This is a genomic window from Arthrobacter sp. TJ-178 (assembly GCF_058269275.1).
On sequence record NZ_JBZCNK010000001.1, the window covers coordinates 567583 to 622038 of the forward strand.

General features: G+C 66.3%; 55 protein-coding genes (2 of these 55 cut by a window edge). 17 read left to right on the forward strand and 38 right to left on the reverse strand.

Going from position 1 to position 54456, the window contains the following annotated elements; genetic code table 11:
- The 4 genes from AC4D2Q_RS02660 to hisC form a co-directional block, all read right to left on the reverse strand.
- Positions 1-413 carry the beginning of a thiamine pyrophosphate-dependent enzyme gene (locus tag AC4D2Q_RS02660; RefSeq protein WP_490945695.1) on the reverse strand. 1240 nt of this gene lie to the left of the window's left edge, so the window shows 413 of its 1653 coding nt (coding positions 1-413); it begins with the start codon at positions 411-413; its stop codon lies beyond the left edge, outside the window.
- Between the two features lie 322 nt (positions 414-735).
- Positions 736-2565, reverse strand: coding sequence for a BCCT family transporter (locus tag AC4D2Q_RS02665; RefSeq protein ID WP_490944715.1), 1830 nt, complete (start codon positions 2563-2565; stop codon positions 736-738).
- Between the two features lie 218 nt (positions 2566-2783).
- Complete coding sequence (locus AC4D2Q_RS02670; RefSeq protein ID WP_490944717.1) at positions 2784-4427, reverse strand: thiamine pyrophosphate-binding protein; 1644 nt, start codon at positions 4425-4427, stop codon at positions 2784-2786.
- Between the two features lie 17 nt (positions 4428-4444).
- On the reverse strand, positions 4445-5530 hold the full coding sequence (gene hisC / locus AC4D2Q_RS02675) for a histidinol-phosphate transaminase (RefSeq protein WP_490944719.1): 1086 nt from the start codon (positions 5528-5530) through the stop codon (positions 4445-4447).
- 315 nt (positions 5531-5845) lie between these two features.
- On the opposite strand from hisC, the gene AC4D2Q_RS02680 reads away from it, so the two are divergent.
- From AC4D2Q_RS02680 to fmdA, 3 genes are all read left to right on the forward strand, one after another.
- Positions 5846-7252, forward strand: a complete 1407-nt coding sequence (locus AC4D2Q_RS02680) for an amino acid permease (RefSeq protein WP_490944720.1) — start codon at positions 5846-5848, stop codon at positions 7250-7252.
- A gap of 158 nt (positions 7253-7410) precedes the next feature.
- Entirely contained in the window at positions 7411-7698 is a 288-nt protein-coding gene (locus AC4D2Q_RS02685; protein WP_490944722.1) for an FmdB family zinc ribbon protein, read from the forward strand.
- Positions 7699-7733: 35 nt separating this feature from the next.
- Complete coding sequence (gene fmdA, locus AC4D2Q_RS02690; protein WP_490944724.1) at positions 7734-8990, forward strand: formamidase; 1257 nt, start codon at positions 7734-7736, stop codon at positions 8988-8990.
- Here fmdA and AC4D2Q_RS02695 read toward each other — a convergent pair.
- The 3 genes from AC4D2Q_RS02695 to AC4D2Q_RS02705 are packed head-to-tail and all read right to left on the reverse strand — an operon-like array spanning position 8928 to position 11520.
- Positions 8928-10118: an alpha/beta hydrolase family protein gene (locus AC4D2Q_RS02695; protein WP_490944727.1), complete on the reverse strand. Its 1191-nt coding sequence runs from the start codon at positions 10116-10118 to the stop codon at positions 8928-8930. The genes fmdA and AC4D2Q_RS02695 overlap by 63 nt on opposite strands.
- Positions 10118-11122, reverse strand: a complete 1005-nt coding sequence (locus AC4D2Q_RS02700; protein ID WP_490944730.1) for a hypothetical protein — start codon at positions 11120-11122, stop codon at positions 10118-10120. The genes AC4D2Q_RS02695 and AC4D2Q_RS02700 overlap by 1 nt, the downstream gene beginning before the upstream one ends.
- Positions 11119-11520, reverse strand: coding sequence for a hypothetical protein (locus AC4D2Q_RS02705; protein ID WP_490944732.1), 402 nt, complete (start codon positions 11518-11520; stop codon positions 11119-11121). Before AC4D2Q_RS02705 ends, AC4D2Q_RS02700 begins: the two co-directional genes overlap by 4 nt.
- A 149-nt stretch (positions 11521-11669) precedes the next feature.
- Here AC4D2Q_RS02705 and AC4D2Q_RS02710 point away from each other — a divergent pair, with 149 nt between their 5' ends.
- Positions 11670-12389 carry a VIT1/CCC1 transporter family protein gene (locus tag AC4D2Q_RS02710; protein ID WP_490944734.1) on the forward strand — a complete coding sequence of 240 codons (720 nt, stop codon included), beginning with the start codon at positions 11670-11672 and terminating at the stop codon, positions 12387-12389.
- A 52-nt stretch (positions 12390-12441) separates the two neighbouring features.
- On the opposite strand, the gene AC4D2Q_RS02715 is transcribed toward AC4D2Q_RS02710, so the two are convergent.
- The gene (locus tag AC4D2Q_RS02715; RefSeq protein ID WP_490944736.1) at positions 12442-13035 is read right to left on the reverse strand and encodes a TetR/AcrR family transcriptional regulator; all 594 of its coding nucleotides are present in this window, start codon (positions 13033-13035) and stop codon (positions 12442-12444) included.
- Positions 13036-13103: 68 nt separating this feature from the next.
- Here AC4D2Q_RS02715 and AC4D2Q_RS02720 point away from each other — a divergent pair, with 68 nt between their 5' ends.
- Positions 13104-14246, forward strand: coding sequence for an MFS transporter (locus tag AC4D2Q_RS02720; RefSeq protein WP_490944737.1), 1143 nt, complete (start codon positions 13104-13106; stop codon positions 14244-14246).
- A 77-nt stretch (positions 14247-14323) separates the two neighbouring features.
- Here AC4D2Q_RS02720 and AC4D2Q_RS02725 read toward each other — a convergent pair whose 3' ends face one another.
- The 3 genes from AC4D2Q_RS02725 to AC4D2Q_RS02735 form a co-directional block, all read right to left on the reverse strand.
- On the reverse strand, positions 14324-15706 hold the full coding sequence (locus AC4D2Q_RS02725; protein WP_490944739.1) for an MBL fold metallo-hydrolase: 1383 nt from the start codon (positions 15704-15706) through the stop codon (positions 14324-14326).
- A 63-nt stretch (positions 15707-15769) separates the two neighbouring features.
- The gene (locus tag AC4D2Q_RS02730; RefSeq protein WP_490944740.1) at positions 15770-16528 is read right to left on the reverse strand and encodes a sulfite exporter TauE/SafE family protein; all 759 of its coding nucleotides are present in this window, start codon (positions 16526-16528) and stop codon (positions 15770-15772) included.
- On the reverse strand, positions 16525-17172 hold the full coding sequence (locus AC4D2Q_RS02735; RefSeq protein ID WP_490944741.1) for a rhodanese-like domain-containing protein: 648 nt from the start codon (positions 17170-17172) through the stop codon (positions 16525-16527). The genes AC4D2Q_RS02730 and AC4D2Q_RS02735 overlap by 4 nt, the downstream gene beginning before the upstream one ends.
- Before the next feature lie 119 nt (positions 17173-17291).
- On the opposite strand from AC4D2Q_RS02735, the gene AC4D2Q_RS02740 reads away from it, so the two are divergent.
- Together AC4D2Q_RS02740 and AC4D2Q_RS02745 are read left to right on the forward strand one after the other, a co-directional pair.
- Positions 17292-17549, forward strand: a complete 258-nt coding sequence (locus AC4D2Q_RS02740) for a metal-sensitive transcriptional regulator (protein WP_490944743.1) — start codon at positions 17292-17294, stop codon at positions 17547-17549.
- A gap of 146 nt (positions 17550-17695) precedes the next feature.
- A complete protein-coding gene (locus tag AC4D2Q_RS02745; protein WP_490944745.1) occupies positions 17696-18013 on the forward strand; it encodes a hypothetical protein in 318 nt (105 codons plus the stop codon).
- A 30-nt stretch (positions 18014-18043) separates the two neighbouring features.
- Here AC4D2Q_RS02745 and AC4D2Q_RS02750 read toward each other — a convergent pair whose 3' ends face one another.
- The 5 genes from AC4D2Q_RS02750 to AC4D2Q_RS02770 all read right to left on the reverse strand — a co-directional run bounded on the left by AC4D2Q_RS02750 (position 18044) and on the right by AC4D2Q_RS02770 (position 22755).
- Positions 18044-20191, reverse strand: a complete 2148-nt coding sequence (locus tag AC4D2Q_RS02750; protein WP_490944747.1) for a PhoX family protein — start codon at positions 20189-20191, stop codon at positions 18044-18046.
- A gap of 172 nt (positions 20192-20363) precedes the next feature.
- Entirely contained in the window at positions 20364-20852 is a 489-nt protein-coding gene (locus AC4D2Q_RS02755; RefSeq protein ID WP_490944749.1) for a GNAT family N-acetyltransferase, read from the reverse strand.
- Positions 20853-20917: 65 nt separating this feature from the next.
- Positions 20918-21370 (reverse strand): ester cyclase, encoded by a 453-nt coding sequence (locus tag AC4D2Q_RS02760; RefSeq protein WP_490944751.1) that lies wholly within the window; start codon positions 21368-21370, stop codon positions 20918-20920.
- A gap of 186 nt (positions 21371-21556) precedes the next feature.
- Positions 21557-21814 (reverse strand): hypothetical protein, encoded by a 258-nt coding sequence (locus AC4D2Q_RS02765; protein ID WP_490944755.1) that lies wholly within the window; start codon positions 21812-21814, stop codon positions 21557-21559.
- Positions 21811-22755, reverse strand: coding sequence for an o-succinylbenzoate synthase (locus tag AC4D2Q_RS02770; RefSeq protein WP_490945696.1), 945 nt, complete (start codon positions 22753-22755; stop codon positions 21811-21813). The genes AC4D2Q_RS02765 and AC4D2Q_RS02770 overlap by 4 nt, the downstream gene beginning before the upstream one ends.
- A gap of 185 nt (positions 22756-22940) precedes the next feature.
- Here AC4D2Q_RS02770 and AC4D2Q_RS02775 point away from each other — a divergent pair, with 185 nt between their 5' ends.
- Positions 22941-23852, forward strand: a complete 912-nt coding sequence (locus AC4D2Q_RS02775; RefSeq protein WP_490944757.1) for a phosphatase PAP2 family protein — start codon at positions 22941-22943, stop codon at positions 23850-23852.
- On the opposite strand, the gene AC4D2Q_RS02780 is transcribed toward AC4D2Q_RS02775, so the two are convergent.
- The 5 genes from AC4D2Q_RS02780 to pdhA all read right to left on the reverse strand — a co-directional run bounded on the left by AC4D2Q_RS02780 (position 23824) and on the right by pdhA (position 29906).
- Entirely contained in the window at positions 23824-25134 is a 1311-nt protein-coding gene (locus AC4D2Q_RS02780) for an MFS transporter (RefSeq protein ID WP_490944759.1), read from the reverse strand. The genes AC4D2Q_RS02775 and AC4D2Q_RS02780 overlap by 29 nt on opposite strands.
- A 17-nt stretch (positions 25135-25151) precedes the next feature.
- Positions 25152-26003, reverse strand: a complete 852-nt coding sequence (locus AC4D2Q_RS02785) for an MBL fold metallo-hydrolase (protein WP_490926331.1) — start codon at positions 26001-26003, stop codon at positions 25152-25154.
- A 164-nt stretch (positions 26004-26167) separates the two neighbouring features.
- The gene (locus AC4D2Q_RS02790; protein WP_490944761.1) at positions 26168-27625 is read right to left on the reverse strand and encodes a dihydrolipoamide acetyltransferase family protein; all 1458 of its coding nucleotides are present in this window, start codon (positions 27623-27625) and stop codon (positions 26168-26170) included.
- A complete protein-coding gene (locus AC4D2Q_RS02795; RefSeq protein ID WP_490926329.1) occupies positions 27622-28731 on the reverse strand; it encodes an alpha-ketoacid dehydrogenase subunit beta in 1110 nt (369 codons plus the stop codon). Before AC4D2Q_RS02795 ends, AC4D2Q_RS02790 begins: the two co-directional genes overlap by 4 nt.
- A gap of 11 nt (positions 28732-28742) precedes the next feature.
- The gene (pdhA, locus tag AC4D2Q_RS02800; RefSeq protein ID WP_490944764.1) at positions 28743-29906 is read right to left on the reverse strand and encodes a pyruvate dehydrogenase (acetyl-transferring) E1 component subunit alpha; all 1164 of its coding nucleotides are present in this window, start codon (positions 29904-29906) and stop codon (positions 28743-28745) included.
- A 182-nt stretch (positions 29907-30088) separates the two neighbouring features.
- On the opposite strand from pdhA, the gene AC4D2Q_RS02805 reads away from it, so the two are divergent.
- Positions 30089-30553, forward strand: coding sequence for an Lrp/AsnC family transcriptional regulator (locus AC4D2Q_RS02805; protein WP_490944766.1), 465 nt, complete (start codon positions 30089-30091; stop codon positions 30551-30553).
- A gap of 99 nt (positions 30554-30652) precedes the next feature.
- On the opposite strand, the gene AC4D2Q_RS02810 is transcribed toward AC4D2Q_RS02805, so the two are convergent.
- The 11 genes from AC4D2Q_RS02810 to paaA all read right to left on the reverse strand — a co-directional run bounded on the left by AC4D2Q_RS02810 (position 30653) and on the right by paaA (position 39630).
- Positions 30653-30904 carry a DUF6480 family protein gene (locus tag AC4D2Q_RS02810; RefSeq protein ID WP_490945697.1) on the reverse strand — a complete coding sequence of 84 codons (252 nt, stop codon included), beginning with the start codon at positions 30902-30904 and terminating at the stop codon, positions 30653-30655.
- Positions 30905-31034: 130 nt separating this feature from the next.
- Positions 31035-32342, reverse strand: a complete 1308-nt coding sequence (locus AC4D2Q_RS02815; protein WP_490944768.1) for a Dyp-type peroxidase — start codon at positions 32340-32342, stop codon at positions 31035-31037.
- Positions 32339-32938, reverse strand: a complete 600-nt coding sequence (locus AC4D2Q_RS02820; RefSeq protein ID WP_490944771.1) for a copper chaperone PCu(A)C — start codon at positions 32936-32938, stop codon at positions 32339-32341. Before AC4D2Q_RS02820 ends, AC4D2Q_RS02815 begins: the two co-directional genes overlap by 4 nt.
- 136 nt (positions 32939-33074) lie before the next feature.
- Positions 33075-33749 carry a copper resistance CopC family protein gene (locus AC4D2Q_RS02825; protein ID WP_490944775.1) on the reverse strand — a complete coding sequence of 225 codons (675 nt, stop codon included), beginning with the start codon at positions 33747-33749 and terminating at the stop codon, positions 33075-33077.
- Positions 33750-33818: 69 nt separating this feature from the next.
- Entirely contained in the window at positions 33819-34487 is a 669-nt protein-coding gene (locus AC4D2Q_RS02830; protein ID WP_490944777.1) for a hypothetical protein, read from the reverse strand.
- A 403-nt stretch (positions 34488-34890) separates the two neighbouring features.
- Positions 34891-35658, reverse strand: a complete 768-nt coding sequence (locus tag AC4D2Q_RS02835; RefSeq protein WP_490944779.1) for an enoyl-CoA hydratase/isomerase family protein — start codon at positions 35656-35658, stop codon at positions 34891-34893.
- A gap of 22 nt (positions 35659-35680) precedes the next feature.
- Positions 35681-36892: a 1,2-phenylacetyl-CoA epoxidase subunit PaaE gene (paaE, locus tag AC4D2Q_RS02840; RefSeq protein ID WP_490944781.1), complete on the reverse strand. Its 1212-nt coding sequence runs from the start codon at positions 36890-36892 to the stop codon at positions 35681-35683.
- A 3-nt stretch (positions 36893-36895) separates the two neighbouring features.
- On the reverse strand, positions 36896-37432 hold the full coding sequence (gene paaD, locus AC4D2Q_RS02845; protein WP_490944783.1) for a 1,2-phenylacetyl-CoA epoxidase subunit PaaD: 537 nt from the start codon (positions 37430-37432) through the stop codon (positions 36896-36898).
- 6 nt (positions 37433-37438) lie between these two features.
- Entirely contained in the window at positions 37439-38263 is an 825-nt protein-coding gene (paaC, locus tag AC4D2Q_RS02850; RefSeq protein ID WP_490944785.1) for a 1,2-phenylacetyl-CoA epoxidase subunit PaaC, read from the reverse strand.
- The gene (paaB, locus tag AC4D2Q_RS02855; RefSeq protein WP_490944787.1) at positions 38260-38637 is read right to left on the reverse strand and encodes a 1,2-phenylacetyl-CoA epoxidase subunit PaaB; all 378 of its coding nucleotides are present in this window, start codon (positions 38635-38637) and stop codon (positions 38260-38262) included. Before paaB ends, paaC begins: the two co-directional genes overlap by 4 nt.
- A gap of 3 nt (positions 38638-38640) precedes the next feature.
- Positions 38641-39630 carry a 1,2-phenylacetyl-CoA epoxidase subunit PaaA gene (paaA, locus tag AC4D2Q_RS02860; RefSeq protein ID WP_490944789.1) on the reverse strand — a complete coding sequence of 330 codons (990 nt, stop codon included), beginning with the start codon at positions 39628-39630 and terminating at the stop codon, positions 38641-38643.
- A gap of 154 nt (positions 39631-39784) precedes the next feature.
- Here paaA and AC4D2Q_RS02865 point away from each other — a divergent pair, with 154 nt between their 5' ends.
- The 3 genes from AC4D2Q_RS02865 to AC4D2Q_RS02875 all read left to right on the forward strand — a co-directional run bounded on the left by AC4D2Q_RS02865 (position 39785) and on the right by AC4D2Q_RS02875 (position 43052).
- Entirely contained in the window at positions 39785-40162 is a 378-nt protein-coding gene (locus tag AC4D2Q_RS02865) for a PadR family transcriptional regulator (RefSeq protein WP_490944791.1), read from the forward strand.
- Entirely contained in the window at positions 40149-40739 is a 591-nt protein-coding gene (locus tag AC4D2Q_RS02870; RefSeq protein ID WP_490944793.1) for a hypothetical protein, read from the forward strand. The genes AC4D2Q_RS02865 and AC4D2Q_RS02870 overlap by 14 nt, the downstream gene beginning before the upstream one ends.
- 138 nt (positions 40740-40877) lie before the next feature.
- Positions 40878-43052 carry a S9 family peptidase gene (locus tag AC4D2Q_RS02875; protein ID WP_490944795.1) on the forward strand — a complete coding sequence of 725 codons (2175 nt, stop codon included), beginning with the start codon at positions 40878-40880 and terminating at the stop codon, positions 43050-43052.
- Here the strand turns inward: AC4D2Q_RS02875 and AC4D2Q_RS02880 are convergent.
- On the reverse strand, positions 43049-43978 hold the full coding sequence (locus AC4D2Q_RS02880) for a DedA family protein (RefSeq protein WP_490944798.1): 930 nt from the start codon (positions 43976-43978) through the stop codon (positions 43049-43051). The two genes, AC4D2Q_RS02875 and AC4D2Q_RS02880, sit on opposite strands and share 4 nt — an antisense overlap.
- Positions 43979-44189: 211 nt before the next feature.
- Between AC4D2Q_RS02880 and AC4D2Q_RS02885 the strand changes: the two genes are divergently transcribed.
- Genes AC4D2Q_RS02885 through AC4D2Q_RS02895 form a run of 3 tightly spaced genes read left to right on the forward strand, consistent with a single transcriptional unit; the run spans position 44190 to position 46752 of the window.
- Complete coding sequence (locus AC4D2Q_RS02885) at positions 44190-44669, forward strand: hotdog fold thioesterase (protein ID WP_490944800.1); 480 nt, start codon at positions 44190-44192, stop codon at positions 44667-44669.
- A 41-nt stretch (positions 44670-44710) separates the two neighbouring features.
- Positions 44711-46063, forward strand: a complete 1353-nt coding sequence (paaK, locus tag AC4D2Q_RS02890) for a phenylacetate--CoA ligase PaaK (protein WP_490944803.1) — start codon at positions 44711-44713, stop codon at positions 46061-46063.
- Positions 46064-46122: 59 nt separating this feature from the next.
- Positions 46123-46752, forward strand: coding sequence for a TetR/AcrR family transcriptional regulator (locus AC4D2Q_RS02895; RefSeq protein ID WP_490926308.1), 630 nt, complete (start codon positions 46123-46125; stop codon positions 46750-46752).
- Positions 46753-46790: 38 nt separating this feature from the next.
- On the opposite strand, the gene AC4D2Q_RS02900 is transcribed toward AC4D2Q_RS02895, so the two are convergent.
- The 3 genes from AC4D2Q_RS02900 to paaZ form a co-directional block, all read right to left on the reverse strand.
- Positions 46791-47360 carry a TetR/AcrR family transcriptional regulator gene (locus tag AC4D2Q_RS02900; RefSeq protein ID WP_490944805.1) on the reverse strand — a complete coding sequence of 190 codons (570 nt, stop codon included), beginning with the start codon at positions 47358-47360 and terminating at the stop codon, positions 46791-46793.
- On the reverse strand, positions 47347-48873 hold the full coding sequence (locus tag AC4D2Q_RS02905) for an MFS transporter (protein ID WP_490944807.1): 1527 nt from the start codon (positions 48871-48873) through the stop codon (positions 47347-47349). Before AC4D2Q_RS02905 ends, AC4D2Q_RS02900 begins: the two co-directional genes overlap by 14 nt.
- A gap of 115 nt (positions 48874-48988) precedes the next feature.
- Positions 48989-51073, reverse strand: a complete 2085-nt coding sequence (gene paaZ / locus AC4D2Q_RS02910; protein ID WP_490944809.1) for a phenylacetic acid degradation bifunctional protein PaaZ — start codon at positions 51071-51073, stop codon at positions 48989-48991.
- 300 nt (positions 51074-51373) lie between these two features.
- On the opposite strand from paaZ, the gene AC4D2Q_RS02915 reads away from it, so the two are divergent.
- Positions 51374-52465, forward strand: coding sequence for an SGNH/GDSL hydrolase family protein (locus tag AC4D2Q_RS02915; RefSeq protein ID WP_490944811.1), 1092 nt, complete (start codon positions 51374-51376; stop codon positions 52463-52465).
- Between the two features lie 68 nt (positions 52466-52533).
- Here AC4D2Q_RS02915 and AC4D2Q_RS02920 read toward each other — a convergent pair whose 3' ends face one another.
- Both AC4D2Q_RS02920 and AC4D2Q_RS02925 read right to left on the reverse strand, forming a co-directional pair.
- Positions 52534-53613, reverse strand: coding sequence for an ATP-dependent DNA ligase (locus AC4D2Q_RS02920; RefSeq protein WP_490944814.1), 1080 nt, complete (start codon positions 53611-53613; stop codon positions 52534-52536).
- 18 nt (positions 53614-53631) lie between these two features.
- Entirely contained in the window at positions 53632-54267 is a 636-nt protein-coding gene (locus AC4D2Q_RS02925; RefSeq protein WP_490944816.1) for an RBBP9/YdeN family alpha/beta hydrolase, read from the reverse strand.
- On the opposite strand from AC4D2Q_RS02925, the gene AC4D2Q_RS02930 reads away from it, so the two are divergent.
- On the forward strand, positions 54266-54456 hold the 5' end (the start) of the coding sequence (locus tag AC4D2Q_RS02930; protein ID WP_490944817.1) for an LLM class flavin-dependent oxidoreductase. The gene runs 829 nt beyond the window's last position; only the first 191 of its 1020 coding nucleotides appear in the window; it begins with the start codon at positions 54266-54268; the stop codon falls past the right edge of the window. The two genes, AC4D2Q_RS02925 and AC4D2Q_RS02930, sit on opposite strands and share 2 nt — an antisense overlap.

Consider the following 54456-nt stretch of genomic DNA (forward strand, 5'->3'; position numbering starts at 1 on the left):
TCCAGCACCATCACGCGCTTGGCTCCGGTGCCGAACCAGGCCTTGATGTCGAATTCCTGAAATGCTTCGCGGTCCCGGTGCTCAAACGGGATCAGGCCCACAAAGAGCACCATGGGAGTGGAATCCTGCCAGGCGGTGTGCAGGCCAACGTGCGCGTTGGCAGCGCCCGGCCCGCGGGTGACCATGGCGATGCCCGGCAGCTGCTGCATCTTGCCCGCGGCCTCGGCCATGTAGGCTGCCCCGCCCTCGTGCCGGCACACGACGGTTTCAATCGACGAATGATGCAGCCCGTCCAGCACATCGAGGAAACTCTCGCCGGGCACCACGTAGGCTCGCTCCACTCCGTGGGCCGCCAGCGAATCAACAATTACATGGCCTGCCGACTTGGTGGTCCGGGAGGCGGTTGCAGCCATCGAGGGATCAGGCACGCGGGAAAGGGAGGATGCCTGAGGCAGCACTGACGTCATTGTCATCTAGTCGCTTTCGTTGCTCGGATACATCGGTTTATGCCGCCATGTTGTCGACGGCTGGTGTTGTCCCTTGTCGCAGCACATATGGCGGGGGCCAGGGTGGGATCATCGTAACTGCCGCGCCGGCAGCGCGGGGAAGTGTGCCGATGGCCGGGATCACAGGCTGTGCGTCAGGGCGCCCGAACGATCCGGCGCCGCACGGCTGCTTAACGAGCAGAAGCGGGAACTCTGCGGTTCCCGCTTCTGCTTCCCGCCGACTCTGCCGCTAGTCGGTGACGCCGGCCTTCGCCTTATCCGGCTGTTCCTGCTCCGGATCATGCACGGCGTCCGGATGCTGCATGCCGTCCGTGTACCACTCGGTCAGCGCCGGGTCGTCGCTCTCAAAACCGGCACCGGCACCCTCTTCCTCCGGCACGTGGGCGGCGCCGAACACAAAGTCGTCGCCGTGTTCGTCAATGCCGCGGCGCACGCCGCCCTTGATGGCCTCCAGGGCGTAACGGCGGCGGATCATGAGCGGATCATTCCGAAGGTCCTTGCCCCAGGAGATCATGACGCCAATCAGGATGACCACAAACGGCAGAGCGAACGTGACCATGATGGATTGAAGCCCGGACAGGGCATTGCGTCCGCCGGCCAGCAGCAGGAACATGGCGATCAGTCCCAGGGCTGCACACCAGACAATGGTGACCGGCTTTGACGGCACGGCCCGGCCGGACTGGGACATTGACCCCATGACGTTGCCGGCGGAATCGGCCGCGGTGACGAAGAAAACGAGGATGGCCAGCAGGCCGATGACGCTGGTCACCGAGCTGAAGGGGAGGTTGCCCAGCAGGTCGAACATGACGTTCTCCCCTGATCCTTCAACTTCCATGTCCTCGCCGTTCATGTTCATCCAGATGGCGGTGCCGCCGAAGACCGTGAACCAGACAACAGAGATGGCCGAGGGGACAAAGATCACCACGGTGACGAACTGCCGCAGGGTACGGCCCTTGGAAATCTTGGCAATGAACATGCCCACGAACGGCGACCAGGAAATCCACCAGGCCCAGTACAGGGTGGTCCAGGCCGTCAGGTATTCCTCTTCCACTTCACCCTGGCTTGCGGAGACCGACAGCATGTCCGTCATGTTTCCGGCAAACGAGATGAGCGAGGACGGCAGCAGGTCCAGCAGGAAGAACGTTGGTCCGGCCACGAGGACAAAAACAGCAAGCAAAATCACCAGCGCCATGTTGGTGTTGGACATCAGCCGGATGCCCTTTTTGATGCCGGCCACGGCGGAGATGGTGAAAACAACAGTGAGGAGGCAGATGGCTACGACGACGAAGCCGTTGCCCAGTTCCTGGCCCGTGATGATCGAGGTTCCGGTCCGGATCTGGAGCGCGCCGATGCCCAGCGAGGTTGCCGTGCCGAAGAGGGTGACCAGAACGGCCATGATGTCGATGGCCTTGCCCAGGACGCGGTTGTTGCCGTTCGGGAAGACGGGTTCAAAGAGCGAAGAGATCAGCGGCAGCCGCCCGCGGCGGAACGCGGCGTAGGCCAGCGCGCCGCCCACCAGGGCGTAAATGCACCAGGCAAGGGTGGCCTGGTGCAGGAAGGAATCCGTCATGGCCGGAAGGACGGCGTCGGAGCTGCCCGCCTCGGCGTCGGTGGACGGCGGCGGGGACAGGAAGTGGCTCAGCGGTTCCATCGGCCCGTAGAAGATGAGTCCGATGCCCAGGCCGGCGGCGAACAGCATGGAGATCCACGAAGTTGTGGAGTACTCCGGGGTGCTGTCGTCCGCGCCGAGGCGAATGTTGCCGGTGGGGCTGTAGCCGACCACCAGCATGAACAGCACGATCGCAACCACTGTGGCGTTGAACAGCCAGCCGAAGTGGGTTACCACCCAGCCCTGCATTGAGGTGCCCACCAGGTTGAGGTTGTCCGGGGCCAGGATCGCCCAGGCAAGGACCGCCGCCGTTACGGCCAGCGCGATGACGAACACGCTGCGCCGGGTCGGAAAGCTGGCCCCGGTGTCCTCGACACTGATGCCGGGGACCAACCCGGGGTGAATGCCGAAGGAGGGTTCAGAGGCGGCGTGGCGCAGCGCTTTTTTCATTCGGTCAACGGGCCGTCCGGCGGGCCTGCGTTCCGCAGCACCGGAACCGGATGACCTGTCAGTGCCGCCGGACAACTGGCTTGGCCGTGTTGGGTCAGAATTCATAACGTACGACAATAGCGCATGCATTGCAATTCATAACAATTCCGGTGAATTCCATGGCGTCATTTAGTAATAGAACAATCCCCGCCATAGCAGTCAATTCGCGGTAATACTAATTACTTTCCTGCAAGGATGGGTGCCATACTTTCACGCATATAATCCGCGATCTCGCTTTGGGTGACGGCAACATCAAGCACGAAGAGCCCCTCGGCCCCGGCAGCGAGCCATTCCTTGAGCACCTGAAGGTCCGCAAGGGAATGCATTTTCACACCCTGGGCACCCAGGGACCGGCCCAGGGCGCTAAAGTCCACCTCCGGAATTTGCATTGCCGTATCGTCGAGGCCCCGTGCCGCGTACTGGTGGATTTCCGCACCGTACGCCGCATCATTGAAGATCACCATCACTCCGCTCGGAATGGCCCGGACGGCTGACTCAAGGTCCGCCAGCGCCATCAGGGCGCCGCCGTCGCCGGCGATCAGCACCGTGGTGCGGTCCGGGCGGGCCGCTGCCGCCCCTACGGCAGCGGGGATTCCCAAACCTATGGACTGGAAAGCCGTGCCCACCATCATGAGGCCCTGCGGGTCGGGCGCCTGGCAATACATGGGAATCCAGCCGCAGAAATGCCCGCCGTCCTGAACGATGGTGCGCTCGGCGGGCAGCAGGGCATCAAGCTGCTGCGCCACGGCACGGGGGTTCAGCCGCCCGTCTGCTGCAAATTCATCCGCCGGCTGGTCGTGTGCAAAGGACTCGGTGCATACCTCCGGGTGCTGGCTCCGCCAGCCTCCGTCCACCGCGGAGACCGCAGCTGTGAGGGCCGAAGCCAGTTCCCGGGTGTCCGCCTGCACAAAGCGGGTGACCCGTTCGTGGGTGGCCTCATTGAGTTCATCAACCTGGATAATCTCGGCATCGTCCGCAAAGAGGGACCCGTATCGCGTCTGGAAGGCGTTGAGGCTGGCCCCCAGAACAAGAATGAGGTCGGCCGACCGCATGAGGTGCAGCGGTCCGCTCCGCGCAAACCCTCCGGCGATGCCCAGGTCCCAGGGCGTGTCCAGGCTGTTGCGGGCCATGACGGAGGTGGCAAAGAGCGCACCGATTTTATCGCCCAGTTCTACGATCGCCGCCCCTGCCCCGGAGATTACGGAGCCGTTGCCGGCCAGGATCATCGGCCGGCGGGACCGGTTCAGCAGCGAGGCAAGCTGTTCGACGACGGCGGCGTCCGGCACCGCACGCTCACCCGGTTCCTGCGGTGCAGCCGGCTCCTGGGTTTCCGCAACCGCATTGGAGAGATCGTAGGGAATGGACAGGATGACCGGACGCCGTTCAGTGCGTGCCGTCGTGAAGGCCTCCTCGGTCAGGCGCGCGGCATTGCGTGCGGTGACGGTGAGGGTCTGGACGCCCAGCCCGCGGGCGACCATCAGCTGGTCAATGTCCCATGGCCGGGGGCCGGAGGTCGGGGCCTCGCCGATCACCAGGACCAGGGGGGTGCGGGCCTTGGCCGCCTCGGTGAGTGCGGTCAGGGAGTTGGTGAAGCCGGCGCCGTAGGTCACGGTGGCCGCTGCAATTTTGCCCGACGCCCGGTAATAGGCGTCAGCCATGGCCACGGTTCCGGCTTCATGCCGGGCGCTGATGTACGGCAGGCCCCGGGCCGTGAGGTTGGCCGTGAAAAACGCGTTGCCGTTGCCCATCAGGCCAAAAAGCACCTCGGTGTGCCGCATGCACACTTCAGCGACGACGTCGGATACGTTCAGATGTTCTGTCATGTCAGGTCCTTGGCGGGTTAGGGCAGGGGCGCCAGCAGCGCGGTTGCCTGCCGGGCCACCGCCAGGATCCTGTTGTTGGCTTCCGTATCACCAATGGTGATGCGGATGCCTTCGCCGGGAAACGCGCGGATGGAAAGGGCATTGTGCTCAAAGAGTTCGGCCAGCGTGCCGGTGCGGTCCCCGCTCTGGAGCCAGAGGAAATTCGCTTCCGAAGGCAGGACAGGCAGTCCGGCTTCCAACAGGGCGGCGTACACCCGCCCGCGTTCCGAAACAAGCGTGTCAATCCGCTCTTGGAGCTCATCTTCGGCCCGCAGCGATGCCAGCCCGGCTTCCTGGGCCAGCGCCGTGACACCAAACGGCACGGCAACCTTGCGCAGTGCAGTGACCAGGCCCGGTGCGGCGACGGCATACCCCAGGCGCAGCCCGGCCAGCCCGTAGGCCTTGGAAAAAGTGTGGAGCACGGCAACATTGGAATACTTGCGGAACATATCGATTCCAACGGCGGTGTCCTCCGCACGGTTGAAGTGGAGATAGGCCTCATCCAGCACCACAAGAGTGCTGGAGGGAACAGCCTGGAGGAAGGATTCCACGGCGTCGGCGCTGAGCACGTTGCCCGTGGGGTTGTTCGGATTGCAGACAAAGATCACCCTGGTTTTCGGAGTGACCGCGGCAGCCATGGCTGCCAGGTCATGGCTGCCGTCCGGAGCCAGCGGTATGGGCTGCGGGGTGGCTCCGGCTGCCGTCACCAAAAGCGGATAGGCCTCAAAGGACCGCCAGGCGAACATCACCTGGTCGCCCGGATTGGTTGCCGCGTGGATGATCTGGCTGGCGACTTCAACGGATCCGGTGCCAAGGGCTATGTTCTCCGGCTCCACCGCCCACCGAGCCGCAAGGGCGCCGGTGAGTTCTTCCGCGGCGATCTCCGGGTAGAGGTTGATGCCGGATACGGCCCGGGTCACGGCCTGCACAACGGAGGGAAGCGGCGGATAGGGATTTTCATTTGAGGAGAGCTTGAAAGCCTTCAAACCGCCGACATCCGCGGGGGTCTTTCCCTGACGGTAGGACGGGAAGTTCTCGAGCCCGGCACGGTGCGGGATGTTCATGGTTCTCCTCATGGGCCGGAGCTGAAGGGTAGACGCAGCGCCAGCGCGCTCCCCGATGAGGGTAGAGAAGGGCTGTTCCATAAACAAGCTGCCTAGGTAGCACCGAACAATCTGCCAGTCGCGGGAACCCTTTACCTCTGCTTTTATGTACAAATTGTCTAGCTTGTCCCGGCAAAGTTGCTCATGGCCCCATTAGTGATTAGCGTCACCCCGGGACTGCCAGCGTTGTACATTCCCCGGCAAAGGGCGTGTGGCTGTCATTTCCATCATTCGAAGCGGAGCTTCTTCGCTTCCTGACGCTTGTGAGGCATCTGCATGACCACCGCTGATACGAAACCCGGCACCGCACTCCGCGAGCCGCGGTCCGGACTGGGACGATCCATGAGTTCCCGCCAGCTGACCATGATGGGTCTTGGCAGCGCCATTGGTGCCGGACTGTTCCTGGGATCCGGGGTGGGCGTCCAGGCAGCCGGGCCCGCCGTGCTGATTTCCTATCTCGTGGCCGGGGCACTCGTCATTATTGTGATGCAGGCCCTGGGCGAGCTGGCAGCAGCGAACCCCAGCTCGGGTGCATTCTCCGTCTATACGGAAAAGGCCTTTGGAAAGACGGCAGGTTCGGCCGTTGGCTGGCTGTGGTGGTTCCAGCTTGTTGTAGTGATTGCAGCTGAAGCAATCGGCGCTGCCGGCCTGCTCGCCTCGGTCTTCCCCAGCCTGCCGGTCTGGCTGATGGCACTGGCTTTCATCGCCGTCTTCTCCCTCATCAATGTGGCGGGAGTGAAGAACTACGGTGAATTCGAGTTCTGGTTTGCGATCCTCAAGGTCGCTGCCATTATTGCGTTCCTGCTGATTGGAGCCGCCCTGATCTTCGGCTGGCTGCCCAACTCCTCTTCCCCCGGGCTCGGCAATCTTGTGGGGAACGGCGGATTTGCGCCGGCCGGGCTGCCGGGGATCGCGTCGGCCCTCCTTGTGGTGGTCTTTGCCTTCGGCGGCACGGAGATCGTAAGCGTTGCCGCAGCCGAAACCGCTGACCCCGTCCGCAGCGTGGGCAAAGCCATCAAGACCGTTGTGTGGCGGATCCTGGTGTTCTACATCGGCTCGCTTGCTGTCATCGTCACCGTGGTCCCCTGGGATTCCGAAGCGCTCGACTCTCCCTTCGCCGCCGTCCTGGCCATCGCCCGGATCCCGGGAGCGGAGACCGCAATCGTCCTGGTCGCCGCCGTCGCCCTGCTGTCCGCGCTGAACGCCAATCTCTACGGGGCGTCCCGGATGAGTTACTCGCTGGCCGAGCGCGGCGACGCACCCAAGGCGCTGCTGCGGCTCAATAAGGCAAAGGCTCCCGTCCTGGCCGTCCTCGCGTCGGTGGCGGTTGGCGTGGTGTCCACGGTGCTGGAACTCTTCTTCCCGGACCGGGTCCTTCCCACCCTGCTGAACCTGGTCGGATCCACGATCCTTTTGGTGTGGGCTTCGGTTCTTCTGTCCCAGTTTGTGCTCCGCCGCCGGGCCGACCGTTCCGGCCAGGAGCTCAAGCTGAGGATGAGTGCTTTCCCCTATCTGACCGTCGCCGGAATCGTGCTTTTGGCAGCCATTCTGGTGCTGGCCTGCTTCGACTCAGCGGCCAGGACGCAGCTGCTGTCCACCGTAGCCCTCACCGGGTGCATCGCCGTCGTCTGCAAACTGGCGCACACGTCCCGTGCCCGGAAGATGCAAACCCTCAGGAACTAGGCACCGGCTTGCCGGGCCCGCCCTCCCTGCGCGGGCCCGGCAGCCGCCGGCCCAAGCGTTGACTCACAGCCGTGTCCTCCCTAGGCTTGCGGCCAAGCCGGAGCGGCACCCCAGTCCGTCCGCATCCGGCCCTTCCTACGGCTGTCAGAGAGGAACCCATGCCGCTCTACTCCTACCGCTGCCCAAACTGCGTCGATTTTGACGTCCTGTTGGCGATGGGCGACGCCGCCGGTTCCGTTTCCTGCCCTGCCTGCGGAGCGCCTTCCCGCCGGCGGTACACCGCCGCGCATCTTTCCAGCAGTTCCTCCGGTGCCTACCGGCTCATCGAGGCCACGGAACGCTCCGCGGCCGAACCCGCCGTCGTCCGCTCACCAGCAGGCAGCGCCGGCAAAGCCCGCGGCATCACCACCAATCCGCTCCATCGAAAGCTGCCCCGTCCCGACTGATCCGCGCCGCCCTTCCACCCGTATGAGGAGTAGCCATGCCCAAGACCGTCTTTCCCCTTGATTCGTCGAAGAAGTTCGAGGACCAGGAAAAGTTGGGACATAACCGGTGGCACCCCGAGATTCCGCCGGTGGCCGTGCTGAAACCCGGGGAATCCTTCCGCGTGGACTGCCGCGAGTGGTTCGACGGGGCCATCGTCAACGACGATTCAGCCGAGGACATCCTCAACGCGCCCCTGCTCACGGTCCACAAGCTCAGCGGCCCGTTTGCCGTGGAGGGCGCCAAGCCCGGCGACCTGCTGGTGGTGGACATCCTCGATGTTGGACCCATTCCGCAGGAAGACAGCGGCCCGCTGGCCGGCCAGGGCTGGGGCTACACCGGGATCTTCGCGCGTGAAAACGGCGGCGGTTTCCTGACCGAGCAGTTCCCCGACGCTTACAAAGCCATCTGGGATTTCAACGGCCAGACGGCGACGTCCCGCCATGTACCCGCTGTCTCCTTCACCGGCCTGATCCATCCCGGGCTGATGGGGACCGCGCCGTCGGCCGCTCTGCTGGCAAAGTGGAACAAGCGCGAAGGGGACCTGATCGCCACGGACCCGCACCGGGTGCCGCCGCTTGCCCTGCCGCCGGAGGCCGAGCACGCGGTGCTTGGCGCCCTGCCGCGCGACCAGTGGGGCCGCGTCGGAGCCGAGGCCGCGCGCACCGCTCCGCCGAGGGAAAACGGCGGCAACCAGGACATCAAGAACCTCTCCAAGGGCAGCAGGATCTTCTATCCGGTGTTTGTGGACGGAGCCAACCTCTCCGTCGGTGACCTCCACTTTTCCCAGGGCGACGGCGAGATCACCTTCTGCGGCGCCATTGAGATGGGCGGCTTCATCGATCTGCGCGTGGACATCATTAAAGACGGGATGGACACCTATGGAGTGCAGGAGAACGCGATCTTCATGCCGGGAAACGTGGAGCCCCAGTTCAGCGAATGGATTGCGTTCTCCGGCACCTCGGTGACGCTCGACGGCGAGCAGCGCTACCTCGACTCGCACCTGTCCTACCAGCGGGCGTGCCTGCACGCTATCGATTACCTGACCAAGTTCGGCTACAGCCCGGAGCAGGCCTATCTGCTGCTCGGCGCCGCACCGATCGAGGGGCGGCTTTCAGGTGTCGTGGACATTCCGAACTCATGCTCCACCGTCTACATCCCGACGTCGATCTTTGATTTCGATGTGCGGCCCTCAGCCTCCGGTCCGTTCCAGATCGATCCCGGCATCGGCGCGCCGCGGGCCAGCAGCCGGTAAGGAACCTCCCAGTCCGAGGTTCCGGCACCAGGACTGCACGGCCGCGTTCCACATCTCGGGAGCGGCGTTCCACTCCAGTGTGTGATGGGCGCCTTCAAATTCCACGAGTTCCGCACTCCGGCTTTGCCGGGACGCGAATGCCCGGGAGAGCTCCACAGGTACGGAGCGGTCCTGAGTGCCATGGAAGATTAGTGTCGGAATATTCGAGGGCTTATCCAGACGAGTTCCGGGCATGTCCTGCCACCGGAGCACCGGCTCCCCCGGCGGACGAACCAGGTTGACGGTGTGCGGCAGCCAGCGTGCCAGGAATCCGGGGCAGCCTGCACGCCGCAGCTGCGCTGCAATGATCCCGGGCCAGTCCAGCGCCGGTGATATCAGGAGGACACCCGACGTGCTTTCCGCCGGGTGCTGCTCAACTGTGCGCAGCACGATGGACGCGCCCAGGGACCAGCCCGCAAACAGGATCCTGCGGGCACCGTGGTCCAGTGCGTAGCGTCGCGCGGCTTCAATGTCCTTCCATTCGCTGGCGCCCAGATGGCTGCGGCCCGGCGCCGGCGACAGGTCCAGCGACGTGCGGTACGCAGGCAGCAGCGAGGTGTAGCCCAGGGCGGCGAAGGCCGCCACGCCGCGCAGACACTGGCTGCGGGAACTGCCCAGCCCATGGACATGAATGACCCACACATCTGTGCTTCCCGACGACGACGGCGGCGGCGGAATAACCCAGGCCGGAAGCCCCTGAATCAACGTGTCCTCAGCGGCAATTCCGAAATCGGCCGGGGTTTCACCCAGATGGCCGCTGAGCCGGCCCGATCCGTCCCGAACAATTCGTGCGGCGTTCCCCCTCTCGACCATCCGCCGCGCCACTCGGCCGACAGCGGGCGGGCCGAGTACAACCAACTCACCGCCGGAGGCGGCACGCATGCTCAACCGCCCGGGATGTGCACCGAATCCACTGGGATCAAAGTCCAGATACTCCTGCTCACCGCTCGTCCCATGTCCGCGGATCGCCACCAGCTTCCGGCCGGGACCTGCATCAGTGGCTTTGGCCCGGATTATCGAACCTGCCGCTGCGGGAAGGCAAACGGCACCAAGGACGACGGCCAGAACGGCCAGAGGCGGCCGCGTCATCAGACGGACCGCCCCTGTTTCAGGCACAGCGCCTCGGCCTCATCCACAACGCTCCGATGCGCGGCCGACAGCTGCCTGCCGCGGTTCTCGGCGAGGTCCATCCAGTCATGGATTTCGATCACCAGGCGGTGAATCGTATCAGCGGTACCCCGCGTGCTTTTGCGGCTCCGGGCAGTGACGGTCCGGGCGGTGGTTCCCACCAGGCTGACGGCGGGCGTCTGAGCCACGGTGCCAAGCCAGATTTGCGTCAGCTGCGGCTCAAGCTCCCTGATCCTGCGCCGGACGCTGAGATCACTGAAGATCCGGCATATCGGGGCGACCGCCAGGCCCGCGCAGAGCAGCACCACGGTCGCCGGGTTGGACACGTCATACACGGATCCGACAGCCTGCCTGAGCTCCTCGTTGCCGCTCACCTTTGCCCCGTCCATAATCAGCACCGAAATGGACAAGACGATTCCGGCGACACAACCAAGGGCAATAATTCGAAATCCTACCCGGAAGCGTTTGCGCCTCATTTTCGGCACATTCCGCCAACAGGTGATGAGCGTTCCAACCATCGCCGCCAGGATATAAAGGTACTGAATTCCGGAGTAGACGGCGGCTGCCGGCTGGTGACCGTAGTCCAGCATGAAAGAGGCCGACGGATAGGGATCATCAATGAAATAGAAGCTCACTCCCATAATGACAACTGCGGCCACAGCAGTACGCCGTATCCGCATCTCATCCCTGCTGCTAAACGCGTCACCGGGCCTTGCCCCGCGGGCAATCGCCCGGGACAGGTAATAGACGCCGAAGACCAGCAGGACGTTGGCCGCCAGGTCCAGCCCGTTGGGCCAGGGCAATTCATGTGCTGCCCCGAGGTATATCCCGTCAATGTCGGTGGTCAGTGACGCGGCGATGATTATGGCTGCCTTCAGCATGGTGTTGTCCGGCCGGGATCCGGCCCGAAGGGCCAGCGTCAGCACAAGCAGCCACATGCACAGGGCGGCTATGAGGGCATTCACTCGAAGTACATCTCATAGCGGCAGATTTCACGGCTGGATTCGCGGATTGCTGCAGCCAACAGGTCGGCAAGATGTTCTGCCGCAGCTTCCAGGTCGGAGCGGAAGTCACCGCGTGCCAGGGCTTTGGCCACCATCTCACCGGAGAGTTCCCGGAAAACACTGACTCCCTGCCAGGTTGCCTCCTGGTATTCGTCATGCCGGAGAATCATGTGCGAGAGTTCGTGCAGAATCATCTGCTGGCGGTGCAGCTTTCCCCGGGCCGCAGAGTGGTAGACAACGTCCGTATGTTCACGCGGAATCCAGAGACCGCAAATAGTCTTTCCGGAGAGGTTTTCACTCTGAACAATCTTGATGGGGCGTCCGCGAAGTTCTTCGATGTGACCGATGAGGGATTCCAAAGTTACATGAGCGGGCAATTGAAGGCCGCTAAACGCAGCTCCGGCCGTTTCTCGCACATCTTTCTCCATGGGTTCCTCAGTAATCCGAATATTCAAGGTCTACGGTAAAAGTGTAGTTCCGCACTTGTTCCAATGCTTTACTTTCACATATGGAAGAAACACCGGGACAGCGCAGCGAACCGCATGAAGGCGGTGTGGCGGAACGTTTGAACTGGCTTCGTGCCGCCGTCCTTGGTGCGAATGACGGAATTGTGTCGACGGCGGCAACCGTGGTGGGCGTCGCCGGTGTTACGAACACCCTCGCTCCCATCCTGGTGGCAGGGACAGCCGCGGTTGTTGGCGGTTCGGTGTCGATGGCGCTCGGGGAATACGTCTCGGTCAGCAGCCAGCGCGACAGCCAAGAGGCATTGATTGAAAAGGAACGCCAGGAGCTGCGGGAAGACCCCGAGGGGGAACTGCTTGAGCTGGCCGGCCTCTATGAGCAGAAGGGGCTCTCTCCGGCGACTGCCCGCCTGGTTGCGGACGAATTGACCGACCATGACGCCCTCGCAGCGCACCTCGCCGTGGAGCTGAACATCGATGAACTCGAAGTGGTCAACCCGTGGCATGCAGCGTTCGCGTCAGCCGGTGCGTTTGCGGCCGGGGCCGTTCTGCCGCTGCTGGCCATCCTCCTCATGCCGGCGGGAATCCGTATTCCCGTGACGTTCATCGCGGTCCTTGCGGCCCTTGCCATCACAGGTGCCGTCAGTGCGCGGGTGGGTGGCAGCTCCCGTCGCCGGGCCGTGGCCCGCCTCGTCATCGGGGGCGCGCTGGCGATGGCTTTCACCTATCTGGTGGGAACGCTGCTGGGAACCACCGGCATCGCCTAGCCGAGAGAATGAACAAGCAACTCTGGGTGAGGCCAGGCACGGGAGATGGATCTCACGGCGCCCCGTCCCCTGAAGTCAACGCAGCACTTACCACGGCATCCGCGGCTTGCAGTCCCACGTCGGCTGCCGTCTCCGTGTCCGCCCCGCGGAGGAGCATTCCCAGCACTCCGGTGTAAACCAGCACCAGCTGCCCTGCCAAAGCATCCGCATTGTCGGCACCGGCCACCGGGACTGCCAGTTCCCTCAGCCGCGCCTCCAGCAGGTCCGTGTCACTGGACAAGGCGTCGTCCAGGGCCTGCCCGGGACGCGGCGACTCGGCCGCCACCCCGAGAAAGGCGCACCACCGGGCAGCCGTCACGCGGGCCCGATAGTGCTTCAGGGCTGGAAAGACGGCCAGCAGCCGCTCCCTGGGCGTGGATGCGGCGGCTATCTCCTGCTGCCATGCCTCATCCCAGCGCTCCAAACGCCGCTGCAGGGCCTGAACAATAAGCCCTTCCTTGTTGCCAAAGTGTGCATAAAGGGTGGCCGGTGCAACATTGGCACGTCTAAGAATCTCATCCACCGGCGTAGCGGCGACTCCCTGTGTGAAGGCGAGCTCTTCCGCTGCATCAAGCAGACGCTGGCGGGGGCCGGGTTGTGCAGTCATCTTCCAATGCTATAACGTTCGTTTCAATGAAACGATCGTTACAGCCTCTCCAACAGCAGGCAGGTCCGATGTTCACGGTCGGCGCCGCAGCCCTGATCGCGGCCACGTACGGTCTGGCCCGCCTCGGGTACGGGCTCTTCCTTCCTGTCTTTTCGACGGCATTCACCCTGACGCCCCTGGCGGGAGGATTGCTCGCCTCCGGGACCTCTGTGCTGTACTGCGCATCTGCCGCCCTCGGCTTCCGCTACGCACCGGCAAGACCCCGGCCCGTGGTCCTTCTGGCCGGAATGACGGCCACGCTGGGCAGCGCGGGAATCGCCGTCGCGCCGGACGCCGGCCTGTTTGTTGGAGCAGTTCTGCTGGCAGGCATGGGCGCAGGTTTCGCCTCGCCCGGGCTGGTGGAACTGGTGCAGCGCAACATCAGGAGTGCCGAGCAGGATCGGGTCCAATCTGTGGTGAACTCCGGCACCGGGTTTGGAGTCATTGCCGCCGGCATCCTCGCCCTGGCAGTGGGTCAGATGTCCTGGCGTCTGGCCTGGTGGTTCATTGCGCTGCTCGCACTGACGTCAATGGTCACGGTGCTTCGTGCAGACACCTCCCGGGACCGGTCCGGCCCGGCTGCTGAGCCCGCCCCGGACCGGGCGGTGCGGCTCGGGGGCAGCATAGGCGGCCTGCGCCATCCAGCAGCGGCTGCCTTTGTCTTCGGGATCGGCTGCGCCGCCGTGTGGGTGCACGGCCGCGCCCTCCTTGAAGAACGCGGCGGCCTGGCCACCGGTGAGTCCGCGGCTGTCTGGATTGCCCTGGGATTCGGTGGAGCCGCCGCCGTCTTCACCGCCCCGTGGCTGGCGAGGCACCCCCTCCGGGTTACCTGGCCGGCAACCGTTATTGCGGCGGCTTTCGCAACCGCCCTGTTTGCCCTGGCTCCGCAGAACCTCGTTGCCGGCTTTGCTGCAGCCGCCCTGTTTGGGCTTTCCTATACGGCGGCAACATCCGTCCTCATTATCTGGGCCGCACAGGTATCGCCGAGCAGCGCTGCAGGGACGTCCGTCCTGTTCACGAGTCTCGTTTTGGGGCAGTCCGCCGGATCAGCGGTGACCGGTGCGCTGATCCAACCGGCGGGTTACGGCACAGCATTTCTTCTTGCCGCCGGCGTGTGCGCCGCGAGCGTTCTGGGGCGCAGGCCGCAGGAGCCGCAGGCCCGAGCACGCTAAGGGGCAAGAGGATTCCCGCCCCTTAGCGTGCGCTCCGAATCACCGTTCGGCGCGCGTCCGCGCCGGGTCTCCGGAGGTTACTTCTGTGCCGCCCAGGCGGCGTAGCTGCCGTCCAGTTCGACGACGTCGTACCCGGCGCGGCGCAGGCCGCTGGCCGCCACGGAATTCCGTACGCCGCTCTGGCAGTAGGTCACGATGGTCCCGCTCTCCGGAAGTTCGTCCAGGTGCCACAGCACGCGGCCGCCGCTGAGCTGGTGCGAGCCCGGAATGTGTCCGGCCGCGTGCTCGGTGCGGTTCCGGACATCCAGCACCATCGCGGCGTCAAAGTCCGGAAGGTCGGACGGCTGGACCAGCGGCGGGGTGAAGGCCGGCAGCCCGTCGAGGCTGGTGACGTATCCGGCCACGTTGTCGATACCCACGCGGACCAGATGGTCCCACAGTTCCTGCGCCTGATCCTGGCTCCCGGCCAGCAGCACCAGCGGGGACTGGTCCTTCTCGGGATCCACCACCCAGGCGCCGAAACTGGCGACAGACTTTCCGGCGGGGATGTTCAGCGCCCCGGCGACGGTGCCCTCGTGGACACGGGTGTTGGGGCGGGTGTCCACGAAGATGGCGCGGTCAGCGGCGAGATCACGGACGACGTCGTCCGTGGCCAGTTCCTGCAGCGGTGCCCGCTCGCCCATGACGGCCGGGCCCTGCCGGTTTTCGCGCTTCATGCGGCCAAAGTAGGCGTGCGCGTCGGGCTGACCGTCCAGCAGTTCGTCAATGAAGCCCTGCTCGTCGTTGGCCTCAAGGTACGGGCCCCACCAGGCGAAGCGGCGTTCGTAGCCGACGGTGGAGGACGGGATGGCACCCAGCGCCTTGCCGCAGGCACTGCCGGCGCCGTGGCCGGGGTGAACCTGGACATAGTCGGGCAGGGTCAGGAACTTGTCCCGCAGGCTGGCGAACAGCTGCTGGGCACCAACGAAACGGGTGTCGACGCCGCCGGCTGCTTCGTCCAGCAGGTCCGGGCGGCCGAGGTCGCCGGAGAAGATGAAGTCGCCGGAGAGCAGGTAGCCCGGGGAGTCACTGAAGGCACCGTCGGTGATCAGGAAGGACAGGTGCTCCGGGGTGTGGCCGGGGGTGTGCAGCGCCTGGACCGTAATGTTGCCGAGCTTGACGGTATCCAGGTCATGCAGGCGTTTGCCGTCGAAATCGTACTGCCAGTCGGGTCCGCCTTCACCGGACACGTAGATGGCGGCACCGGTGGCCGCGGCCAGTTCCCGGGTTCCGGAGAGGAAGTCGGCGTGGATGTGGGTTTCGGTGACGGCCACGATCTTCATGCCGTTGGCGGCGGCGAGATCCAGGTAGCCGGCAATGTCGCGGCGGGCGTCGACGACGATCGCCTCGCCCTTGGCCTGGCAGCCGATCAGGTAGCTGGCCTGGGACAGGTCTTCGTCATAGATGCGTTCGATAAGCATGGGTTTCTCCTTCTGTGGGAATGGGAGGTTGGAACTGGTGCCCGGAGGGGCGGGAGTGGTGGGTCAGCCCGTGACGGTGCTGACAATGACCCAGGCCGCGACCAGGAAGATGAGGATCGCGAAGGCCAGGCGGACCTGCTTGTCCCTGAGCCTGCGGGCCAGCCGGGCTGCAGTGAGGGATCCGGCGACGGCGGGAACCGCGAATGCCAGGGTGGTGGACCAGTCAATGCTGAATCCGGAGGCGTGAGCGCTGAATCCGGCGGCGGAGTTGATGACGATGATGGCCAGCGAAGAACCAACTGCCTGCTTCATGCGCAGCCCGAGGAAAAGCGTCAGTGCCGGAGTAATCAGGAAGCCGCCGCCTACCCCCAGCAGCCCGGTGAGGAATCCAACGAGCAGACCGACGGCGATTGCCTTGGGCGCGCAGGTCCGGAAGGACCTCGAGGGCCCGGTACTGCAGGACCCGTCGCTCTCCCTGGCGCCGGAGAGCATCCGGATTCCGGCGATGACCATGATCGCTGCAAAGGCCAGCATCAGCAGGTCCGGGTCCAGGCGGCTGCCCACTGCGGCGCCGCCCCAGGATGACGGAATGCCTGCTGCACCCACGAGGGCGACCACCGGCCAGTTCACCGAGCCGCGGATCCGCGGGATCAGTGCAGCCAGCGAGGATACCCCCACCACCAGCAGAGAGGTGGGGATCGCCTCCGCAGGGCTGAGGCCCACGCCGTAGACCAGCGCCGGAACAGCGATGATGGAGCCGCCGCCGCCGACCACGCCGAGGACAATCCCGACGACCAGGCCCAGCAGAAGGGCAACAATCACGACGCCGCTGCCTCCGGGGATTTGGCGGCTGCGGACGGCAGGCTGGCGAGGACATCGTCACGGGTGGGCTCAACGGCGGCCTTGTTCCACGGCATGACCGAAAGTGCCTTGCCCATGGCGCAGGTGTTGGTTGCCGCAGAGAAGGTCAGCCCGGCGCCAATGATGCCGGCCAAGGTCCGGACCTTCGGCGAGACGAAGCGGCCGCCGGTCAGGCCGGTCAGCACCAGGGATCCGGCGACCATGCGTACTTGGCGTTCCAGGTCCCAGCGCTCCTTGCCGCGGACAACTTTGCCGCCGGCTGCCGCGTAACCCGGCACTCCCCCGGTGAGGACGGTGGCGGTGTCGAGGCCCGCTGCGCCGAGACGCTGGCGGGCCTGCTCGGCGCGGACACCCGACTGGCAAACCAGCACAGTGCGGCCGCCGAGGCGCGTGGCCACGGAATCGGCGTTGTCCTTCAGCAGCGGAAGCGGAATGTTGACCGAGCCGGCAATGTGCAGGGATTCGAACTCTGCTGCGGAGCGGACGTCCAGCACTATCAGGTCCGGATCTTCTCGCTGCCAGGCCTGCAGGGTCTCCGCATCAAGGGCGGTGACGGCGGATGCGGGGGTTGCGGAGCCGGTAGATGAAGGTGTTGCGGAAGCCATGGGGTCCTCTCGGGACGGGGAAGGTGAATACCCCACCCAGTATTGCCGATACCCCCGGGGGTAGTCAAAACACCCATGGGGGTATAAACTGGGGGCTCGCCTAACTTCGGAGAAATTCCATGGAACTTGATGCAACTGAGCTCACCCCGGTCATCAACCGGCTCAAGCGGGCACAGGGCCAGCTGAGTGCTGTCACCCGCATGCTGGAGGAAGGCCGCGACTGCAAGGACGTTGTCACGCAGCTGGCCGCCGTTTCCAAGGCGCTGGACCGGGCAGGCTTCCTCATCATTGCCACCGGCCTTCAGCAGTGCCTGACCCAGGAGGACAACACCATGGACAAGAAGGAGCTGGAGCAGCTTTTCCTGTCCCTGGCGTAGTTCCGGCAGGGGAGCAGCCGTCCACTGTTACGGGCAGTCCGCCAAGCACCGGACCGGGCCAGGCACCGACGGTCCCACCGGCCCAGCCCCCGCAACGTCCCAAATCAGCGCTGGAGACGACGCCGCGAGAGGCTATGGATGCGGTGATGAACGGGGACATCACCAGGGCAGAATACTGCGCCCGGGACACCTTCCTTACGTCCGGCGACACCCAAATGTGTTATTTCTACAACAACCCGGAACAGCAATGGCCGGCGGATTATGAGGAGCTTTCCTGGCAGGACAGCCCCACCCGGTTTACCTTTACGTATGACCAGGCCTACGCGGCCTGGCAGCAGGGCACGCCGTATTACATTGCGTTCTGCCTCAACTACGAGCCGGTTACGCCGGGCGGGGTGTCCCAGTGCGAAGGCATCCAAGCGGGAACCGTGGACGGATACACGGGCGAATACATCGGCCCCTAGGAGGAGAGCGCCTGCTGCCGGCGGGCGACTCTATCCCTTCCCGCGTCGGCCTTTGTGTCCCGGGCGGCCCGGGTTGGCGTCCTTGCGGAACACCTGCACCACAGCCGGCCGGGGAACCCTAGCTTCACCGAATGCCGGCGCACCGCCGTCGGCCACATAGTCCGGGAAATAGGAGTTGTGGGCCCCGTAGGTTCCGTCCTCTCCCGGGTGCTGCACCGCCACGAACACCATGGATTCTTCATCGTGGATTACCGGGCCGCAGGTTTCGGCGTCCCGCGGCACTGACAGGAACTGCTCCACTTTGCCCCGCTCGCGCCCGGTCAGGCCCACCTTGAACAGTCCGTCGTTGAAGCCGATGCCCGAAGGTGCGCCGTCCGTGGAAATCCACAGGTTTCCGGCGGAGTCAAAGGCCACATTGTCCGGGCAGGACAGAGGACTGACCTTGTCCTGCGGATAACCGCCGAAGTAGGTTGCATCGCCCTGGGCCGGGTCTCCGCACACCAGCAGAAGGTTCCAGCTGAAGCTGGTTCCGGCGGCGTCGGAACGGTTCTCGGTGATTTCCACGATGTGCCCGTCCCGGTTTTCCCGCCGCGGGTTTGCCTCGTCTGCCGGAGCGTTGGCACCGACGCCGCGGTTGGAGTTGTTGGTGCAGGCAACGTAGACCCGCCCCGTGGCGGGATTCGGCTGCACGTCCTCGCACCGGTCCATCTTGGTGGCACCGGCCTTGTCCGCTGCAAGCCGCGTATAAACGAGCACCTGCTGCACAGTCATCCCGGCAACAGCGGATTTGCCGCCCACCACCAGCGGCAGCCACTTTCCGCCGCCGTCGAATGCTCCGTCCGACGGGACCTTTCCGGAACCGTCGATCTCGGTGACCGGAGAATTCCCGGAGAACTGCGCCACATACAGGTCTCCCTCTGTCAGCAGAGTCATGTTGTGGCGCCGGTCGTTCTTCCGGTACTTGTTCTTGGAGACGAACTTGTAGAGGTAGTCGAAGCGCTCGTCATCACCCATGTAGGCCACGGCCTTGCCGTTATTGGCGATGATGACGTTGGCTCCCTCATGCTTGAGCCGTCCCATGCTGGTGTGCTTGCGGGGCGTGGACTTCGGATCCTCCGGATCCACCTCCACAATGTAGCCGAACCGGTTGGGCTCGTTGCGGGTGCCGGAGGTGCGGGCATCAAACCGCGGATCCTCTTTTTCCCAGCCCATGGCGGTGGCTGCATTCCCAAGTCCGTAGCGGCGTTCCTCGGTGCTGGTGCCCTCGGTACGGAAAAAACCGTTGAAGTTCTCTTCACCCGAAAGCACAGTGCCCCAGGGAGTGCTGCCCCCTGAACAATTGCCCAGGGTCCCGGCAACATACCGGCCGCGCGGATCTGCTGCTGTCTTCAAAAGCTCGGATCCGGCAGCGGGGCCGGTGAGTTCAAATACGGTGTCCAGGGTGATGCGCCGGTTCAGCCTGCCGCCGCGGATGTAGGACCAGGGGGTGCCGGCGCATTTGCGTTCCAGCTCCACCACCGACATTCCAACGGCATTGCGGAAGATGTTGCGCCGTTCCGCTTCCTCGGCCGCGGAGGCCGGTGCGGCCGGGAACATGAGCTCGGGGTTCACGTACTCGTGGTTGCAGACGAGGAGTCCCTTTTTGCCGTTGGGCTGGCGCAGTATCTCAAGATAGTCGTTGTTGTAGCCGAACTGGCGGGCCTGCGCGGAAGCGCTCTGGCCGGCGAAATTGAACTCCGGGGAATCGGCGAACAGCGGGTCCCCCCACCGCAGCAGCGGCTCCCAGCCGTAACCTTCGGGCACGTCAAAGCTGTCCACCGCCGCATCCACCGGGGCAATGGGAGCAAAGGCCAGACGTTTCTTGGCGGCATTGCCGCCGCCCTGCCCGGAGGGTCCGGCTATGGCAGGCGATGCACCGCCCATGGCCACCACCGCGGCGCTCAGGACTCCGGCGGCACCCAGGCCCAGCGCGGCGCGGCGGGAGAATTCCGTTGAAACGATATCCCGAAAATAACTGTTGGATGAGGTGTTGCAGACCGCTTTGCTGCAGGCGTTGTCACACTTCAGCGCACAGGTAACAGCGCTGCGCTTGCCGCGGGTATGGCCGAGCATGGGGAGCAGCCGTCTCTTAGCCGCGGTGCCCGCCGGCTGCGGGTTATCGCTCGCCGCGGGTTCCATAGCGGACGGCTGTGTATTGAGCAGGTCGGTCAAGGGTCGGGCCTTTCCTCCGGCGGATGTGTCGCTGCCCACCGTGGCAGTGCAAGACAACGCACAGGGAACTCCGGGTTGAACGACGAGTGAACAAACCGGCCTGCGCGGGCAACGGAGCAGCTTCCGTGGAAATACCCGCCTAGAGGAAGAGTTTGAACCCCACATGGGACGGCGTGAAGCCCAGCCGTTCATAGAACCGGTGCGCGGCGCCGCGGGACTTGTCACTTGTCAGCTGGACCATCGAAGTTCCGCGCCGTCGGCCCTCTTCTGCCGCCCATGTCATCATGGCCGAGCCCAACCCGTTTCCGCGCAGCCGCGCGTCAACACGGACGGCCTCCACGTGCAGCCGGGTTGCCCCGGCACGAGCCAGTCCGGGGATGACGGTCAGCTGCATCGTGGCAACCACCTTGTCCTGCTCGTCGACTCCAACCACCAGCAGCTGTGCGGGGTCGGCGTCGATCCGCCGGAAGGCCTCCATATATGCACCGCGCCGGTCGGGATCCGCGGAGTCGATCTCCCGCCGAAGCTCGTCCGCAGCCAGCAGTTCAACTATCGGCCCGACGTCGGCGGCAGTTGCCCGCCGCAGGCGAAAGATCTGTCCGGTCAGGGTGAAGGTAGCCAGGGTCATGGGTCGATCCTTGCACGCGTGCGGTGCCGCCGCGGGTGCTGCTTCGACCGGCAGCGCCGCGGGACTCAGCCGGGAGACTCCGCCGGCCGCAGCCGGCGCAGCACGCCCGTCTGCTGCAGCAGGGAAAACCGGTCCGGCACACCCCAGTGTTCAATAATGCGCCCGCCTTCCACGGCGGCAATGTCGATGACAGTCAGCTCGACCGCCCTGCCGCTCGGCGGCCCAAAGAAGGGCCCGGTGTTGGTGCCGCGCCCGTAAAACCGCACCCACGCGGTGTGGTCCCGGGTGGCCCAGTCCTGCAGTTCATAGGTCAGGTCCGGCATGGCCTCGTGAACCTGGCGGATGGCCTCCTTGACGCCTGCGAGCGCCTCGGCACCGCGCCCCTCCAGGCCAAACTGGTGCTCTATCAGGTCCGGAGCGCACAGCTCGTCCACGATCCCGGTGTCACCGGTGGCAAATCCCTCAAAGAGAATCCGCCGCAGGCCGCCCACGCTCTCCGGCAGGGTGGTGTCTTCCATATCTGCATCCTCATCACTCAGGGTGCAGCCGCTGGGACGCACCGCGAAAGTGTCTCAGCCATTGCGGATCGGCCCCACCAGGGATCTGCGGGTTGAGGCAGTGAACACCTTGACCATAAGTCCGGCGGCCGGCGCTGGGAAGAGCCGCGGGATTAGCCGTCGGCAGGACTCCGTGCCGGCCGGGGGTTACTTGCGCGCAGCGCGGATCCCGTCCGCGATGGTCGTTCCCGGGTGCTGAGCCCGGTACTCCTTCACCCGTGCCGGATCCACGTCGGAGGTGCTGTTGTCCGTTCCCAACCGTCCAAGGATGCTCGGGGCAAAAGCACCCAGCACCAGGCCCAGGGCCGTCAGGCCGAGCCCGAGGAACAGCCTGTCCGCAAAGATCCACACGGCCAGCCCGGCAGCTGCCAGCACGCACGTTGATGCGGGACGTACGTACTTCATGCTGTCCCGTCCCCACTCATCAGCCGCCCGTACACGCGTTCCAGGCGGTCCAGCCACCACTGCCGGCGTTCGGGAGCCGCAGCGTGGCGCTCGAGCATGTCCTCGTCGACCAGCACGTCACGAACCGCCAGGGCACCGCCGTCGGGCACCATGGGTTCTTCGGCGACATCCCCCGCCATCAGCGAAAGCGTGCCCAGCCCGCACGCATACGGCAGCTTAGGCAGGGAGGCGGCCAGCGCCACACCCGCCCGAATTCCCACAGAGGTGTCCAGGGCAGAACTGACGACGGCGGGCAGCCCGGCCGCGGCAACGATCTTCAGCGCCCGGCGCACCCCGCCCAGCGGAGCCACCTTGACCACAATCAGGTCCGCCGCATCCTCGCGGGCCACGCGCAGCGGATCGGTTTCCTTGCGCACGCTCTCGTCGGCAGCAATCAGCACCGGGATTCCGCGGCGCTGCAGTTCCAGCCGCACCTCCCGGAGCCCGGAAATCTCCGGGACCGGCTGCTCCGCGTATTCCAGGCCGGCTTCGGCCAGGGATTCCAGGGCGGCGACGGCGGTGGGCACGTCCCAGCCGCCGTTGGCGTCCACCCGGATGCCGGCATCGGGCAGCAGCCGGCGGACCTCGGCCACCCGGGCCAGGTCCTCGGCCACGGACTGGCCGCGCTCGGCCACCTTCACTTTCACAGCGCTCACCGCGCCGAACCGGGCGAGGACGCTTTCCACCTGCTCCACGCCCACCGCCGGAACGGTGCCGTTGACCGGAACGGAGGTGCGGACCGGATCCGGATACCCCTCACCCGCAGCCTCCAGGGCTGCCGCGAGCCACGGCGCGGCTTCGGCGTCGTCGTATTCGGGGAACGGCGAGAACTCGCCCCAGCCGGCCGGGCCGGGAACCAGCAGGGCCTCGCGGTGCAGGATCCCGCGGAACTTCACGCGCATGGGCACCGAAACCACGCGGGCGTCTGCAAGCAGGGCGGACAGGTCCGGACGGTATCCGGAGACGGGGGTCAAATCTGGGATAGCCACCCCGCCAGCCTAGCCCCGGCGCGCATCCCGTGCCTCCCGGCACCGGTTGCGGCCGGCATTCAGACAAGTGCCAAGATGCAGTGGCAGACTAGTAGGCAATGAATACCCGTGATCTTCTGAACAAACGCGCTCCGGTCCGGCGCGCACCCGCCTCCAACCCCGCCGTGTTCCTGTTCGGGGCTCTGCTGTGCGCTGCTGCGGTGGCGGTGACCTACTGGGCGTTTGTCCGCACCACCACCGGCCAGCTGGCCGATGAATCGGCCTGGCGCGAAGCCGAAGGAGCAATGCCCGGAACAAAGCTTCCGGTGCTGCAGTTTTTGGACAACCTGCCGCTGCTGTCCCTCTTCATCGCCGGAGCGGTGGTGCTGGCCGTCACCATAAAACGACGCCGGCTGGCACCGGCAGTGATCGCGCTGGGCACGTTTACAGCGGCCAACGTCAGCAGCCAGCTGCTCAAACGGTTCTTCTTTGACCGCCCGGACCGCGGTGTGGTCACTCTGGATTTCAATTCGCTGCCCTCGGGCCACACCACGCTGGCAGCCTCCGCGGCAGCCGTGGTCTTCCTGCTCGCCTCGCCCCGCTGGCGGCCTGCCGTTGCGGCCGCCGGCGGCAGCTACGCCGTACTGGCCGGAGCGGCCACCTTCATCAACCTCTGGCACCGTCCCGCCGACGTCGTGGCCTCCTTCCTGGTGGTGGGCACCTGGACACTCATCGGCGGTTTGGTCATGCTGCGGGTCACGCCCGACTGGAACTACTGGCCGCCCGGCGGCCGGGGCCGGGGCACGGCTCCGGTATTCGCGGCCGTGTGCTGGATTCCCGGACTGCTGGCCCTTGTGATCAGTGTGGGCTGTTACCTCTACGCCACAGAGAGCATGACGATGCTGGGCAGCAGCGAGGCGATGCTGCTGTACTTCTGGTCCGGACTGGGCCTGATCATCGGAGTGGGATACGTGCTCAGCGCGCTGGCCTGCTGGCTGTTCTCTATGCAGGCGGGAGATCAGAACCGCTGACCGGCTGCGCCCCGGACCCGCCCGTGCGCCCATACCCCGGCCTGCCCTTCGGAACCCATTTCCACAGCGCTGCAGCTCCCAGCAGTCCAAGGACGGCAGTGGCTCCGATACCCGCCGAGAGACTCACCAGGGCGGTGACGGCGGAGAGCAGTGCCGGGCCGGCCATGGTGCCGCTGTCCGCCAGCAGGCGCCAGATGCCCAGGAACTGCGGGCGGCCCGGTGAGGGCGAGAAGTCCGCGCCCAGCGTCATGACGATTCCGGATCCGATCCCGTTGCCGAAACCCAGGATCAGGGACACCAGCAGCAACCCGGTGGAATTGGTGGCCAGCGGCATCAAGCCCAGGCCCGCGGCCATGGTCAGCATGCAGGGTACGGCCACCCAGCGCCGGCCCCACAGATCCATGACCTTGCCGGCGGGATAAAAGATCAGCATGTCGATTGCCCCGGAGACCCCGTAGATCAGGGCGGTCTGGGTGGGGTCCAGGCCGATGTGCTGGGCCCAGAGCGGAATCACGGCCTGCCGGGAGGCCCGGACGGCGGCGATCAGCAGGATGCCCAGGCCCAGGGTCCGGAACACGGTGCCGTGGCTGCGCAGCACGGAACGCACGGTGGGTGCGGGAAACGCAGGATCGCCGGCACCGCGGCGGCTCTTCCCGGCACGTCCAGGGTCCGCGCCGCCGGGACGGCCCGGAGATCCGGGACCGGCCGCCACAGGTACGCGCAGCTCCGGCACCTGCAGGCTGATGATTCCGGCCAGCAGGGCCGCCGCGGTGCCTACCCAGTACGCGCCGGAAGTGCCGGAAAAATGGATGACGGCGGCGGCGGCGAACGGTCCGGCGAAAACGCCGATGCGGTTGACTCCGCCCAGGGTGGACAGCGCCCGGGCCCGGTAGTCCAGCGGAACGGCCTCGGTCAGGTAGCTCTGCCGGGCCAGTCCGAACACTGAGCCGGCCATGCCCACCATGAAGACGGCCAGCGCAAAGATCCACAGCACCGGCGCCAGCGCAGCAGTGGCCATGGCCGCCGCGCACCAGACCGAGGCAATCACCAGCGCCCATTTCTCCCCGAACCGGGTGGTGAGCACGGTGGCGGGCACATTGGTGAGCAGGGAACCGATTCCGGTCAGCGTGATGACCAGCGCGGCCAGCGCCACGGAGGCGCCGAGATCCCGGGCGGTCAGGGCAATCACCGGCAGGATGGCGCCGGTGGCCAGGCCGTACAGGAGGGTGGGCCCGAATGCCGGCAGTGCTATGGATTTGAGGCTGAAGGAATCGGCAGGCACCGGTTCAGGCTACCGCTTTACTGCTTCAGCCATTTCCAGCGGGCGAGCGTCCGCAGCCGCATCAGCAGGGAGCGGGACTGCTCCGGGCCGTACGGCAGGATGGGAATGGCCTTGGTCATGTCCACGGAGGCCTGGTCCATGGCGCTGCGGGTGACGGCGACGGCGGTGCGCATCTTGTTCATCTGCGTGGTCACGAAATCAACGGTCACGGGTTCACCGTGCCCGGGCACGAACAGTGTGTAAAGGTCCTCCAAGGCCGTCATTTTCCCCAGCGTGCGGATCCAGTCCTTGGGGAAGGAATCCTCAAAGGACGGATCGGCTCCCTGTTCCACGAGGTCTCCGGTGAACAGCACGTCCCCGGCACCAACGAGCAGGTCATGGTCGGTGTGCCCGCGGCCCAGGTGGAAAAGCGTCACGGAGATGCCGCCGAGGTCCAGGTCCACCGGAGCCCCGTCCACCAGGCGGTTGGGGGCCAGAATTTCCGTGTACGTGCCCTCACCGGCAGCCATCTCCGCTTCAACGTCGGCGACGGCGGGGCGCTGGGATTCGCCGTGTTCCCGGATCGCCTCGGCGCAGCGGCTCGTGGCCCAGATGTCCTGCACACCGTTGGCCGCCAGCACGGCGTTGCCGAAGAAATGGTCAAAGTGCGCATGGGTGTTCACAGCGATCAGCGGCAGGTCCGTGCGTTCCCGCACCGCGGTGAGGATGGCGCAGCCCTGCCGGGGACCGGCACCGGTGTCAATGATCAGCGCCTGCTCGTCGCCGATGACGAGGCCGGTGTTCATGCCGAAGCCGGGATTGGAAAGCACCAGCACCCGCGGAGCCACCTCCTGCCACTGCGCGGTTGCCTGCCGGGATGCGTCCGTCATGGGTCCGTCCTTTGTGGGTCCGTGAACTGCCCGGGGCGTTGGGCGCACCGGCGGAAGTCTCTAGTTCCAACTGCTGGTTCCAAGGTATCGCGGCCGCGGCGGCCGGACCACGAAGGCCTGCAAATGTTGCGGGACGTCGTGGTCCGGCCCGAGGCGCTGCGCCGTCAGAGGTCCGCGAGGACGCTGCCCGGGTTCTCGATGGCATCGGCCACGTAGCGCAGGAACCCGCCGGCTGTCCCGCCGTCGCAGATCCGGTGGTCGAAGACCAGGGTCAGTTCGGTCATTTTCCGCACCATGAGCGCTCCGTCCACGACCCAGGGCTTGTCGATGATCCGGCCGATCCCGAGGATGGCGGATTCCGGATAGTTGATGATGGCGGCGCTGCCGTCCACGCCGAACACCCCGTAGTTGTTCAGGGTGAAGGTGCCCGAGGTCAGCTCCGCCGGGGTGGCTTTGCCGTCCCGGGCGGAGGCGGTGAGGCGCCGGATCTCCGCGTCCAGCTGGCGCGCGTTCATGGTGTCCGCCCTGCGGATGGAGGGAACCACCAGCCCGCGGTCGGTCTGTGCCGCAAAGCCCAGGTTGACGCCCTCATAGGCGGTGATGCTTGCACCGCCGTCGCCGGTGTTTTCGGAAGCGGGATCGAAGCGGGCATTGAGCTCGGGGAACTTCGCCAGCCCGGCCAGCACAAAGCGGGCCAGGAAGGCCATCAGCCCGGGAGTGCTGTCCGGATGCCGGCGCTTGAGATCAGCGCGCAGTTCCAGCAGGGCGGTGGCATCGACATCCACCCACACGGTGGCCTCGGGGATATTGGCACGGCTGGCGGTGAGGTTGGCGGCGACCGTTTTGCGCAGTCCCTTGACCGGCGTCCGTGATGCCACGGCCAGGCCGGTGCGCGGATCCTCACCGGCAGCGCTGACGGCCGTGACTGCTGTATCGCCGGGACCGTTACCGGTCAGGGCGGCTTCCACGTCACTGCGCAGGATCAGGCCGTTGGCGCCGGAGCCGTGCAGGTCGGCCAGCCGGATCCCGCTCTCGCGGGCGAGTTTCCGCACCAAAGGAGAGATGCAGCGGGGAGCTTCGACCGGACGGGCCGATGCCAAGACCGGTGCCAAAACGGGGGCCGCTACCGGTACCAATACGGGAGCCGGGGCAGGAGCCGGTACGGGAAGTGTTCCCGTCCTTTCATTGCGCGGGCGGCGGGTCCGGCGGGCCACAGCATGACCGCCGGGTGTGCCGTAACCGATCAGCACGTTGCCGGATCCGGCTTTCTCTTCCTGCCGGTACGCTTCCCCGTCGGGGTCGCTGGCACCGGGTGGAGCAGGTGCAGATGGCGCGGCCGGAACTTCGGGAGCAACGGGCGGCGGCGCCTGGTCGGCGGCACCGGAGGGTGAGACGCTGATCAGGGGACGGCCGACGTCGAGCGTCTGTCCCGCTTCTCCGTGCAGCTGCGCCACGGTGCCGGCAAAAGGTGAGGGAACCTCCACCAGGGACTTGGCAGTTTCCACCTCGGCCACCGGCTGGTCCACGCGGATCTCATCGCCCACGGCCACCAGCCACGTGACCAGCTCGGCTTCGGTCAGGCCCTCGCCGAGATCCGGCAGCAGGAAGGTGCGCGTGCTCATCGGTCCTCCCACTGCAGTTCGTCAACGGTGTCCAGGATCCGGTCCACGCTGGGCAGGAACCAGTGCTCCAGCTTGGGGGCCGGATACGGAATATCAAACCCGGTGACGCGCAGTACCGGCGCGGCCAGGGAGTGGAAACAGCGTTCCTGCACACGGGCCACGATTTCCGAGGCCACGGAAGCGAATCCGGGGGCTTCGGAGATGACCACGGCGCGCCCGGTGCGGCGGACCGAGGCAGTGACGGTTTCATCGTCGAACGGCACGATGGAGCGCAGGTCAATCACTTCCAGCGACCGGCCCTCCGCCGCGGCGGCTTCGGCGGCTGCCAGGGCGGTGGACACCGAGGGTCCGTAGGCAATCAGTGTGGCGTCGGTGCCGGAGCGGGCTACAGCGGCGGTGCCGATGCCGCCGGGAAGCCGGCCGCCGTCGTCGTGCGCCGCAATGTCCCCCGTGCCGTCCGCTGAGACATCCCCCGCGTCGAACCGGCTGCGCAGCGCGGCCAGGTCCACGTCCTCCTTGGTCCAGTACAGCTTTTTGGGTTCCAGGAACACCACCGGGTCATTGAGCCGGATGGCTTCGCGCAGCAGCGTGTAGGCATCGGAGACGGTGGCCGGAGCCACCACGGTCAGGCCCGGGGTGTGGGCGTAGTAGGACTCGGAGGAGTCGCAGTGGTGCTCCACTCCCCCGATGCCGCCGGCGTACGGAATGCGGATCACCATCGGCAGGCGGACCCGGCCGCGGGTGCGGTTGGCCGTTTTCGCCACATGGCTGACCACCTGCTCAAAAGCCGGAAAGGCGAAGGCATCGAACTGCATTTCGACCACGGGCCGCAGCCCGTTCATGGCCATGCCCACAGCCATGCCCATGATGCCGGATTCGGCCAGCGGGGTGTCGAAGCAGCGGTCCGCACCGAAGCGGGCGGTCAGCCCGTCCGTGATGCGGAAGACGCCGCCGAGCGGACCCACGTCCTCGCCGAACATGACGACGGCGGGGTTGGCGGCCATTTCATCGGCCAGTGCGGTGTTCAGGGCCTTGGCGAACGTGAGCGATTCCGGCGCGGCCGGATGCGGCGCGGCCGGTGCTTCAAGGGTGTCAGTGACGGTCATGGGGCTGCCTTTCAGGCCTGGCGCGAGAGTTCGTCGCGCAGCAGGTTTGCCTGCTCCGTGAGCTGCGGGGTGCGGCGGGTGTAGACGTGGGCAAAAAGTTCCTGCGGGTCCGGTTCCACCTCGGCGTTCAGTCCGTCGCGGATGGCGGAGGCAACGGCCTCGGCGTCGGCTGCGAAGCCGGCTTCGGCGTCGTCGTCCAGCAGATTCAGACCGCGCAGGTAGGTGCTCAGGCGGGTGATCGGATCCCGCGGCACCCACGCCTGGACGGCTTCCTGCGTGCGGTAGCGCGTGGCGTCGTCGGCATTGGTATGCGCCTGCATGCGGTACGTGTGCGCCTCGACCAGCGACGGTCCGGACCCTTCGCGCGCCCGGTCCACGGCCGCACCGAGGACGGAGAGCAGGGCGGCCAGATCATTGCCGTCCACCCGCTCGCCCGGCATGCCGTAACCGATGGCCTTATGCGCGAGCGACGGCGCCACGGACTGGTTCTTCAGCGGCACGGAGATGGCGTACTCGTTGTTCTGCACAAAGAAGACCACCGGAACGTGGAACACGGCGGCGAAGTTCAGCGCCTCGTGGAAGTCCCCTTCGCTGGTGGCTCCGTCCCCGCACATGGCCAGGACCACGGTGTCCTCGCCCTTGAGCTTGGCGGCGTGGGCCACCCCCACGGCGTGCAGCAGCTGCGTTGCCAGGGGTGTGGCCTGCGGCGCGGTGTGGTGCTCATAGGGGTCGTAGCCGGAGTGCCAGTCACCGCGCAGCAGCGTCAGGACCTGCAGCGGCTCCACGCCGCGGGCAATCACGGACACGGTGTCCCGGTAGGTGGGGAAGAGCCAGTCCTGTGTCCCGAGGACGACGGCGGCTGCCACCTGGCAGGCTTCCTGTCCGTGAGAGGACGGGTAGACGGCCAGCCGGCCCTGCCGGACGAGGGCATTGGCCTGGTCATTGATGCGGCGGCCGAGCACCAGCCGGGCGTAGGCACTGAGCAGGGAGTCGCCGTCGGGCAGCGGATAGCGGTCATCGTGGCGGTGGACCCCGTCCGGGTCCACCAGCTGCACGGGAGAATCCGAGGGCAGCAGGTCCGAATAGGGGCCGGTGCCGGCGGCGCCGGTGCGCGGTGCGTTCCGGCGGCGGTCTTCAATGGCGCCGGGGGGCGGATTGCCCGTGGAAATAGTCATTGTGCCTCCGTCAGCCGCACTTCCACTGCGTCTTCGCCGTGGATGTTCTGTTATCCCAGTATGCTGACGGCCCGTATTCGTATCCACATGAGACTAAAAACGTGGATGATTGCCGCCGTAAGGGCTAAGCTTATGGACGAAATGTAACGTGTGAGCTGGATTACCCGAAGGACGTAGACACTATGGCACGGGACACAACGGATCAGGCTGCTCCGCCGCTGGATGACATTGACCGCGCCATCCTGGCCGAGCTCACCGGAAACGGCAGGGCCTCGGTGACCGCCGTGGCGGAGGCCGTCCACATCTCCCGCGCCCACGCCTACTCCCGCATCGCGAAGCTAACTGAAACCGGCGTGCTGAGCCGGTTCACCGCCGTCGTCGATCCGGTGAAGGCGGGCCTGCGCTCCTCCGCCTACGTGACGCTGAAGGTGCGCCAGCATTCCTGGCGGGAGCTGCGCGAACAGCTTCGGGCCATACCCGAAATCCATCACATTGCGCTGGTGGGAGGCTCCTTCGACGTCATTCTTTTGGTGCGGGCCGAGGACAACGTCCATCTGCGCCAGGTCATCTTCGACCAGCTGCAGTCCATGCCCGGCGTCCTGGACACGCAGACGTTCCTGGTGTTCGAGGATTTGGACGCGAGGTAGCCCCACCATCTGATTCCCTGCGGATTCAACCCGCCCGAGACACAGCAGCGGCCCGCCGCCGGGAATTCCGGTGACGGGCCGCAACTGTGTGCAGGGGCTTTATTCGTCGTGCCCCTGGTCCATGCTCATCTGGTCCTCGGCGGGAGGGGTCTCTCCCGGGGGAACTCCCCCGCCGGGCTCCAGCCCGGTGATGTTTCCCGCCTCGGGATCGGGATTGGCGTGTTCGCCCTTCACCGTGCTGGAAACATTGTTGCCGCCGCCCTCATGGTTGGCGTCACTCAGCTTCTTGCCGGCATCCTTGGGCTTGTCGGGATTGGCCGGGTCATTGTTCGGATCGTAGCTGTCCGTCATCTGTGCCTCCATCTCTCCGTCACTGCCTATGCCTCCGAAGCGTTCCGGAAAAACATCAGCATGCTGATCATTAACTTCCAACCTAGTCTCCTCCGGGTCCCGGGGACAACCCGGCCGGACCGATGGATTCTCAGCTGAAGAGCGCCTCCCCCACAAACCCGCCGTCCGCAGCGCCCGGCGGCACGGCAAACACCGCAGAGCCCACCGGCGTGGTCCACTCGTTCAGGATGTCCATCTGGTCCAGCCGCTGCTGGATCGGCACAAACTGCCGGTCGACGTCGGCCTGGTAGGACACGAAGATCTGTCCGGAGTTGGACACCCCGCCGGACGCGCTTCCGGCGGCGGGCGGATCGTCGTAGTTGTACGGGCGGCGGAAAATCCGCTGCCGCTCGTCATCGGGCCGGGCACGGCGCAGGTGGGAGGACTGCGCAATAACCGGGAATCCGAGGCTGGTGCGGGCCGCAAAGTCCGGTTCATCGTGCTCCGCGGTGCCGGTCAGCGGAGCTCCGGTGGCCAGCGTGCGCCCCACGGATTCCTCACGGCCCCGGCGGTCCAGCTCATCCCAGGCGTCAAGGTTCATGGCGATGCGCCGAACGACCATCGATGTCCCGTTCTCCAGCCACGGCGCAATTTCCGGGCTGCCCCAGACCACCCGTTCACGCTCCGCGGTTTTCCGGGGGTTGCCGGTGCCGTCCAGCTGCCCGAACAGGTTGCGCGGCGTGGCGTCAGCTTCCTTTGTTCCGGAGGCGTGCAGGAAGCCGGACTGGACCCAGCGCACCGCGGCGAAGGCACGGGCATCCTTGAGCAGCATCCGCCGCGCGTGCGCCAGGGTCAGCGGGTCATCCGCGCACAGCTGCAGCAACAAATCTCCGCCGGAAAAGGCCGGCTGCAGGCGGTCGATCCCGAAGGCGGGCAGCGGGCGCAGCCATGCCGGCGCCGCATCAGGGGCGGCCAGCGCCACCAGTGCCGGGCCGAAACCGAACGTCACGGTCAGCCGGGCAGGGTTCAGCGCCAACTCAGGCTCGGTGTCCGCGAGTGCCGCACGCCCCGAGGTGAGGGCTGCGGCGTCGTCGGACAGCAGGCGCAGCAGCGCCGCCAGACGTTGCCGGGTCAGGTTCGGCATCAGGTCCAGTGCCAGGAAAACTGCGTGGGCCTGTGCCGGAGTCTCGATGCCCGCCTGCCGCGGCCCGTAAAAGGGCACAACGGCGCTTCCAACTCCGACCGCCGCAGCTGCTGTCTGATCCCCCGATGCCTCCGTTCCGGAACCGGAACCACCGCCAAAGCCGGCACCGGCCAGCGCGCCGAGTCCCGCTGCGGCGCCGCCAAACAACAGGTGCCGGCGGTTTACGCCGCGGCGGGCAGCGGCGGTGCCGGAACCGCTGTGCGGGCTCATGTCCCGGTTACGGTCCCCGGCGTCCGGGGCCCGGTCCCCGCTCATTTGCCGTGGTAGCTCTCGTTGGCCCCGGAGAAGTCTTTGGCGGTGGCGGTGAAGTCAACGGTGGTTCCGTCGGCAAGTTCCAGGGTGAAGGAAACCTCGTCACCGGGCAGGACCGGGCCGGTGAGCCCCATCAGCATCAGGTGGTTTGCGCCCGGTTCCAGCACGAATTCACCGCCGGCCGGCACAGTGAATCCGTCCGCGGTTTCGGCCATGGCAAATTGTCCGTCCGCGCCCGCTGCTGTTTCGTGCAGTTCAACGGACGCTGCTGCCGGCGAAGAAGCTCCGATGACCTGGATGTCCTCCGCGCCGTTGTTGGCCAGGACGCCAAAGGCGCCGGTCATTCCGGTCTCGGCGGCTTTGATCCAAGGCTCACTGATGCTCAGCGGGGATTCGGTTGCCGGAGCGCTTTCGGCGGTGGTTCCGGCGGCTGAGGCCGCCGGGGGCTGCGTGGACTCTGCAGATGACTCGCCGGAGCAGCCGCCCAGCAGCAGCGCCCCGAGGGCGGCAGCGGAGAGGATGCCCAGGGCTTTGCGGCCCTTGGAAGCGGTGGTGGATTCTGTGGCTGCGGGAGAGGCAGAGGAGTTGAAAAAGGGCATGGTGAAGCTCCTGAAGGGCATGGGCGCGGGCCGGCTCGCTCCGGAGCCGGGCAAGGTGGTGCGCCGTGAGATGTGGGGGTGGAGGAAGCCGGGCGATTGGCCCGGTCCGGTGCGTCCGGCTATCCGGTGCGTCGGGTTATTCGGTGCGGCTGCGCTTGCGGCGCGAGAGAACCGCGTACACCGCATAGACGGCCAGGCCTGCCGCACCGGCGATGACGATGGTAAGCCACGGAGTGTTCCCGCCGTCGTCGGACGTCTCGCTGCTCTTCGGGTTCTCTGCGCCGTCCGTGCTTTCTACGGGTGAGTCCTCGGCGCCGTTCTCGGCCGGAGCGGCGGTGGCAGCCGAGCCGGCTACGGCGTTGGCACCCACCAGGTATTCGAACTGGCCCGTGATCGGGTGTCCGTCGGAGGAGACGGCACGCCAGCGGACGGAGTACTCACCCTCCGGCATGTCGGCGGGCAGCGGCTGCACCAGGTTTGTCCGGGTCAGCACCGGGGCGGCTTCCGCCCAGTTCCGGCCGTCGGCGTCGAGCACAATGATCTGGTTGCCCAGGTCCATCAGGGCGCTGCTGAAGACCAGCTCCAGCTCGGAAGGCGAGGTTTCAAAGCGTTCACCGGCTGCCGGGGTGCTGCTCACCAGTTCGTCGTGGGCCAGTGCTGCCGGGGCGGTGGAAAGTGCTGCCGCGAGCCCGGCAAGCATCAAGGCGCCGAGCAGAAGGATCCGGACTGCCAGCGGCTGTCGTGCAGGTGTGCGGGAGTGGTAGCCGAAGGGAATCCGGCCGGAAATGATGGAAGAGGAGAGCTGAGGCATGGCTGCTTTCTGCGCCGGCTCATGACCGGCGGCTGCTGGAAGAAAGGCTCAGCACCGGAGGGTGCGGGCCTAGAAGGACACAGCAGCGGCCGGCGGGCCCCGGTGCCTCATTACCAGCAGCGGAACACCGAGGTTCGGCAGCGGATCAGCAGGAATCAGAGTGGAAAGCTTGGGGATCCGCGGGCCCAGCGGCAGCGGAAGGATCAGCGGGAGGATGGCGGTGATGGTCAGCCGCATGGCAGCCAGGATCCGCAGCAGGGCGGCCTCGCCGTTGCGCAGAAGCATCACGGTTGCCGCGGCAGCCAGAAGGTGTCCGAGCCACATCGCCGCTGAGGCATGCCCGGCGGCCCCCATGGTGATGGCCGTACCGGCGCCGGTGTCAGCGAACTGCGCGGCCAGCGCGGCCGGATCCGCATGGGCTGCATGGCCTGCGTGGCCCGCACTGGCCAGGCCGGCGGCGGAAGTTCCGGCAGTTCCGGAGACCGTTCCCGCCCCGCCGACGGTAAAGAGCAGGTGGAAAATTCCCTGGCTGGCCAGCACTGCTCCGGCAATCCTTGGCACCGACAGGGATTTGCCGGCCAGGGCACAGGAGACCATGGCGGACAGCGCAAGGCAGAACAGCACGATGGACGGATGGGGAATGACGCCGCCGGCAAGAACGTGGGAGGCTGCGGCAACGGCCGTGGCCGACAACGCTGCGGCCCAGCCGCGCACCAGGCGTGCGGTGCGCGTGCTCATGTTCCCTCCCGGAGACGGTTCGAACCGGGTGGGCGGGTGCTCCGTCCGGCTGCTGATATTGTCCCCGGATTTCTACAGGTTGTCGAATACGCTGCGGTGCGTTCGGGCGGATCCTTCGTGCACATGACGGGCCCAAAACCCGCCGCCCAAAATCCTTCGTGCACCTCACGGGCCCATAATCCGCGTTTAAGCCCTTTTAGGCCCGTCTTCTGCACGAGAGATTTTCCGTAGTCCCGTTATCTGCACGAAGGATGGACGCGGCGCCACTGAGGGTGCAGCTGTGCCGGGTCCGGCAACCCACCGAGCTGCAGCCGCTGCCGGGTGATGACGTTGGTCGCGGCAGCGGGGTGAAGAAGCCTGCGGCCCGGGGAGACCACGCGACCACGCGACCACGCGACAGCCGCTACCCCTGAAAGACGGGCTTGCGCTTATCAATGAACGCCGAAAATCCTTCGGCATAGTCCTTGGTACGGCAGAGGTCGCCCTGAGCGGTGTTCTCAGCCTCCATCGCGGTCCACAGCCCCACCCGGGAATCCCGGATCTGCGCCACCAGTGACTTTGACGCCCGGAACGCTCCGGTTGCGCCGCTGGCCACCCGTTCCACAATCCCGCGGGTGCGCTCCTGCAGTTCGTCGGCCGGGAACGAACGGCTGAACAAGCCGGCCGCTACGGCTTCGGTGCCGCTCATCAGATCCGCCGTATAGATAAGGTCCAGCGTCCGGTGGGCGCCGAGGCGTTCGGTGAACAGCCAGTGTCCGCCGGAATCCAGGGTTGCACCCAGGTTCGCGAACGGTGACCCGATTTTGGCATCGTCTGCCACGTACACGACGTCGGTCGCCACCAGCAGTCCGAGTCCGACGCCGAGGCAGGCACCCTGGGCGGCGGCGAAGGTGGGCGCCGGGAAGGCTGCCATTTTCTTCAGCAGCGGCGTCACGAGGCCGCCCAGATAGGCGTAGGCGTCGTCGTTGGCGGGGTCGACGGCGGAAATGTCCCGCCCGGCGCAGAACGCCCGGCCTTCACCCCGCAGCAGGAGGGCACGCACCCCGGCGGCTTCGGCGTCGTCGTACGCCTGTGAAAGCTCCGCCAGCGCCTCCTCGTCCAGGGCATTGAGCTTCTTCGGCGCGTTCAGGACAATTTCGGCGATGCCGCCGTTGATGCTCAGGTCAATCACGGGTGCTCCGTTCCTTCGAAAACTAGGCGTCGTAGTCGACGGTGACGTCGGGGCTGGTGGGACGGCTCTGGCAGGTCAGAACGTAGCCCTTTTCCAGTTCGTCCGGTTCCAGCGCGTAGTTCTCCTCCATCTCCACGGTGCCGGCGACCAGCTTGGCCCGGCAGGTGCCGCAGACGCCGCCGGCGCAGGCAAACGGGACATCGGGGCGCACGCGCAGGGCGGCATTGAGGATGGATTCGCGGGCGTGCGTGGGGCTGGCCACTTTGCCCTGCAGCCCGTCCAAGCGGAAGGTGATGGAGTAGTTGTCGCCGCCGGGTTCGACGGCGACGGGACGTCCCGCCGCTCCCTCCGGCTTGCCGGGCTGGCCGGTGGTGAACAATTCGAAACGGATCTTCTCCGCGTCCACGCCGCGTTCGGCCAGGGTGTCGCGGCACATCTGCACCAGTTCAAAGGGGCCGCAGAGGAACCACTCGTCCACCTGCTGCGTCGGCAGCACCGAGTCGATCAGCGCGGAAAGCTTCTCGGCGTCGATCCGTCCGGAGAGCAGGGGCGAGATCCGCTGCTCGCGGGAGAGCACATGATGCAGGGCAAACCGGGCCGGATACCGGTCCTTCAGGTCCGCCAGCTCCTCCAGGAACATGACGTCCATAGCCGCCTTGTTCGCGTAGACCAGGTCAAAGCGAGTGGTCTCCGACGCAGCCAGAATCGTGCGGGCAATGGCGATGACCGGGGTGATCCCGGAACCTGCCGCCACCGCTGCGAAGACGTTCTCGCCGGTGACGTCCAGGTCCTGCGGGTGGTTCAGCCCGTTCAGCGGATGCTTGGAAATGAAGCCGCCGGCCGGGCTCATCACATCCAGCACGTCGCCGGCTTTGAGGGATTCGTTGGCCCAGGTGGAGAACCTGCCGCCCAGGTCCCGTTTGATGGCCACCCGGATCTCCCCGGGCTGCGGCTCTGCACAGATGGAGTAGCTGCGGCGGACCTCGGAGCCGTCCAGGGTGGTGCGCAGCGCAACATACTGTCCGGGCAGGTAGTCGAAAGACCCGGCCAGGGCCTCGGGCACCGCGAAGGTCACCTCAATGGCGTCCTCGGTCAGCCGCCGCACTGCGGCCACGGTGAGGGGGTGGAAGGAGGTTCGGCGGGACGGCACGGAGCCCGGCGACGGCGGGGCGGCTTCCGCTGCGGAGGGCGCGGACACTGCGGACGGCGCCGGTGCAGGAACGGAGGTTGTCATGGGTTAGAGCACCTTGAAGTAGTCGAAGGGTTCGCTGCAGTCCTGGCAGACGTAGAGCGCCTTGCAGGAGGTGGAGCCGAAACGGGTCAGTTCGCGGGTGTTGAGGGAGGAACACTGCGGGCATTTGACGCTCAGGCCCAGCCGAACCGGTCCCGCGGCGGCCCTGCCGGTGGGCGGGGCGATGCCGTAGCTGTTGAGTTTGGCTTTGCCGTCCTCGCTCATCCAGTCCGTGGTCCAAGCCGGGGCGAGGACCAGGTTCACGCGCACCTGTTCATAGCCGGCGGCGTTGAGGGCAGCGGTGACGTCCTGGCGGATGGCGTCCATGGCCGGGCAGCCGGAGTAGGTGGGCGTAATGGTGACGGTGACGGCGCCGGGTCCGGTCGGTTCAACCGCACGGAGCACACCCAGGTCCTCGATCGTCAGCACCGGAATCTCGGGGTCGCAGACCGTGGCGGCAATGTCCCAGGCTCGGGCAGCCGCGGGATCGGCCGGCCGGAGCGTTTCGGTGCCGGCTGTTACGGCGTCCTCAACATCAGTCATGGCTGCCTACCAGCTGGCGCCGGGATGCTCCCGGGCCAGGACCTGCATCTCGGCCAGCAGATACCCCAGATGTTCGCTGTGCTTTCCGCGGCGTCCGCCGCCGGGAGCCGCCGGAACCGAGGGAACCTCAAGCTCGGCTTCGGTGCAAACTGCCCCCACACCGGCGTCGAACCCGGCGCGGAGCGAAGACGGCAGCACTGCCGCTCCGGTTCCGGCCAGGGACACAACCAGATCGTCGTCCTCGAACAGTTCGCCGACGTACGGCCACGTCAGTTCCAGCGCACGCGTGATGCGGCGCCGGGATTCCTCAGTGCCGCCGGCCAGGCGCAGGATCCACTGGGCGCTGTGGTCGCGGTGGTAGTCGACCTCCTTGACGGCCTTGGCGGCAATCGCGGCCAGGGTCGGATCGGTGGAGGACATCAGCGCGGTGTAGAGCTCGTAGAGGTAGAAGGACGCCGCCAGCTGGCGCGCGATGGTCCGGCCGAAGTCGCCGTTGGGCTGTTCAAACAGGTGTGCGGAGCGGAATTCACCCTCGCGGCGCCAGTAGGCCAGGTCATCTTCGGTTCTATCGGAAGCCGACCCCGCGTAGGTCAGGAAGGACCGGGCGTGTCCGAGCAGGTCCAGCCCGATGTTGCCCAGTGCCACGTCCTCTTCCAGTTCGGGGGCGCGGGAAATCCACCAGCCCAGCCGCTGGGCCAGGATCAGGGAATCATCGCCAAGGCGCAGGGCGTATTCAGCGACGTCGGCGGGAGCCTTGATGCCCGCCGCGGAGATATCCTCCGGCCGCAGGGCGTTGCCTGGGGTGATGCGCGTGGCGCTGTCCGAGCTCACAGGTGCTTCACTCCTTCGGACTTGGTGTAGTACGTGGCGTGCCGGTAGTCCTTGCCCTGCGGGGACTCAAAGAACTGCCCCTTGGAATCGGGGTCGGAGGCGATAATGGCCGACGCCGGCACCACCCAGAGCGAGACGCCCTCGTTGCGCCGGGTGTAGAGATCGCGGGCGTTGCGGACGGCCATGTCCGCGTCCGGAGCGTGCAGCGAACCGGCATGGACGTGGGACAGTCCGCGCGAGGAGCGGACAAACACCTCCCACAGCGGCCAGGCCGCGCTCAGCGCAGCAGCCTCGGCAGCCGTCCCCGGCTCAGCGGAAGTCTGCGTACCCACCGGCTTGGCGCCGTCGTCGCCCGTTGTGGAACCGGAAACCATAACTCAAGCCACCTTCGTCTTTTGTGCCTGTTTCGCCGCATATGCGGCTGCTGCTTCGCGCACCCAGGCGCCGTCTTCGTGTGCCTCGCGGCGGCGGGCCAGGCGCTGCGCGTTGCAGGGCCCGCGTCCGGCGAGGACTTCCTTGAACTCGTTCCAGTCCAGCGGCGCGTGCTCCCACTGGTTGGTGTCCTCGTTGTAGCGGATGGAGTCATCCGGCAGGGTCAGGCCCAGGACCTTGACCTGCTCCACGATCATGCCCACAAAGCGGGAGCGCAGTTCATCGTTGGAGAAGCGCTTGATGTTCCAGGCCATGGACTGCTTGGAGTTGGGCGAATCATCATCCGGCGGGCCGAACATCATCAGCGACGGGGCGTACCAGCGGTTGATGGCGTCCTGCGCCATGTCCCGCTGCGCCTGGGTGCCGTTCGCCAGTTCCAGGAGGATCTCGAATCCCTGCCGCTGATGGAAGGACTCTTCCTTGCACACGCGCACCATGGCCCGGCCATAGGGGCCGTAGGAGGCACGGCAGAGCGGAACCTGGTTGCAGATGGCGGCGCCGTCCACCAGCCAGCCGATCGCTCCCATGTCCGCCCAGCTGAGGGTGGGGTAGTTGAAAATGCTCGAGTACCGGGCCTTGCCGGCAATCAGGTCTTCCGTCATCTTTTCGCGCGGGGTTCCCAGTGTTTCCGCTGCGGAGTACAGATAGAGGCCGTGTCCCGCCTCGTCCTGCACCTTGGCCATGAGGATGGCCTTGCGCTTGAGGGAGGGCGCGCGGGTAATCCAGTTGGCTTCGGGCTGCATGCCGATGATTTCGGAATGCGCGTGCTGGGAGATCTGCCGGACCAGGGTCTTGCGGTAGGCCTCGGGCATCCAGTCCCTCGGTTCAATCCGCGAGTCTTCGGCCAGCAGCTGCTCAAAGTATGCCTCTGGCCCGGGGTCCGGGACGGTGTCCTCGGCCTGTGTGCCGGGGAAAGCGTCGGTATGCAACGACATTTTTGCCACCTCACTGTGCGGAAGGAGTCGGATGCCTGGGGCGCAGGAATAATTACCGACCGTTCGGTCAGAATATAGGTGTGACAGAGGGCACGTCAAGGCGGCGGGCGGTCGCTACATAGACAGGCTTACTAGTTCGTGAAAATATCTCAGCGTGCAGAATTTCTCCTGGCCCAGCGACTGGATGCGGGCGGCGCTCAGCCTGTGTGTGCTGAAGGCGCTCGACGGCGGTGCCGCCTATGGTTACGCGATCGCCTCCCGGCTCGAACGGCAGGGCTTTGGTGCGGTTCGGGGCGGAACCCTGTATCCGCTGCTGACCCGCCTCGAGTCCGCCGGCTGGGTCACCGTCTCCTGGCAGCCCGGTGACGGCGGTCCCGGGCGGAAGTACTTCTCCCTCACCACGGCAGGGCGGCAGGAACTGGCCGGACAGAGCGAACTGTGGACACGGTTCGCCGGTACGGTTGGGACCTTCCTGGACAATGAAGGACACAATGAACACATCTCCGGGGGAAGCCTCCATGACAGCCCATGATGGCCCAAATACTGCTGTAGAGGTTCCCGGCGGTCCGCCCGGCTCCGCTCCGAAGCCCGATCCGTCCCGCCGCAGGGTATCCAGGACGGCGCTGGCCGCACTGCTGGTACCCACCTGTCTGGGCCTGCTCGGTTTCTTCGCGGTGGCCGCGGCCGTCAGCTCCACGGACTCCCGCGTTCAGGTGACCCTGCCGGGCTTCCTGCTGGTTGCCGCCGGACTTGCCCTGGCTGCCTGTGCTCCGCTGCTGCGGCGCCTGGCGGCCCGGACCTCGCTCCGGCAGCGCATCCTCGGAGCCGGGGCGGTGCTCGTGGTGCTCGCGGGGACAGCGGTATTGGCCGCAGACCTGGTGCTTTTCAGCCTCCCGGCAGTGCCAACCGCCCTCATCGGCGGGCTGCTCCTGATGTCCACCTCGCTCTGGGGGCAGTTCCGCAAGGGCGCTGCCGCAGATCCCATCCTGGATCCGCCCGCCTGGCAGGCGGAGCAGCCTTTCGGTACCACCCTGCTCACGGTGCTCGGCAACTGGTTGCTGTTTTTGGCCGCCGCCGCGCTGACAGCCGGGCTGCTGCTGCAGGTCTGATTCCCGCCACCCGGCCCCACCACAGCGCCGGGCGCAACCGCAACACAACACCACACACAGTGCCGGCCCCCGGTAAGCCCCGAGCATAAACAGTGCGGGGTTCTTCGCCCGCCCGGACGGTGTCGATATATTCGGGACATGACTACTTCTGCCACACCTCCCGTTGCTCAAAAGGTTCCCACCGAACGCGTCCACCACGGAGATACCTTCGTTGACGACTATGAGTGGCTGCGGGAGAAGGAAAACCCCGACGTCGTGGCCCACCTCAAGGCGGAAAACGCCTACATGGAAGAGGTCACGGCCCACCAGGAAAAGCTGCGGCAGGAAATCTTCGACGAGATCAAGAACCGCACCGAGGAAACCGATCTGTCGGTGCCCGCCCGCAAGAAGGGCTGGTGGTACTACTCCCGCACCGAAGAGGGCCAGCAGTATGCCATTCACTGCCGCACCGCCGCCCAGGACACCGGGGACCTGGACGCGGACTGGACTCCGCCCGTCGTGACACCCGGCGTTCCGGTTCCGGGCGAGCAGATCCTGATTGACGGCAACGCCGAAGCCGAAGGCAAGCCGTTCTTCTCCCTGGGCGGTCTGGCAGTGACCGAGGACGGCAACCTGCTGGCCTACTCCGAGGACAATGCGGGTGACGAGCGCTTCACGCTGCGGATCAAGGACCTGCGCACCGGCGAGCTGCTCCCGGACACCGTGACCAACGTGTTCTACTCCCTGGCCTTCTCCCCCGACGGCACCCGGGTCTTCTACACCGTTGTGGACGACTCCTGGCGCCCGTACCAGATCAAGGCGCACACCCTCGGGACGCCGGTGGAGGACGACGTCGTCATTTACCAGGAGGACGACGTCGCCATGTGGACCGGCTTTGACCTCTCCGCGGACCGCAGGCAGCTGCTGATCGGCATCAGCAACTCCGAATACTCCGAGTACCGGGTCCTGGACTTCGAGGATCCCGCCGGCGAGGTCCGCACCCTGATTCCGCGCAGCGAACGCATTCTCTACGAAGCCGAGCCCGTCACCATCGCCGGAGAGCGCCATTACCTGATCACGCACAACAAGGACGCCCTGAACTCCATGCTCTCCCTCGTGGCGGAGACCGAGTTTGCGCATCCGGTGGCCGAGCAGCACTGGAACACCGTGGTGGCGCACGACGACGCCGTCCGCGTCAACGGTGCGGCTGTCACCAAAACGCACGTCATCGTGTCGGTCCGCAAGGACACCACCGAGCGCGTGCAGGTCCTGCCCCTGGAGGGCCTGGGCACGGAAGTGCAGGGAGACCCCGTGGAGCCGGCCTTCGACGAGGAGCTGTACACGGCCAACCTGGCCAACGCCGAATACGATTCCCCGATCATCCGGCTCAGCTACACCTCCTACCTGACCCCGCCGCGCGTCTATGACTACGTGCTGGCCACCGGTGAACTGGAGCTGCGCAAGGAGACCCCGGTCAAGGGCGGTTACAACCCGGCCGAGTACGTGGCGGAGCGGGCGTGGGCTACGGCGGCCGACGGCGCGCGGATTCCGCTGTCCGTGCTGCGCCGGGCGGAGGTCAAGCAGGACGGCACCAATCCGGCCCTGGTCTACGCGTACGGCAGCTACGAAATCAGCATGGACCCGGCCTTCAGCGTGGCCCGGCTGTCCCTGCTGGACCGCGGAGTCATCTTCGTCGTGGCGCACATCCGCGGCGGCGGCGAAATGGGACGCACCTGGTATGACCAGGGAAAGAAACTGAACAAGAAGAACACCTTCACCGACTTCGTGGCTGCCACGGACTACATGGCGTCCTCCGGCTGGGTGGATCCGTCCCGGATTGCGGCCATGGGCGGCTCGGCCGGCGGACTGCTGATGGGCGCCGTGGCGAACCTGGCCCCGGAGAAGTACAAGGCGATCGTGGCGCAGGTTCCCTTTGTGGACGCCCTGACCAGCATCCTGGATCCGGAGCTGCCGCTTTCGGCACTGGAGTGGGAGGAATGGGGCAACCCGATCACCGATCCGGAGGTCTACCGGTACATGAAGGAATACTCCCCGTACGAGAACATCCGGGCCGTGGATTACCCGCGCATTGCCGCCGTGACGTCCTTCAATGACACCCGGGTGCTGTACGTGGAGCCGGCCAAATGGGTGGCCAAGCTGCGCGAAGTGACCACCGGATCCGAGCCGATCGTGATGAAGATCGAGATGGACGGCGGCCACGGCGGCGCCTCCGGCCGGTACGAGGCGTGGAAGGACCGCGCCTGGGACTACGCGTTTGTGCTGGACGCCCTCGGCGCGGTGGAGCCGATCGCCCCGGAAACCGGAAGCAACTAGCGGCCGGCCTGCTCGGCGGCCGTACGGCCGCTTCCCCGCTTCGGGGAAGCGGCCCGGCGGGCAAAGGCACGCCGGGCCGCGGGAGGATCGGTCTCTTCCGCTGCGGCGGCCGGCGGCGGCTTCTCGGCTGAAGTTTCCGCAGCACTGGTTTCGTCCGCCGGGTTCGGATCCACTGGACCGGCCTCCGCAGCCTGCCCCGCAGTCCCGGAGCTCCCCGGGTTCCCGGCTCCGCCGTCGCTGTTGTCCCCGGCGTTGCCGGCTGTCGCGCTGCCGCCGGCCCGCGTTCCGCCCTTGGCCGCCGCGCTCGCCCTGCGCCGCTGGCGCAGCAGACCCAGCCCAACCGGCACCACGGTCAGCAGGACCACCGCCAGGACCAGCAGATCCAGATGGTCGCGGATGAACGGGAAGCGGTTGCCCAGCACGTAGCCGAGCACTGTGACCCCCACGCCCCAAAGCAAAGCGCCGAAGGCATCGAACGCCATGTAGACGCGGTAGGGCATCCGCCCGATGCCGGCCACCACCGGAGTGAAGGTGCGCACCACCCCCACAAACCGGGCCAGCGTAACCGCTTTGCCGCCGTGCCGGGCAAAGAACTGCTCGGCACGGGCCACATTCTCCTGCCGGAACACCCTTGAATCGGGGCGGGAGAAAACTGCCGGACCGGCTTTGCGCCCAATCCAGTAACCCAACTGGTCGCCCATAAAGGCAGCAAGGGAAATCAAAAGCCCGAGCACCCAGATATTTATATGCACGGTGCCGGTAGCCACCAGCAGTCCGGCGGTGAACAGCAAAGAATCACCGGGCAGGAAGAACCCCACCAGCAGGCCGGTCTCGGCAAAGACAATGGCGCACACCACCAGCACCACCCAGGGTCCCAATGCCGGATCCGCCAGGAAAACCTGCGGATCCAGCCAGTCAGGAAGCACTGGGATCCCGGAGCATCAGAGCCGTTGTCCAGAAATCGGCCGCAGCCTCACACGCATCCACCTCCTCAAAGTACGCCACTGCGGGGGGCCGTGTCCTCCCGCCGCATAAACCGGTCCGGGCGGATGTGACACACAACTCCTCCGTGCTTGACAGCGCCGCCCCTCGCAGGATTACCTAATGAACATTCGGTAACTAAAACGAGAGGGCCCCATGGCTGACACCGGTGTCACCGCCCCAACGCAGGAAAACGGCGTGATCCATCCGATTCTGAAACATGATTCCGTTGCCCGCTGGCTCGGAATCACGGTGGAGCATCTCGCTCCCGGGGAGGCCAGCTGCCGCATGGTGCTGCGCCCCGAGATGCTCAACGGCTTCAGCATGGCCCAGGGCGGCATGGTCTTCGCGTTTGCGGACACGGCCTTTGCCCTGGCCTGCAACCCCTCCACGGCCGAGCTCGCAGAGGCGGAGCTGATCACCGTTGCATCCGGTGCGGACGTCACCTTCATCTCCTCCGCGCTGCCCGGCGAAACCCTGCGGGCCGTGGCCGCGCACCGTGCCTCCTCCGGCCGAAGCGGCGTATATGACGTCGAAGTCACAGCCTGCACCCCTGACGGCGCTACCCGGGTAGTGGCTGAGTTCCGCGGCCGTTCACGCTCCATTCCCAATCCCGCCCGCCGTCCCCGCAGCTGATCCGCTTCACCGCAGAGACGCTCCAACGCAAAGGCCCCTCCATGATTTCCTCCCCGTCGCTCCTGAAGTCCACCGCAGCAGATCCCGCCAGCCTTGATCCCGAAGAGCGGATGAGCCGCGACCAGATCGAAGCCCTTCAGCTGACCAGGCTGCAGCACACGGTCAAGTACGCCTACGAGCGCGTCCCGCTGTACACGCAGAAGTTCGACGACGCCGGCGTCCACCCCGAGGACCTCCGGGAACTCGCGGACCTCGCCAAGTTCCCGTACACCACCAAGGAAGACCTGCGCCAAACCTATCCGTTCGGCATGTTTGCCGTCCCGCAGGACCAGGTGGCACGGATCCATGCCTCCTCCGGAACCACCGGCCGGCCCACCGTCGTCGGCTACACCGCGGGCGATCTGGACCGCTGGAGCACGCTGGTCGCGCGGTCGCTGCGTGCCTCCGGAGTAAAGCCCGGCTACAAGGTCCACAATGCCTACGGCTACGGCCTGTTCACCGGCGGTCTGGGCGCCCACGCCGGCGCCGAGAAACTCGGCTGTACCGTCATTCCAATGTCCGGCGGACAGACCGAACGGCAGATCCAGCTGATCACCGACTTCCAGCCGGACACCATCCTGTGCACCCCCACATACCTGCTCACCATTGCCGACGCCATGCGCGCCGCCGGCATCGATCCGCGCTCCACTTCACTGAAGAACGCCGTCCTGGGAGCCGAGCCGTGGACCGAGGAAATGCGCCACGAACTGGAGCTGTCCATGGGCCTGGACGCCTGCGACATCTACGGCCTCTCCGAAGTGATGGGGCCGGGCGTGGCCGGCGAATGCGTGGAATCCAAGGACGGCACGCACATCTGGGAGGACCACTTCCGCCCGGAAATCATCGATCCCTTCGATGACACCAAAGTGCTCGGCGACGGCGAACCCGGGGAACTTGTCTTCACCTCGCTGACCAAAGAGGCCCTGCCGATCATCCGCTACCGAACCCACGACCTCACCCGGCTGCTGCCCGGCACCGCACGCCCGGGTATGCGGCGGATGGGCCGGATCACCGGACGCAGCGATGACATGATCATCCTGCGCGGCGTGAACCTGTTCCCCAGCCAGATCGAAGAAATTGCCCTGCGCATCCCCGCCCTGAGCCCGCACTTTCAGCTGGAAATCACCCGCCCGGACCGCATGGACGAGCTCACAGTCAAGATCGAGCGCCGGGAAGACTCCTCCGCTGATGACTGCCGTTCCGCCGCCGCGGAGCTGAAGGCACAGATCAAGATCCATGTGGGCTCTTCCTGCATCGTCCAGGTGGCCGAGCCGGGCACCTTGGCCCGTTCCAGCGGAAAGCTGCGCCGCATTTATGACCTGCGGTCAAAAGAGTCCGGCCTGCTGCCCGGTTAATCCCCGGCAGGCCCGCGGCTCAAATAAACCTGCCGAACGTTCGTGAGAAAATGAGGCCCATGCCTTCCACACCATCCGCCGCCGCCGGAGCGGCGTCCGCCGCCGTCCGGCGGGGCCGCCCCGGATATGACCAGCAGTCAGTCCTCGCCATTGCCGTGGATGTGTTCAATAAGCACGGCTACGAAGCCACCTCCATGGGCATCCTGGCCGAGAACCTGGGCATTACCAAATCCGCGATCTACCACCACGTTCCCTCCAAGGGGGACCTGCTGCGGCTGGCACTGGACAACGCGCTGGACGGCCTGGAGGCGGTGCTCGACGACGCCCGGGCCTCCAGCGGCGCCGCTGACGCCAAGCTGGAGTTTGTGCTCCGCGGAACCATCCAGGTCCTGACCGAGCGCCTGCCGTTCGTGACGCTGTTGCTGAGGCTGCGGGGCAACACGGAGATTGAGCGGGACGCATTGGCCCGGCGACGGGAGTTCGACCACCGGGTGGCCAATCTGGTGGATGCTGCCCGCAGTGAAGGAACCCTCCGCAGCGACATCGATCCGCGCACCACCACGCGCCTGCTCTTCGGCACGATCAACTCCATTGTGGAGTGGTACAAGCCCGGCGGCCCCATTTCCCCGGAGCAGCTGGCCGATGATGTCATTTCCATCATGTTTGACGGGCTGCACGCGCGGTCATGACGGCCCTTTGGACGGGCCGCCGGACGGCCGCCCCTGCGCTAGGCCGGCTCGGCCAGCTCCAGCAGCTTCGCCCGCGACATCCGAAGTTCAGCCGGAGTGAGGTAGGGAGTGCCGACGGACCCGGCGAGGCCTTCGGCGGCGCTGCGGATGGACAGGGAGGTAGCCGGATCCAGCCCGTCGGCACCGAACGCTTCCCGCCACCTCTGTGCGTCCGCACGAAGGAGGCCCTGAATGGCCGGTTCGGCGCTGCCTATGATCAGCAGCAGGGAGGTGGGGGCAAAGAGGCGGCGTACCGTGGGATTATCTGCGTCGGTCAGCGCCCGGACGTAGCCGCGCAGCAGTTTCCCGGGCCGGTTCTCGCTCAGATCAACATGGGCGTGCACAGCCTCCCAGAGCTTTTCGGACGCATCCGCCAAAATTGCTTCCTCCAGCGCGGTCCGGCTGGTGAAGTGGTGGGTCAGCGCCCCCTTGGATACCCCTGCCGCCGCTGCAATATCCGCCAGACTGACGCCTCCGCCATGCTCATACAGCGTCTGGGACGCCGCCTCAATGATCGCTTTCCGGGTTCGCTCCTTGTCCCGTACGGCGGCTGTCTCAGTGGGGGGCATGGCTCTCTTCTTTCGTGGTCTCTGACGGAATGAGCCGAGCAGCGAGGATCGCGGCGACAACCAGCAGCGCGGCGGCAATAAATGAGGTTACCTGCATGCCGTAGGTGAAGGCATGCTGCGCGGTGGCGAGCAGCACCTCGCTGCTGCCGTCCAAATGGCCGGCAGCGCTGGCGAGGGAATCCTGCACAGCGGCCGCAGTTTCCGGCGGAGTGCCGTCCGGAATTTCCAGCTGCGCACGGTACAGGGCCGTCTGCAGGGAACCGAGGACGGCGATGCCCAGAGCGATACCCAGCTCATACGCGGTCTCGGAGATCGATGCTGCGGCCCCGGCCCGCTCGGGCGGCGCCGCAGCCACCACAGCATCGGTGGACAGGGTCATGGCCAGCCCGGTGCCCAGGCCAATGACCGCAAGCGACATACCGATGCCAAGATAGCCGGGCAGGCCCTCCGTCACGCCAAGCGCCGCCAATCCCAGGGCTCCAACAAACAATCCGGCGGCGATGGCACGTCCGCGCCCCAGCTTCGACAGTGTCAGTCCAACGACGGCGACGACGGCGATCGAGGCAACGGTCGCCGGCATCTCCGCCATGCCGGCCCAGAAAGGCGAGTAGCCGCGGACCAGCTGCAGATACTGGGAGAAGAAGAACAGCACGCCCAGAAACGCGAAGATGGACAGCGTGTTGGCCGCGACCGCACCGCTGAACGCGGGGATGCGGAAGAGGCTGATGTCCACCATCGGGGTCTTCAGACCGCGCTGCCGGCGCACGAACCACCAGCCGGCACCCAGGCCGGTCAGCACGCCCGCGAGGACAGGCCAGCCCGGTCCGGAGCCGACAACCTGCTTGATCGCGTAAACCAGCGGAACGATCGCCAGCACCGACAGCAGGGCGGACAGAAGATCGATCTTTCCGGCGTTCGGATTCCGTGACTCGGGCAGGAGCCAGAGGCCGAGCACCACGATCAGCGCGATCACCGGAACGTTGATGAGGAAAACCGAGCCCCACCAGAAGAACTCCAGAAGGGCCCCGCCCACCAGCGGTCCAACGGCGCCTCCGGCCATGGCACCGGCTGACCAGATCGCAATCGCCCGCGTGCGCTGGACGGGGTCGTGGAACAGGTTGCGGATGATGGAAAGCGTGGACGGCATGACCGTTGCACCGGCGATGCCCAGAAGGGCACGGCTGGCAATCAGAACCTCGGCGGACGGGGCGAAGGCAGCCATGACGGAGGCAACTCCAAAAGCAACGCTGCCGATAAGGAGCAGCCTTTTCCGCCCGATGCGGTCGGCAAGGTTACCCATCGTCACCAGCAGCCCTGCGAGCACGAACGAATAGATGTCTCCGATCCAGAGAATCTGCGTCGCGGTTGGTGCCAGATCCGCCGTCAGGGCGGGGACCGCCATGTACAGAACGGTCCCGTCAATGGCGAGGAGCGTGACGGCAAGGATGGGGACAATGAGGGCAACCCATTCCCTGCGTCCAGCCCGGAGCGGAACTTTCGGTAACGTGTCCATGCACCAAAGGCTAACAATCCAAATGGTTTGCTATCAAATACGTTTGGTTTGCTACCTTGGTCCCGCAGGCGCACGGGCCGGACAATGGACGCGCGGCCCTGGGGCCGCCTGCGGGTTACTTCTCCACGAGGGTCAGGACATCGTAGGTGGCGACGACGTCGTCGTTCTGGTTGGTGAGCAGCGCATCCCAGGCGACTTCTCCGTACTCATCGGTTTCGCGCGGCGTGATCTTCTTGGCCGTGAGGGTCACCCGGATGGAATCCCCCGCGGCCACCGGAGTGATGAAGCGCAGGTTCTCCAGGCCGTAGTTCGCCAGTACGGGACCGGGCTCCGGGTCCACGAACAGGCCGGCCGCCCAGGACAGCAGCAGGTACCCGTGGGCCACGATGCCCGGGAAGAAGGGATTGGCTTCGGCGGCCGCGGAGTTGGTGTGCGCGTAGAAGGTATCCCCGGTGCTGTTCGCAAACGCGGTGATGTCCTCGAGCGTGACCTCCCGCAGGTCCGAACGGACCGAGTCCCCGACCCGCAGTTCCGAGAGGTCCTTGCGGAACGGGTGGGCGCCGTCGAAGTTCCGGTCAGCCCCGGTGTGCCAGAGACCGGTGAGCGCCGTGAGCATGTTCGGTGAACCCTGCACGGCGGTGCGCTGCATGTGGTGCAGGACCGAGCGCATCCCGCCCAGTTCCTCGCCGCCGCCGGCCCGGCCGGGTCCGCCGTGGACCAGGTGCGGCACGGGCGAGCCGTGGCCGGTGGAGCTGCGGGCATCTTCACGGTTCAGGATCAACACGCGCCCGTGGTGTGCGGCGATGCCCAGGGTCAGCTCGCGGGCCGTGGCGGGATCATTGGTGCACACGGTTGCCACCAGCGATCCGCCGCCGCGGGCGGCCAGGCGCACGGCGTCGGCGGCGTCGTCGTAACCGATGACCGACGCCACCGGACCGAAGGCTTCCACTGCGTGCAGCGCTTCATTCTCAGCATCCGCCCAAGTGAGCAGGACGGGAGCCATGAAGGCACCTGCTTCGGCCACGGCGCGCGTGCCGTCGGCCCGGACAACTTCGGGTGCGTCCAGGGAACCCCAGGCCAGGGCAGCTCCGGCGTCGAGCAGCGTCTGCACGGAGGAGCGGACTCCCTGGAGCTGTTCGGTGGAAGCCAGGGCCCCCATGGTCACATCCCCGGCCCGGGGATCGCCCAGCACCACGCGCTGTTCAATGCGCCGGCCGGCGGCGGCAACGACGTCGTCCACCAAACCGGCGGGAACAATGGCACGGCGGATGCTGGTGCATTTCTGGCCGGCCTTGACCGTGATTTCGGTGACCAGTGACTTTACGAACGCATCAAACTCGGGGGTTCCGGGCACTGCGTCCGGCCCGAGGATGGCGGCGTTCAGCGAATCGGTCTCATTCGTGAAGCGGACGCCGCCCTCGGTGACGTTGGGGTGGGCCTTCAGCAGCTTGGCCGTGGAGGCGGATCCGGTGAAGGAAACATAGTCGCGGTAGTCCAGGTGATCGAGCAAATCCCGCGCAGAACCGGAGATCAGCTGCAGGGACCCGGCGGGCAGGATGCCCGATTCGATGATCAGCTTTACTGCCTCAGCGGCCAGATAACCGGTGGGAGTGGCCGGCTTCACGATGCTGGGCAGGCCGGCCAGGAACGCCGGGGCGAGCTTTTCCAGCATGCCCCAGACCGGGAAGTTGAAGGCGTTGATCTGCACTGCCACCCCGGGAAGCGAGGTGTAGATGTGCTCCCCCAGAAACGATCCGTCCCGGGACAGCGATTCCGCGGGGCCGTCCACCAGAACGGTGGAATTGGGCAGCTCGCGCCGGCCTTTGGAGCCGAAAGTGAACAGCACGCCGATTCCGCCGTCAATGTCCACCAGCGAGTCCGTGCGGGTGGCGCCGGTGCGGGCGGACACCTCATACAGTTCGTCCCGGTGCGCGTTGAGGTACGTCGCCAGCTCCTTGAGCTTGAGCGCACGCTGGTGGAAGGTGAGTTCCTGCAGTGCCTTCCGGCCCGCGGTGCGCGCGTGCTCGACGGCGGCCGCCAGATCCAGCCCGGCCGTGCTGACCAGCGCCAGGGTTTCGCCGGTGCTGGCATCGCGGACTTCCGCAGGTTCCGCGGCGGTGAGATCCGAGCGGTCCGGCGTCCACCAGGAATCCCGGACGTAGCTGGGAACTATGCGGACGTCTATGGCGGTGGAGGTCATCGTTGACTGGCCCTTTCAAAACGGTGCTTGCGGCCGGCGGACCGGCCCCGGGCGGTACAGCGTCCTGCGGAACGGTATATCGCAGGATAACTGACCGGACGTTCAGTAATGAGATTTAGCGTACAGGAGGATGCTGCGCATCACACTATGATGTCGGCGGCAATCCGGCGGCAATCCGGTGCGCTGACCACGGAGCACCGGATATCTACCCGTTCCCGGCGGGTTGCCCCGCCCGCAGTGTCCGCGGGGAGTGTCCGGGACTACCTTGGAGCGCACACCCGCATCCTTAGAAGGAGCATCATGAACGAGTTCGAATCCCCGGCCGCAGCCTCACTGCCCCAATCTCCCGGCGAATCAGGCGAATCTCGTCGGCCCGCCCGGCGGCGCCACAGCATGCTGGTGGGCGCACTGCTGCTGGGCCTCACCGGCACCCTGTCCGGCGTTGCAGCCGGCCCGGCTTCGGCTGCAGACACCGGGCCCGGTTCCGGACAGCAGGCGCAGCGGACTCCCGGGCAGCAGTCGCAGCCCGACGGCGGCCGCGGCTACGGGCGCGGGCACGGACACGGGAACGGGAACGGTCCGGGCAGGGGTCACGGGCACGGTAAGGACAAGACGGTTGATTATGTGGCCTTTGGGGACTCCTATGCTTCAGGATTCGGCGGCGGTCCGTTGCTGGATGCCTGCCGCCGCACGGCCGAGGGTTATCCGACCCTGCTGGACGCTCTTCCGCGCGTTGAGCTGGACAGTGACCAGTCCTGCGCCGGAGCCACGGCGCTGACCACCGAGCCGGCCCCGCCCGCCGGTCCGGTGGACCTGCCGGAGCAGATTTCCACTGCCATCTCGGCAGACCTGTTGAACCGGCAGACCGATCTGGTCACCGTCACCATCAGCGGCAACGATGTCCAGTTCGGCTCGGTGGTGCAAGCCTGCGCCGGACCCGCACTGCCGGACACCTGCGCCCCAGCGCTGGCGGCAGCGCAGGCCTTCGCGGAAACCGCCGTCGTTCCCCAACTGCAGGCCAGCTTTGCGCAGATCCGCGAAGCGGCACCGCGGGCGGAGCTGGTGGTGGCCGGTTACCCGCACCTGTTTGAGGGCAGCACACCCGGAATCCTGAGCATCGAGGCACAGAACCTGTTCAATGCCGGCACCGATGCGCTCAACGCCGTCGTGGCCGGGCAGGTGGGTGACGGCACTTTTGTCGACGTGACCGCGGCCTTCGCCGGCCACGGCATCGGGTCGGCGGACCCCTGGATTCTGGACATCACTGATCCCTTTGCCCTGCATCCCACGGCCGCCGGCTACAGCGAGGGCTACTTCGCAGCCATTACCTCAGCCGTTGACGTGGAGCGGCTGGGCAATCCGGGCCGGGGCCACTGCCGCGGACGCGGCTAGCCGAAACGGCTGGCCCTCCGGCCGGGGCGGCGCGGCCAACTACGTCCCGGCCGGGGCGGCGCGGCCAGCTACGTCCCGGCCGGAGCGGTCAACACTTCAGCGAGATCGAATTTGGCCGGTTCCTCCAGCTGCTCATAGGTGCAGGATTCCGGGCTCCGGTCCGGGCGCCAGCGCAGGAACTGAGCGGTGTGGCGGAACCGTTCGCCCTCCATGTGGTCGTACTTAACTTCCACCACCCGCTCAGGCCGCAGCGGAACAAAAGACAGGTCCTTGTTCCCGCTCCAGCGGCTGCCCTCTGAATTGCGGGGCGTGCGGGTTCCGGTGTCCTGCTTGTCCGCCGTCCAGGGGTGGTCCGCGGAGTCGGATATCAGCGGCTGCAGTTCCGAGAACAGTTCACGGCGCCGGGCCATGGTGAACGCGCCGGCCACTCCCACATTGGTGAGGACGCCGTCGTCGTTGTAAATGCCCAGCAGCAGGGAGCCGACGGCGTCCGGCCCTGATTTGTGCACCCGGTAGCCGGCCAGCACGCAGTCAGCGGTGCGCTCATGCTTGTACTTGGCCATGGTGCGCTTGCCGGGCTGGTAGGGATCAGCCAGCGGCTTGGCCACGATGCCGTCCAGTCCGGCGCCCTCGAATTCCCCGAACCAGCGCTGCGCGGTGCCGGGGTCGGTGGTGCGGGACGTCAGGTAGACCGGGGCGGCGGCGCCGGCCAGGGCAGTCTCCAGCGCGCTGCGGCGCTCGGCATACGGCCGGTCCAGATAGCTGGTGTCATCCAGGGCCAGCAGGTCAAACGCTGCGAAGGCCGCCGGTGTCTGCTCGGCCAGGAGCTTGACCCGGCTGGCGGCGGGATGGATGCGCTGCTGCAGGGCTTCAAAGTCCAGCCGCTTTCCGGAGGCGCTGATCAGGATGATTTCGCCGTCCACCACGCAGCGCTGCGGCAGGTTTGCCTTGAGCGCCTCCACCAGTTCCGGAAAGTACCGGGTCATCGGTTTTTCATTGCGGCTGCCGATCTCCAGTTCATCGCCGTCGCGGAAAATGATGGAGCGGAAACCGTCCCACTTTGGCTCGTAGGAGTATTCCCCCTCGGGCAGCGAAGAGACGGCTTTGGCCAGCATCGGGGCCACGGGCGGCATTACCGGAAGTTTCATGGGCCCATTCTTACCCGACTAACAGGTAAGGGGAATGGAAACGCCCAGTCCCGCGGCGAAGGCGGTCAGCAGGTCCCGGCCCTGCTGCCAGTTCCCGATGCCGCTTTCATCGTTGATGTGGGTAAGCGGGCCGGCGTCGATCACCGGAATGTTCCAGGCCTGGGCCAGCAGCCGGGCGCCGGGCAGCGTGCAGTAGGGATCGTTCTCGCTGGCGATCAGCAGCCCGGGCACCGGCAGCGGTTCCAGCCTCGGATCGCGGAATGAGCCGGCGGTGTCCGGGAAGGCGGGCTCGGCCGGGTCCGGCGGCGCAACCAGCAGCACGCCCCGGGCGCCGTCCGGATTGCGCAGCAGCCACTCCGCGGAAGCCAGGCAGCCAAGGCTGTGGGCCACCAGGATGGTGTCGCCGTTCCGGGACCCGGCGGCAGCATCCAGCGCATCCATCCAGTTCTCCAAGTTCGGGTCGTCCCACGACGACGGCGAAATCCGGGACATATCCGGAGCGTCAGCCTGCCACCGGCTCTGCCAGTGCTCATCGTTGGAACCGCCGATGCCGGGGACGATGGTCAGGTGCATGCTGTCTGCCTTTCCGTTGACGGCCGCCGCCGGGCGGAAGCCGGGAATATCTCCTCCGAAACCGGTGCTGTTCCTGAACATGAAGAAAATCGGTTTCCTGTCCTTTGGACACTACCGCGATGTGCAGGGTTCTTTTGTCCGTACCGCCCGGGATGCCCTGCTGCAGACCGTCGAGCTGGCGGTTGCGGCGGAGGAGCTGGGGATAGACGGCGCGTTCCTGCGCGTTCACCATTTCGCCCCGCAGTTCGCTGCACCGTTCCCGCTGCTTTC

Excerpts from the sequence above, each read along its gene's own strand:
- AC4D2Q_RS02900 (WP_490944805.1), bottom strand. The coding sequence starts at position 47,360 with ATGCCCCCCACTGAGACAGCCGCCGTACGGGACAAGGAGCGAACCCGG.
- AC4D2Q_RS02895 (WP_490926308.1), top strand. The coding sequence starts at position 46,123 with ATGCCTTCCACACCATCCGCCGCCGCCGGAGCGGCGTCCGCCGCCGTC.
- AC4D2Q_RS02870 (WP_490944793.1), top strand. The coding sequence starts at position 40,149 with ATGACAGCCCATGATGGCCCAAATACTGCTGTAGAGGTTCCCGGCGGT.
- AC4D2Q_RS02710 (WP_490944734.1), top strand. The coding sequence starts at position 11,670 with ATGGAAGAAACACCGGGACAGCGCAGCGAACCGCATGAAGGCGGTGTG.
- AC4D2Q_RS02685 (WP_490944722.1), top strand. The coding sequence starts at position 7,411 with ATGCCGCTCTACTCCTACCGCTGCCCAAACTGCGTCGATTTTGACGTC.
- AC4D2Q_RS02750 (WP_490944747.1), bottom strand. The coding sequence starts at position 20,191 with ATGGAACCCGCGGCGAGCGATAACCCGCAGCCGGCGGGCACCGCGGCT.
- AC4D2Q_RS02825 (WP_490944775.1), bottom strand. The coding sequence starts at position 33,749 with ATGCCTCAGCTCTCCTCTTCCATCATTTCCGGCCGGATTCCCTTCGGC.
- AC4D2Q_RS02815 (WP_490944768.1), bottom strand. The coding sequence starts at position 32,342 with ATGAGCGGGGACCGGGCCCCGGACGCCGGGGACCGTAACCGGGACATG.
- AC4D2Q_RS02785 (WP_490926331.1), bottom strand. The coding sequence starts at position 26,003 with ATGACGGACGCATCCCGGCAGGCAACCGCGCAGTGGCAGGAGGTGGCT.
- AC4D2Q_RS02665 (WP_490944715.1), bottom strand. The coding sequence starts at position 2,565 with ATGAAAAAAGCGCTGCGCCACGCCGCCTCTGAACCCTCCTTCGGCATT.
- AC4D2Q_RS02810 (WP_490945697.1), bottom strand. The coding sequence starts at position 30,904 with ATGACGGACAGCTACGATCCGAACAATGACCCGGCCAATCCCGACAAG.
- AC4D2Q_RS02885 (WP_490944800.1), top strand. The coding sequence starts at position 44,190 with ATGGCTGACACCGGTGTCACCGCCCCAACGCAGGAAAACGGCGTGATC.
- AC4D2Q_RS02830 (WP_490944777.1), bottom strand. The coding sequence starts at position 34,487 with ATGAGCACGCGCACCGCACGCCTGGTGCGCGGCTGGGCCGCAGCGTTG.
- paaZ (WP_490944809.1), bottom strand. The coding sequence starts at position 51,073 with ATGACCTCCACCGCCATAGACGTCCGCATAGTTCCCAGCTACGTCCGG.
- AC4D2Q_RS02765 (WP_490944755.1), bottom strand. The coding sequence starts at position 21,814 with ATGAAGTACGTACGTCCCGCATCAACGTGCGTGCTGGCAGCTGCCGGG.
- fmdA (WP_490944724.1), top strand. The coding sequence starts at position 7,734 with ATGCCCAAGACCGTCTTTCCCCTTGATTCGTCGAAGAAGTTCGAGGAC.
- AC4D2Q_RS02905 (WP_490944807.1), bottom strand. The coding sequence starts at position 48,873 with ATGGACACGTTACCGAAAGTTCCGCTCCGGGCTGGACGCAGGGAATGG.
- paaB (WP_490944787.1), bottom strand. The coding sequence starts at position 38,637 with ATGGTTTCCGGTTCCACAACGGGCGACGACGGCGCCAAGCCGGTGGGT.
- AC4D2Q_RS02755 (WP_490944749.1), bottom strand. The coding sequence starts at position 20,852 with ATGACCCTGGCTACCTTCACCCTGACCGGACAGATCTTTCGCCTGCGG.
- AC4D2Q_RS02745 (WP_490944745.1), top strand. The coding sequence starts at position 17,696 with ATGAACGGGGACATCACCAGGGCAGAATACTGCGCCCGGGACACCTTC.
- AC4D2Q_RS02795 (WP_490926329.1), bottom strand. The coding sequence starts at position 28,731 with ATGACCGTCACTGACACCCTTGAAGCACCGGCCGCGCCGCATCCGGCC.
- AC4D2Q_RS02715 (WP_490944736.1), bottom strand. The coding sequence starts at position 13,035 with ATGACTGCACAACCCGGCCCCCGCCAGCGTCTGCTTGATGCAGCGGAA.
- AC4D2Q_RS02680 (WP_490944720.1), top strand. The coding sequence starts at position 5,846 with ATGACCACCGCTGATACGAAACCCGGCACCGCACTCCGCGAGCCGCGG.
- AC4D2Q_RS02735 (WP_490944741.1), bottom strand. The coding sequence starts at position 17,172 with ATGGCTTCCGCAACACCTTCATCTACCGGCTCCGCAACCCCCGCATCC.
- pdhA (WP_490944764.1), bottom strand. The coding sequence starts at position 29,906 with ATGACTATTTCCACGGGCAATCCGCCCCCCGGCGCCATTGAAGACCGC.
- AC4D2Q_RS02725 (WP_490944739.1), bottom strand. The coding sequence starts at position 15,706 with ATGCTTATCGAACGCATCTATGACGAAGACCTGTCCCAGGCCAGCTAC.
- paaA (WP_490944789.1), bottom strand. The coding sequence starts at position 39,630 with ATGTCGTTGCATACCGACGCTTTCCCCGGCACACAGGCCGAGGACACC.
- AC4D2Q_RS02670 (WP_490944717.1), bottom strand. The coding sequence starts at position 4,427 with ATGACAGAACATCTGAACGTATCCGACGTCGTCGCTGAAGTGTGCATG.
- AC4D2Q_RS02740 (WP_490944743.1), top strand. The coding sequence starts at position 17,292 with ATGGAACTTGATGCAACTGAGCTCACCCCGGTCATCAACCGGCTCAAG.
- AC4D2Q_RS02920 (WP_490944814.1), bottom strand. The coding sequence starts at position 53,613 with ATGAAACTTCCGGTAATGCCGCCCGTGGCCCCGATGCTGGCCAAAGCC.
- paaK (WP_490944803.1), top strand. The coding sequence starts at position 44,711 with ATGATTTCCTCCCCGTCGCTCCTGAAGTCCACCGCAGCAGATCCCGCC.
- hisC (WP_490944719.1), bottom strand. The coding sequence starts at position 5,530 with ATGAACATCCCGCACCGTGCCGGGCTCGAGAACTTCCCGTCCTACCGT.
- AC4D2Q_RS02820 (WP_490944771.1), bottom strand. The coding sequence starts at position 32,938 with ATGCCCTTTTTCAACTCCTCTGCCTCTCCCGCAGCCACAGAATCCACC.
- AC4D2Q_RS02720 (WP_490944737.1), top strand. The coding sequence starts at position 13,104 with ATGTTCACGGTCGGCGCCGCAGCCCTGATCGCGGCCACGTACGGTCTG.
- paaE (WP_490944781.1), bottom strand. The coding sequence starts at position 36,892 with ATGACAACCTCCGTTCCTGCACCGGCGCCGTCCGCAGTGTCCGCGCCC.
- AC4D2Q_RS02695 (WP_490944727.1), bottom strand. The coding sequence starts at position 10,118 with ATGACGCGGCCGCCTCTGGCCGTTCTGGCCGTCGTCCTTGGTGCCGTT.
- AC4D2Q_RS02790 (WP_490944761.1), bottom strand. The coding sequence starts at position 27,625 with ATGAGCACGCGCACCTTCCTGCTGCCGGATCTCGGCGAGGGCCTGACC.
- paaD (WP_490944783.1), bottom strand. The coding sequence starts at position 37,432 with ATGACTGATGTTGAGGACGCCGTAACAGCCGGCACCGAAACGCTCCGG.
- AC4D2Q_RS02775 (WP_490944757.1), top strand. The coding sequence starts at position 22,941 with ATGAATACCCGTGATCTTCTGAACAAACGCGCTCCGGTCCGGCGCGCA.
- AC4D2Q_RS02925 (WP_490944816.1), bottom strand. The coding sequence starts at position 54,267 with ATGTTCAGGAACAGCACCGGTTTCGGAGGAGATATTCCCGGCTTCCGC.
- AC4D2Q_RS02915 (WP_490944811.1), top strand. The coding sequence starts at position 51,374 with ATGAACGAGTTCGAATCCCCGGCCGCAGCCTCACTGCCCCAATCTCCC.
- AC4D2Q_RS02770 (WP_490945696.1), bottom strand. The coding sequence starts at position 22,755 with ATGCGCGTGAAGTTCCGCGGGATCCTGCACCGCGAGGCCCTGCTGGTT.
- AC4D2Q_RS02875 (WP_490944795.1), top strand. The coding sequence starts at position 40,878 with ATGACTACTTCTGCCACACCTCCCGTTGCTCAAAAGGTTCCCACCGAA.
- AC4D2Q_RS02760 (WP_490944751.1), bottom strand. The coding sequence starts at position 21,370 with ATGGAAGACACCACCCTGCCGGAGAGCGTGGGCGGCCTGCGGCGGATT.
- AC4D2Q_RS02805 (WP_490944766.1), top strand. The coding sequence starts at position 30,089 with ATGGCACGGGACACAACGGATCAGGCTGCTCCGCCGCTGGATGACATT.